Raw genomic sequence first — 56,314 nt, 5'->3', positions numbered from 1 at the left:
ACGGCCCGGCAGATCGCCGCGCTGGCCGGCCTCGCCCCGTTCGTGCGCGAGTCCGGCAAGTGGAAGGGCCGCGCCATGGTGGCCGGCGGGCGCAAGAGCGTGCGCACGGCGCTGTTCCTGGCGGCACTGACTGCCTGCCGGCACAACCCGGTGCTCAAGCTGTTCCGCGACCGGCTGGTCGCTGCCGGCAAGCCCAAGATCGTCGCCGTCGTCGCCGTCGCCCGAAAGCTCCTCACCATCCTCAACGCCATGATCCGGGATCAGAAACCATGGCAAACCGCTTGACGCCCAACACAGTCGCTGAGGTGCTTGCGCGCAGCGCAAGCCTCGAAGGAGCCCCCCAGCCGGTCGCGCGATCCCTGGAGGGCTCCTTCGAGGCTCGCTGCGCTCGCGCCTCAGGATGAGGGAGTTGGGTTGGAGAGAGGTGCGATCGGGCCAGTCGCCGTCCTGAGCCGCATCGCAAAATCCGAACGACCGCGCCATCACCGCCCCCCCCGCCTCGAACCGATCCCCAAAATCGACCGACGACCGGACCCGTTCCGAGCGCCCGCGACGCCCCCGCGCGCACTGACGCAGCCCCCTCCAATCGATGCGGGCAGCCCGCCCCGACCCTTGCGCATGCCCCTGCGATCCCGCATATACGGAGAAACAAAACAGGAACAAAGAGAGTCGCCGTAGAAAGCTGTGGATGACGCAGCTGCCTCTCACCGGAACGAGCCCCGCATGCGAACCGCCGACAAGCAGATCGCCGACATCCTGGTGCGCTACGGGGAGCCCTTCGGGGGCAACGTCTGGCGCGTGCAGGGCACGGCCGTGATCTACCACAAGACCCTGGAGCGCATCGCCGCGCAGGCCGGGATCGTGTTCGACCCGCCGGCCATCATCCGGGCCGAGCGCGACGAGGCCGTGCTGCTGGTCACCGGGCGCCTGCCCGGGGCGAAGGCGGGCGCCAAGCCGGCCGCCGACCGGATCGAGTGGTCGATGGGCGAGGCTTTGGTCAACGTGAACTATCGCGTCTCGGGGAAGCAGGCGGCCTACGTTTACGCCATGGCCGAGAAGCGCGGGAAGGACCGCGTCATCCTCAAGCTGATCGAGCTGCACGGCCTGGTCTATTCCGAGGAGGAGGCCGACGAGTTCCGCGCGCATCTGCCCACCGTCCGGGCGGTGGACGAGGATTTCGAGGAGGCCCAGCCCTTCGACGAGGTCACCGAGGCCGAGGGCGACCTCAAGCGCCGGATCGACGAGGCCGAGACCATCAATGCGGTCACCGACCTGATGCTCGACGGCGCCACCCAGGCGATCCTGGCGGCGATGCCGCCCGGCACCCGGGACGAGGTCCGCGACTACGCCAAGGCGCGCCTCGTGGCGCTCGGCTGGCCGAAGCGCACCGGCCGACGCAGCGCCGCCTGAACCCCCACACCATCCCCCAACCGCAGGAGACCGCCATGCATCGCGCGACGAGCCGCCGTACCCTGAAGGCCCGCCGGGACCAGCACCGGAACTGGAGCATCGAGACCCTGTCGTACAGCCCGACCCGGATCGTGCGGCTGGGCGACGAGAAGGTCGCGATCCTGTTCCCGCCCGTGGAGCCGGGGGCCGAGTGGCAGCTCTACCCGCATCCCGACACCTTCCCGGGGCTCAATTTCGACGGGCTGCCCGAGCCCCTGCGTCCGGAATTTCTGGGGTTTTCGGACCTGCCCGCGGTCGAGCGGTTCTTGGGGATTCACGACGTGGCGCCGACCGCACTCGCAGCCTGATCAGGCTGACGGCCAGGGGGCGCCCCGGTGGAGCGCCTCCGCCTCCGGGGTGAAGATTTTCGGGTCTGGGCCGTGCAACACCAGGGGGGGCAATAGGCTCAGTGCCGCTCGGCTGCCCCTTGTCGCGGCGATCAGCACCCGGATCGCCGGAGCCTCGGCCCTGGCCTGGACCGGACGGACCGCGATCCCGCCGTAGCGGCCCTTGAGGGCGTCGAGGCAGGCCGGCAGGGCGTCGGCCCGGTGGATCAGCCCGAGCCGGCCTCCCGGCCGCAGGATCGCCGTGCAGGCGCGGATCCAGAGATCCAGTCCATCCTCGGGAAACGTGTGCGCCGTCGCCTTGCCGGCATGCGGCGAGGGGCGGTGGCGGCCCGCGGTGAAGAACGGCGGATTGGTCAGGACGAGGTCGAAGCTGTCGGGCTCCAGCCCGGCGGCGCGGCGCTCGGCCCCAGAGGCCAGCACGTCGGCCTCGATCACCGAAGCGTCGATGCCGTTCAGCGCGGCGTTGGCGCGGGCCAGCGCCGCCAGTTCCGGATCGCGCTCCACCAGGGTCGGGCGGGTGCCGGGGTGGAGCGCTGCACAAGCGAGGCCCACTGCGCCGGTGCCGGCGCCGACATCGCAGAGCCGATCCCCCGGCGCCGGCGCCAACAGCCGGGCGAGCAGCACGGCGTCAGTGCCGGCCCGGTGCGCCCCCCGGGGCGGCTGGTGCAGGCGCAGGATCCCGCCCAGAAACGCGTCCGGTTCCGGGCTCACGGGTCGCGCAACTCGTGGGCGAGCCCGGCATCCTTCAGCAACCGGCGGGCCTGGGGCGCCCAATCCCCCGGCACCATCAGGCGCTGACCGAACGCCCCGATCGAGCCCTCCATCACGCTCATATGGGTGTCAGCCACCAGGACCGGGATCTCGGCCGCCTCGAGCACCGAGCGGGCGAAGCCGATCAGCACCGGATCATTCGCAGAAATCAGGACGATCATCGGGTTTCTTCGAAGAGTTCACGGGTCACCGGCGCATTCGTCGCGTGCTCTGCGCGTTCTGTTCGCACCATATCTCACCCGCGCCGATGTTGCGGCGCCGCGAGGCGCGTGCGAAGGGATCGCCGCCCCGAGCGGGGGAACCGGACTGGAGGTCGCGGATCTTGGGTATGGCCCTCTCCATCGAGAATCCGAAGCCCGAGGCCGAGGCGGGGCTCAACGACCTCGTCGCGCTGGTGGCGGACGGCATGGCGCGGGTCAACACCACGATCCTGTCGCGCACCGGCTCCGACGTGGCGATGATCCCGGAGGTGGCCAACCACCTGATCGCGTCCGGCGGCAAGCGCCTGCGCCCGATCCTGACCCTCGCCTGCGCCAAGCTCTGCGGCTACGCCGGTGAGGGCGACGTGAAGCTCGCCGCCAGCGTCGAGTTCATGCACACCGCGACCCTGCTGCACGACGATGTGGTCGACGAGAGCGACATGCGCCGCGGCCGCGTCGCCGCCCGGATCAAGTGGGGCAACGAGGCCTCGGTGCTGGTGGGCGACTTTTTGCTCGGCCAAGCCTTCCGGATGATGGTCGAGGTCGGCTCCCTGCGGGCGCTCGACATCCTGTCCGCCGCCGCCACGGTGATCGCCGAGGGCGAGGTGATGCAGCTCACCAACGCCAAGAACCTGGAGACCGACGAGGCCGCCTATCTCGCGGTGATCCGCGGCAAGACCGCCGAGCTGTTCGCCGCCGCCTGCGAGGTCGGCCCGGTGCTGGCCGGCCGGCCCGAGGCCGAGCACGCAGCCGCCCGCGCCTACGGAATGAATCTCGGCATCGCCTTCCAGCTGATCGACGACGTGCTCGATTACGGCGGCACCTCGGCCGAGCTCGGCAAGAATGTCGGCGACGATTTCCGTGAGGGCAAGATCACCCTGCCGATCGTCCTGGCGTACCGGCGGGCGAGCGAGGGCGAGCGCGGCTTCTGGCGGCGGACCCTGCAGCAGGGCGAGATCGGCGAGGACGATCTCGGCACCGCCCTCGACCTGCTCCAGCGCCACGGCGCCCTGGAGGAGACGGTGGCCCGCGCCCACCATTACGGCGCCCAAGCCCGCGCCGCCCTCGACATCTTCCCGGATGGCCCGGTGAAGACCGCGCTCAACGGCGCCGTGGACTTCTGCGTCGCCCGGGCGCGCTGAACCGGTCCGTCAGGCGGCCGCCCGCAGAGGCCCGGCGGCCCGCGTCGTGAAGCTGCGCCGGTAGGCCGTGGGCGTCACGCCGACGAGGCTGCGGAAATGGCTCCGCAGGGTCGGCGCCGCGCCGAATCCCACCAGCCGGGCGATCTCGTCCACCGGGCGGGTGGTCTCTTCGAGCATCGCCCGCGCCTCCGTTACCCGCTCGGCGATGAGCCACGTTCCGGGGGCCAGGCCGGTGGCGGCCCGGACATGCCGGTGCAGGCTCCGCAGGCTGAGCCCGGCCTCACTCGCCATGCGCTCCACCGTCCAGGCCGCGCCGAGGTTTTCGCGCACGCGATCGAACAGGAGCCCGAGCTTGGCGCCGGCCCGCTTCGGCACCGGCCGCTGCACGAACTGCGCCTGGCCGCCGTCCCGGTGGGCGTGGACCACCATGCGCCGGGCCACCCGGTTGGCGACCCGCGCGCCGAAATCCGTCCGCACCACGTGGAGGCACAGGTCGAGCCCGGCCGCGCTCCCGGCCGATGTCAGGATCGAGCCTTCGTCGACATACAGCACGTCGGCCGCGACCCGCACACCCGGGTAGGCCGCGAGCCGGTCGGTGAAATGCCAATGGGTCGTCGCCCTGCGGCCCGCCAGAAGCCCGGCCTCGGCCAGCACGAAGGCGCCGGCGCAGATCGAGACGAGGCGGGTGCCCCGGAGATGCGCCCGTCTCAGCGCGTCGAGCAAGGCGGGCGGGATCGCGCCCGTAGGGCCGCGCCAGCCCGGGATGACGATCGTCCCCGCCGTGTCGAGCAATTCGAGGCCGCCATCGGCCCGCACCACCACCCCGCCGGTGCCGCGCAACGGTCCCGGTTCAGCCGCAGCGATGGCGCAGCGGTACCAGCGTGCCCCGAATTCCGGCCGGGGCAGGGCAAAGATCTCGACCGCGCAGCCGTACTCGAAGGTGCAGAGGCCGTCATAGGCCAGGATGACGACGGTGGGCTGGGGCGATTTTGGCATGATCGCGTCGGTAATGGCCGATCGTGCCACTGGCAACGGCCACGCTTGCGGGAGACATTCCGCCAGCCCGCACAGAGGGATGCGGCCCACGCAAGGATGCGCCATGCGCCTGATCGGTATGCTCGATTCGCCCTATGTCCGCCGCGTCGCGATCACCATGCGGATGGCCGGCATCCCGTTCACGCACGAGCCCCTGTCGATCCTGCGCGACATCGAGGCGTTCCGCGCCACCAACCCGGTGATCAAGGCGCCGACCCTGATCACCGAGGCCGGGATCGTGCTGATGGATTCGACGCTGATCCTGGCGCATCTGGCCGAGCTGCATCCCGAGCGCGCGCGACTGATGCCCACGGCGCCCGACGCGCATGCCCGGGCCTGCCGCATCCTTGGCCTCGCCCTGGCGGCCGCGGACAAGACCGTGCAGCTCGCCTATGAGCGCAACTTGCGGCCCGAGGAGAAGCAGTACGCGCCCTGGCTCGATCGGATCCACGGCCAGCTGTCGACCGCCTATGCGGAGCTGGAACGGGAGGTCGGGGGGCAGGAGCCGTGGCTGTTCGGGCCGGCGCCGCTCCAGCCGGACATCACCGCCGCCGTGGTCTGCCGGTTCACGCGGAGTATCCAGGGTGATGCGGTCTCGGAGGCCGAGCATCCGAACCTCGCCGCCCTCTGCGCCCGAGCCGAAGCGCTGCCGGCCTTCCAGGCCTGTCCGTTCCGGTAGCTGCGGGCGGCCTCAGGGCTCCTTCGTGGAGAGCCACCAATCGCCGCCATCGTACCAGCAGCTCGCATCGGGCGGTCCGTCGAAGCGGATCGCGCGCACCGCTGCGAGCTGCCCCTGCGCGAAGGCCTTGGCCAAGCCGCCGCTTCCGTCCTCGGCCAGGCCCTGGAGGGGGATGAAGATCGACGGTGAGACGAACCGGGCCGGCCATGCGCTGGCACCCGCGCCCCGGCGGATCAGCAGCATGCCGCCCCGGCCCTTCTCCGGCTGGAGCGGGAACAGCAGCCGTCCCTCCGGCCGCAGGGCGTCGAGCCAGGCCCGGGCCGGGCGCGGCGCGCCGGCATTGACGTAGATCGCGTCTGCCGTCGGCAGCCCCTCCGCCGCGCCGGAGCGCGCCTCGACGCGCGCCCAGGGCCAGGGCACGAGGTTGTGTGCCGTCCGCTCGGCGAGGCCGGGATCGATCTCGCGGCCGTGAACCTGGCCGTCCGGCCCAACCAGGTGGGCGAGCAGCGCCGTATAGTACCCGCTGCCGGTGCCGACCTGGATCACCGTCTCGCCGGGCTGCGGCGCCAGCGCGTCGAGGCAGAGGGCGTGCAGGCTCGGCTGGCCGATATTGATGCCGCGGGCGGCGTCGATGGCGATGAGCACATCCTGATAGAGGAAGGCCGTATCGTCGTCCGGGGTGGTCACGTAGAGAGGCCCGCGGTCCTGCGACCGCCAGACATGAGAGGCCAGGATCGACCAGGGACCGGGGCCGGCGAAGGGCTCCCGCGGCACCGCCACGAAGGCCGCCTCGATGCACGGGTCGGCCGCGTTGGGGGTCGCCACGAGGGATGCGTAGAAGCTCCTAAGCTTGGCGCTGCGCGCGTCCGAATCGTCTTGATCCGCCATACCGTGACCCCCGAGACAAACAAATCAGCAGTACCAATCCGCGTCAAGACGCCGCAGGCGTGAGGGCACCCGCCAGAGCCGGCGCGAGGCCGCGCAATTCTTCCAGATGGGCGGCGGTCAGGGTCCGCAGCAGCGCTTCGGCCCTGGGCGTGAGTGCGAGTTCGCTGCGCCGGCGATCCTCCGTGGACCGGACCTTGGTCAGCAGGCCGGCCTCCACCATCCGGGCGACCAGCTCGGCGGCGCTGTGCGGCGCGATCAGGAGTTGCTCAGCGAGCAGGCCCACCGTCGGCGGGGCGCGGCCGGCATGGCCAGCCAGGGCCAGGAGCGCCTGGTGCTGCTGCGGTGGGATACCCGCCCGGGCCGCGGCCACCTCGCTGAAAGCCAGGAAGCGCCGCAGCCGATACCGGAACTCGGCCAGCGCCGCGTATTGCTCCGGTGAGAGCGGTTCGGCCTCAGGCTCGTCGGCACTCATGCTGGCCTCCCTGTTACGGATCCCGGGCTTCGTGACCGCCTCCCACGGTGATTCATAGGGTCGGGCCGACGCTGCCGCACCAGGCGCTCCTGTCGTTGCGTCGTTGAATATATCGTATCACGATATAAATGATATGGAGCGGAGGGCGGACTTCATGGACGGCGAACCAGAGATCGGGCGCGGCGGCGAGACGCCGTTGCGGCGGGCGCTCGGCGATTTCAGCGCGGACCGGCGGGTGCTGATGCTGGCCGGGCTGGCGGTGATCACCGGTACGGCCGCCTCCGGCACCGCCTGGATCCTGCTGGCGCTGATCGGCCTCGTCACCAACGCCGTCTGGTACGGCCGTTTCGATACCGCCCTGACCTCCCTGGCCGGCGCCGCGCCAGGACCCTGGATGATCGCGATCCCGGTGCTCGGCGCCCTGATCGTCGGCGCCATGGCCCGCTATGGGTCCGAGAAAATCCGCGGCCACGGCATTCCCGAGGCCATGGAGGCGATCTTGATCGGCGGCAGCCGGATGTCGCCGAAGGTGGCCGTGCTCAAGCCGCTCTCCTCGGCGGTGGCGATCGGCACCGGCGGACCGTTCGGCGCCGAGGGGCCGATCATCGTCACCGGCGGTGCGGTGGGTTCGCTGTTCGCGCAGTTCTTCCATCTGAGCGCGGCCGAGCGGAAGACGCTGCTGGTGGCGGGCGCCGCCGCCGGCATGACAGCGATCTTCGGGACGCCGGTGGCGGCCGTGCTACTCGCCGTCGAAGTGCTGCTGTTCGAGTGGCGGCCGCGCAGCCTCGTGCCGGTGGCGGTTGGGGCGGTGACGGCGGCGTGCTGGCGCCCGGCCCTGTTCGAAGCCGGACCGCTCTTTCCCTTCACCGACAACCCGGCTTTGCCGTGGTGGGGCCTACCCGCCTGCGCCTTGCTCGGCGTCACCTGTGGGCTGATCTCGGGCGTGCTCACCCGCGCCCTCTACGCGTTGGAAGACGGGTTCGGCCGGCTGCCGATCCACTGGATGTGGTGGCCGGCCCTGGGCGCCCTCGTGGTCGGCCTCGGTGGCCTCGTGGAACCCCGGGCGCTCGGCGTCGGCTACGACGTGATCCGCGATCTCCTCGGCGGGCATCTGCTGGCGGGGGCCGTGCTGACGATCCTCGTGGTCAAGGCGGTGATCTGGCTCGCGGCCCTGTCCTCGGGCACCTCCGGGGGCGTGCTGGCGCCTCTGCTGATCCTCGGTGGCGCGATCGGTTGGCTGATCGGCCTCGTTTTGCCGGGGGCTCACGGCTTCTGGGCGCTGCTCGGCATGGCGGCGATGCTCGGCGGGACCCTGCCGGCGCCGCTGACCGGGGTGGTGTTCGCCGTCGAGGTAACCGGCGACGTCGCCGCCCTGGCGCCGCTGCTCGCCGCCACCATGGCGGCCTACGCGGTGACCGTGTTGCTGCTCAAGCGCTCGATCCTGACGGAAAAGATCGCCCGTCGCGGCCAGCACGTGACCCGGGAATACGGCATCGACCCTTATGACCTCGCCCGGGTCGAGGCGGTGATGACCCGCGATGTCGCGACCCTCAGCGGAGACCTGCCGCTCGCCGAAGCCCTCGCCGCGATCACCTCGGGCGACCACCACGCCTATCCGGTGCTTGACGGCGCCCGCCGGCCGGTGGGGCTGGTCACGCGCAACGATGCGCTCCGCTGGACGGTGGAGATCGAGGAGGACGACAGGGCTGTCGGCATACTTGCCGAGCGCGTCTCGGATGCCGGCCTCGCAGTCGTGCATCCGGGCGATGTGGTCTCACACGCCCTCGACGTGATGCTCTCGGCCGGACAGGGGCGCCTGCCCGTCACCGATCCGGAGAGCGGCGTGCTGGTCGGGCTCCTCACCCGCAAGGATCTGCTGCAGGTGCGCGCCACGACGGTCCGCGCCGAGGCCGAGCGTCGGGCCTACTTCCGCCGGGGCCGGGCGCGGACGGGTGCGATCGGGGGCTGACGGGAGCTGTCCCTTAAGATCAGCGTAGGAAAGTCGGCGCCACCCACCAGCCCGGATGGGCGCCCCGCAGGGCCGCGGCGGCGCGCACCGCCGCGCGCCGATCGGTGAACAGGGCGAAGACCGTCGCCCCCGAGCCCGACATCCGCGCCAGGCGGCAACCGGCCTGCTTCCGCAGAGCCGCTAGGGCTTCGCCGATCACCGGCGCGACCGTGAGGGCCGGCGCCTCCAGGTCGTTCCGGGCCGGGCCGAGCGCCGCCACGAGGGCGTCGGCGCCAAGCCGCTCGGCGATGGTGGGGTGGGCCGCGCCGTCGAGCCGCTGTCCGACCGTCAGGCCCAACGCCTTGAACACCGGGGCGGTCGGCACCGGCACGCCGGGATTGATCAGTACCGCCGGCAGCGGCGCGAGGCCGAGCACCGGGCCGATCTCCTCACCGGCGCCGCGCATCATCCGCGCCCGCGGATCGAGGCAGACCGGCACGTCGGCCCCGGTCTCGCGGGCGGCGGCGATCAGGGCCGGGTGATCGAGGGGCAGGCCGTTGAGGCACGCGAGCAGCCGCAGGGCCGCGGCGGCGTCCGACGAGCCCCCGCCGATCCCGGCGGCGACCGGCAGGCGCTTGACCAGATGGAAGCCGCCCATCCGCAGGGACGGCACCCGCGCCGCCAGCCCGCGGGCCGCGCGCAGGACGAGGTTGTCCTGCGTCGGGCCGGCCGGACCGGCGGTCGGGCCGCTGACGGTGAGGCCGAGCGGTGCGTCGGGGTCCAGGGTCAGCCGGTCGGCCGTGCCCGCGAAGGCGACCAAGCTCTCCAGCTCATGGTAGCCGTCACCGGCGCGCCGCCCGAGGACGTGGAGCGTCAGATTGACTTTGGCGGGGGCGCGGTCGGCGAGCAGGGGCACGGTGTCTCGAACGGGTCGGCGTGATCGGGCCTGACGCTCTACAGATTCACGGGCGCGGTGTCCTGCCAGATATCTGGTGACGGCCGCCTCTGAGGCGGTCGTTAAGGCATGGTCATCGGAGCGCCATTACGTGGCGGATCGGGTCGCATCGTCCACCCAGTTCTCGATCGCGAGCGCAGGCTTGAGCCGATCGAACTCCCGCGTGTTGTTGGTGACAAGAGTGACAGCGAGCGCTTTTGCATGCGCAGCGATCCAAAGATCGTTGTTGCCGATGATCGAGCCGGCCTTCTGCAGCTTGGCGCGAAACGCTGCATAATGCGCCGTGGCAGCCTCGTCCAAGGCGATCACCGGGATCATCTCCACCAGCCTGGCAAAGGCTTGTAACGCAGCATCGAAGCCGGACGTACCGCGGATTTTTTCCAGTCCGAACAGCAGTTCGCCATGGGTGATGGGGGACATGACCACGTCTCCCGGCAGAAGACCGCGGAACCGTTCGAGCACCTGTGGTGGCCGCGCGCGGCGAATGTAGATGCAGATGTTGGTATCGAGCATGTAGCGCGGCTTCATAGGCCTTCGCGATCCTGCGGCGGTCCGTCCTCACGCACGAGCTCATCGATCGGAAGCTCCGTGAGAAGCGCGAAGGCGGCAGACAGATCGTGCTGCTGAATCTCGCGCAGCACGATTTCATCGCCTCTTCGAAGGATCTCGATCTCTGGTCCCCGAAGACGAAAGCCCGCCGGCAATCGCACCGCTTGGCTGTTGCCGGACTGAAAGACCCGCGTCCTCGTCATCTGAGCCCCCATGTATATACGCGAGAGTATATACAAAATCGGCAAGCTGTCGATGGCGTTCCTGCCTCCTCCGCCGTCGAGATCACCCCAGATCCCCATGCGACTGGTAGGGCAGAGCATCGCCTACCCGAACCGCGCGCAGATCCTCGGCCAGTTCCGCCAACCCGTCGCTGGCCGACAGGCCCGACAGGGCACCCCCGGGGGCCGGCACCGCCTCGGGCAGGCCGTCGGCGCCGATGCGCAGGCAGACACGCAGGTATTCCCGGCGGCCGGGACGCTTCTCCCGGGCGAAGCCGCTGCGCACCGTCAGCGTCGGCGTGTCGTCACGCGCGCCCGAGAGGTGCAGGACGAGGGGGCGGAGCACCGCCAGGGCGGTCACGTAGGCGGCGGCCGGGTTGCCCGGCAGGCCGGCGAAGGGGGTTCCCGCCACCTGGCCCAGGGCCACCGGCCGGCCGGGCTTGATCGCCAAGCGCCAGAAGGTCAGCGCGCCTGAGGCCTCTACGGCGTTGCGGACGTGATCCTCCTCGCCCACCGAGACCCCTCCGGAGGTCAGGATCAGGTCGTGCGCGGCGGCGGCGGCCTCAAGGCGTTCCTTCAGCGGGCCGGGCGCGTCCCGCAGGATGCCGAGATCGACGGGTTCGGCCCCGAGGCGCCGCAGCAGGGCGGCCAGCATCGGCCGGTTGGCGTCGTGGATGCCGGCGGGCGGCAGGGGCTGGCCGGGCGGGGTCAGCTCGTCGCCGGTGGAAAACAAGGCCACCCTGAGGGGCACGCGCAGGCGCAATGCGGGCAGGCCGAGCGCAGCGGCGAGCGCAAGGTGGCGCGGTCCCAGGGGGGTGCCAGCCGGGATCGCGCGGCTGCCGCGCGCCACGTCCTCCCCGGCCCGGCGGCGATTGGAGCCCAGGGCGAGGCCGGCCGGCAGGATGACGGTCTCGCCATCGATCCGGACATCCTCCTGCATCGCCACCGTGTCGGTCCCCGGCGACATCGGCGCGCCGGTGAAGATCCGCACCGCGAAGCCCGGCCCGGGATCGGCGGCCGCGTGACCGGCCGGGACGCGACCGCCGAGCGGCAGGCAGGTCTCACCCGTGGGTGCGAGATCGCCGGCCCGCACGGCGTAGCCGTCGACCGCCGCGTTATCAAAGGGCGGCAGGTCGATCGGGGCGATCAGGTCCTCCGCCAGGACGCGGCCGTCGGCGCGCTCGATCGGGACCGATTCGATCCCGGACAGGACCGGCAGCCGCGCACGCAGCAGCGCCACCGCGTCGGCGACCCGCATCGGCGCGGGCGCCACGTCGAAGCAGTCGCGGCTCAGGCGTCCCATCGTGACGCGATGGCAGTCTTGGACAGGACGGTCTTGGACATGGAGCGGGTCGGCACGGGTGCCTCGCGGGGCTGTGGCCTGCCGGCTTGCGGCATCGCGGCTGAGCGATCAAGCCCGGACCGTGGCGGCGATGCGGGTGATCCTCTACGCTCGCCCCATCATGCCGCATGTCGAAGCGATTCCCTGTCAACGCCACCTGTTCGAGGTGCCGGCGGATGTCAGCTACCTGGACGCCGCCGCCTGGTCGCCGCTGCCCCGTGCGGTCCGGGCGGCCGGCGAGGTCGGCATCCTGATGAAGAGCCAGCCCTGGATCTATCCCCGAACAGCGATCCCGGCGCTCGCCGAGCGCACCCGCGCGGCCGCGGCCGGGCTAATCGGGGCCGGCGCCGACGACGTCGCGATCGTGGGCTCCGTCAGCCAAGCCATGGCGATCGCGGCGCGCAACCTCGCCCCCGCGCCGGGCGGGCGCCTGCTGCGAGTGGAGGACGAGTTCCCGTCCCTGCGTTACGCCTTCGACCGGTTGGCGACCGCCCACGATCTCGCCGTCGAGGAGGTCGCCCGGCCGGCGGACGGCGACTGGACCACCGCCCTGCTGGAGGCGATCCGGCGCCCCGGCGCGCCGCCCCTCGCCATCGCGACTCTGACGCCCCTGCACTGGACCGATGGCGGCCTGATCGATCTCGACCGGCTCGCCCCGGCGGTACACGAAGCCGGCGCCGCTCTGGTGATCGACGCGACGCAGGCCGTCGGCGCGATGCCGGTGGACGTGGCCTGCTGGCGGCCCGATTTCCTCGCCTTCCCGACTTACAAATGGGCGCTCGGCCCCTACGGCGTCGCGTTCCTGTACGCCGCGCCCCAGCGGCAGGTGGGAATACCGCTCGAGGTGCATACCGGGAACCGCGAACCGGTGATCGGGGCCCGGCGCTACGATCGGGGCGAGCTGAACGATCCCGTGTCTTTGTCGATGGCCGCGACCGGCCTGGAGCTGATCGCCGAACTGGGCGTCTCGTCCATCGCGGCGCGGCTGCGCGGGCTCACCGACCGGCTGGCCGAGGGCGTCGCGGCGCTGGGCCTTGCGGTGACGCCGCGCCATCTGTGCGCCGGCCACATCTTCGGGGCGCGCGCGCCCGGTGGTCTGCCCAAGCGCCTAGTGGATCGCTTGCAGGCGGCAAACGTATTCGCGAGCGAACGGTCGGGCGCACTGCGCCTGAGCCCCCATGTCTGGGCCGACGAGGACGATATCGCGCGCTGTCTCGCCGCACTCGAACGCGTGCTCAGTGACGCGGGCGGATATCGAACGGAAGCACACGATCGATAGTTTCCGTCTGTCCGCCGGGCGAATGCGGATGGCGCGGCGCGCACCGCTCCTAGATCACCGATCCGAAGCGCGGCCGTCGTCCCGGGGACGCGGCCACCCACATCATGTTGCCGAGATTCATGCCGCGTTCCGGTGAGACCCTTCCCATGCCGGCCCGCGGCTCGCGTTTGGCCGCAACGGTTCGCGCCGGTCTGTCCGGACGCTTCGCGGTGATCCTGTCCGGCGAGCTGATCCAGAGCCTGTTCCACTTCGCGCTGAATATCCTGCTGGTGCGTGAGCTCGGGGCGCACGATTATGGTCTGTTCGCGATCGTGTTCACGGTCGGCGCGGTCGGCATCACCTATATCCGCGCTCTGGTGGCGGTGCCGGCGACGCTCCACCTCGCTCGGAGCCTCGGCCGACCGGCGGCTCTCGGCTACGATGTGATGTTCGGCTCGGGCGCGGCCCTGGTCTCCGTGCTGATGGCGCTCGTCACCAGCGTGGCGCTCGTGCCGGTGATCGGCCTCGGCGCCCTGGCCGCCGGGGCCTTCGTGGGCCTCTACGGCTTTCGCAGCTACCTGCGGATCGTGCTGCTCGCCCGCGGACGGCCGCGGATCGCGGGCCTGAGCGACCTCGTCTACGCGCTCTGCGGTGGCATGTTCGTCTGGCGCGGGCTGAGCGGCGAGGGCACGGCTCTGCTCGACCGGGCGTTCCTGGCCATCGCCCTGGCGCATGCGATCGCCATCGCGGTGGCCTACGGGGCGCTGCGCCAGCGCCTGCGGATCGCGCTCCATCCCCGGGCGCGGGCGCGCTATCGGGCGATCTGGCGGACCCTGGCCTGGTCGCTCGCGGGCGTCACCAGCCTGACCGTACAGGGCCAGGGCCTGACGCTCCTGTTCGCCCTCCTGGCCGGGCCGGCCGCCTACGCGCCGATCGCCGCGACGTTGGTGCTCTATGCGCCGCTGCGCATCCCCACGAGCGCGCTGATGAACATGGTCCTGCCGGAGATCAGCGGCCTGCTCGCCGCTGGGCAGGTCCAGGCGGCCCGGAAACTCGTGGTGCGCCACGTCCTGCTGATCGGCTGCGCCTGCGTCGTCTACGGCCTGGTGATGGCCGCGACCCTGCCGCTGATCGAGCAGGTGCTGTTCAAGGGGCGCTTCGCCGGCGAGGCCATGGGCTGGATCGGGCTGGGCGTCTGGGCCGTCGTGACGACCTCGCTGCTCTATGCGATCCCGCGCGCCTATCTCGAAGCCTCCGCGGCCTTCCGGACGATCACCGCCGGGGCGGTGGCGAGCGCCGCCCTGGGCTTCGCCCTCATGGTGCCGCTCCTCCTTCTGCTGCCGCCGGCCAGTGCGCTGCTCGGGCTTCTGGCATCCGAGATCGCGACGCTCGTGTGGTCGGTGGCGGCGTTTCGGGTGTTATCGCGGGGCAGGCGGGTCGATGATGCTGACAGTTCAGCTTAATTGTTTCCGACGTGTTTCTGAAAGCCGAACCACTGATCTTGCAAGCCAAAAATCTTGAGAAATGCAAGATCTTTATGTGAGCAGCTCATTTTTTCAAGATCAAATAGATGGTTTTTGCATAGGCTGTCGAGGTTTTCGAGAAATATTCCCAACGCACCCCTGCCGCAGGCGTTTGATTGCCGCAATTGTATTATCTCGATTTGTCTCGATCTCCATAATCATCGCTGCAATAGAGTTCTAATTGCGTTTCGCGATATTGATCTTGCAATAATCGCATGTGAAAACAAGTACGCATCGGAGGAGACTTGGGCTGCTTTTTTGGTTGATTGACGCCGTTTTATATGTATGTAGCTTTCTACTAATCGACTTGTAAATTTCGGCACCCGTATGTGTCGGGTGTCGAGGGACCATAGTCGAAGATATCAGCTAAGGCTTCTGCTTTGTTGATAGGGGAATTTTTAGGACTATGATTTATATTAATAAAGTTGAAACCGAAATGATTATGAGTCTGATGAGGCGTTTGGGACGGCGGCCATCAGGGCAGGAAATTTACGCGCATGCGGGAGAACTTTTTCAGAAGCATGGCACGAATGGTTATTCCGGCCAAATGTTGCAAGTCATTATGCGTATGAGCATTAAGTCAAATCCTTACTTGCCAAACATCTCTCACATGATCGGAAACTATGAGGATTTGACGCGACATCGAATTCGGTCAGAGATGCCGCGGCTGTTGGATTGCTTAGAGCGCTGCAATGTCAATGGGCTACCAATTCCAATAATTATATCTTGTAAAAAATATTTGCATAAAGCAAAAGATGTAGCTAAGTCGCTAAAACCTCATTATTTCGATATAGAGCCGATCATAATTATCGGCGGAAATGATTGTCGAACTGAAAATTTTCAAGATCAGATTTTGCAACTTCCTGTCAACGATGACTATGAGGGATTGCCTTATAAGATGTTTGAAGCCTATACGCTACTTAATGCCCTCGGCGCAAAGATCGGCGTTATAAAAATTGATGACGACATAAGCGTATGCAATGAAACGGCTCTTGATCTTGAGGAAGTACGAACCGCCTTCAAATTCGTAGATTATATGGGAAATATTATGGGTTACCCGCATTTCGATCGTGCCTGGCACTTTGGAAAATGCGCTTCGCCTATGCCCGCAATTTATGGCAAACCTTTTATTGCGCCATATGCCAATGGGCCATTGTATTTTCTCTCGAAAGCCGCTTTGTCAAAGCTAGCTACGCACTATTTAAAGTATCCTGGCTGTCTCGATGGCGAAATTTACGAAGATAAGATTGTAGGAGACGTACTGAACTTTTACGGTGTTCGTGCCGAGCATAATCCTCTACAGTATATTCTAAAAATCGATACAGATGCGCCAGACAGACTCGTGGGATAAATAGACTGGCCAGACAATAATAGACTATATTTGTGTTTTTAATATTTGCGGACAATAAATTTTTACTGCACGTCGGTAATTTTTTATAAAAATGTACAACATGAATCCTTGGTTGTTAGCCATGTGTTGAGTTGTTGCGCCGAAGGCTCCGGCGCCGATGTTCCTACGTTAGTTGGTTTCCTGATGTATTGCTGCAGTGCCTGTCGCGTCGAATCTACCAGATGCGCCGCCGAGCCCTGCGGAGTACGCCCCCCCATCATCGAAGCGAGTTTCAAGCTCTCGGTGCCGAAGCGGCCCTTGAAGCCCTCGTCGCCGCAGAGAAAATCGACCGTGTGCAACCCACGGTCGATCGACCACATGATGTAGTCCATCATCAGCACCATGCCGGGCGAGCCGCGCTCGAAGGCCGGATCGTAGGTGGTGACGAAGGCCATCATCGTGCCGGCCTGGACGAAGTTGATCGAGACTGCGACGAGGGCGCCGCCGCATTCGAGCACGAAGGCGTGCAGCAGCCCCGTCTCCTGCAGCACGCGGACCATCGCGGGCAGGGCCTGCGAGCCCTCGTCGTAGAAGGCCGTGGACGGCAGGTTGTGGGTCGCGAGCCAGGCCCGCTTGAACTGCGTGAGCTGATTCAGAATGGGCCCGAGCGGCTCCTCGGGGCCGAGCAGCCGGAAGGTCAGCGGGCCGTGCTCGCCCATGGATTTCTGGCCGCGCCGGTAGTTTTGGCGGGTCTTCTTCGATTGCGCGTCGAACCAGGCCTGCCCGGTCGGCCAGGGGCCGCGCACCCGCCAGTTCGCCTCGTCCCGGTGGTTGAGGCGCAGCCGGGTGCTGCCTGAGATGGGGGTGAGCAGCGCCCGCGCGGCAGCGTCGGGCAGCAGGCGGTTGAGATAGGCGAGGTCGAAGCCGCCGGCCCGGCTGGCGTGCTGCCACATCCGCCGGAGGAGGCCCGCATTGGCCCGGTCCGCCAGCAGGGCGTCGCCGAAATCGGAGCAGTCCTTCGCGGCCCATTCGAGCACGCGGAATCCTTTGCGGCGCACGGTGGCCAGCGGCAGCACGCCGACCAGCGTGTCGCCGCGCCAGGCGAGCACGACCGCCAGCGCCCGGCGCTCGCGGTCGGGGGCGCTGGCCCACCAAGCCGAGACCCAGGCATGGCTCTGGAACACCAGGGCACCGCTGCGGGCCCAAAGGGCGGTCCAGTCCGGTCCGATGGCGGCCAGCCGCTCGGCGGTGCGGACGATCTCGAAGCGTTCAGGGGACATGGTCAGGCGCCAGAGCGAGGCTGAGCCGGGATGCCGCGCAGGCGCCGAACCTGCCGGGCGATCCGCCGGCCCATCTTCTTGAGGGGCAGGATGTAGAGCCCCGAGAGGGATTGATAATCGGCCACATCCCGATCGACGAGGCCGAAGGTGAAGTCCTCGTTCGGATGCGGGACGTGCAGCGTCCCGAACAGGCGGTCCCAGAACGAGAACAGCAGCCCGAAATTCTTGTCGTAGTGCTGCGGCGCCGTCGAGTGGTGGAGCTGGTGCCAGTGCGGGCAGAGGATGATCGCGTTGAGCCGCCCGAACGAGATCTTGAAATGGGTGTGGCGCACGAAGTCCATCATCAGGATGTTGCGCATGATGTAGACGTTGATCCCGAACACCGTCAGCTCGACCGGGTTCAGGGCGACGAGGCTCCAGATTCCGAAACAGATACCCGGGATCACCCCGTCCCAGGCGCGGTTCATCAGCTCATCGAGGGGGTGGACCCGGTCCTTTGTGATGCCGACCATCACCTCGGCGGAATGATGGACCTTATGGAGTTCCCACAGGAACGGGTAGCGGTGCTGGGCCGTGTGGTAGAGGTAGTAGGACAGGTCGTAGGCCAGCAGCATGGTCAGGGTGAACAGCACCACGGTCACCGGACCGGGCTCGCCGAAGACCGGCTGGTCGATGCCGAAGATCGTGCCGAGCACCCGGTTGGTCGCGTAGCCCACCGCCACCACGAAGGTGACCCCGGCCGGGATCAGCAGGAACGGCATGATCGCCTTGCGGGTGATGTAGAAGAGCAGGTCGGCCCGGGCGGAGGGATGGGTCATCACCTCGTGCGGCAGCGCGAACTCGAAGAACTCGGCGAACGAGTAGCGCTCTGCGGTGCGCAGGTACGCGATCAGGGCGCAGCCGAACGCGGTCGCGAACAGGAGGCCGGCGGCCACGAGGTTCTCAGCCGAGACCTTGTCGATGATCCGCGTGATGAACTCGACGACATCCATGACGAGGCGTTCCCTCCGCCGGTCCGGCCCGCATGCCGGCGGATCACCGCCGGACTAACCCCTCAGACGCCCGACATGCGCGGCGAGCGGGACACGCCGCTGCGACAGAACCGCCGAACCGCACGCATCTGGCACGGCGAGCATTATCATCGATCGGTACTTACCGAATTCGACAGCACCGGCGATTGTCCACCAAAGATCGATGGCAGTCGAATTCCGGTCGCAACGCCGAGACAAGCGAAGACGCCGCGCTCAGGCCGTCGGGCGCGCGGTCCGCTCGGCCATCACCGCCGTATCGGTGGTGCGGGGCCGCCGCAGGGTCGCCCGCACCATGGCGTCGATCCCCTCGGCCGCCGAGGCTTCCGAGAACAGCGCCTCGTAGCGCGCCCGGGCGGCCGCGCCGAAGCCGCGCCAGCTGGCCGGATCGGTGGCGATGCGGGCGAGCACCTTGGCGATCGGCTCAGGGCCGCCGGGAGGCACGATCCAGCCAGTCTCGCCGTCGGCCACCACCTCGGGAAGACCGCCGATATCGGTGACCAGCGGCGGCACGCCGTAGGACATCGCCTCGATCGCCACCCGGCCGAGCGATTCCGGACGCTGCGACGGCATCGTCACCACGTCGGCCCAGCGATAGAGCTCGGACGGATCGTCCACGAAGGGCTGAAGTGTGACCTGCCTCGACAGGCCGGTCTCCACGATCCGCGCGGCCAGCGCCTCCTCCCGGGCGGCGTCCTCGAAGGCGCTGCCGACGATCTTCAGCTCGATCCGGCTGCGGATCGCCTCGGGCAGAGAGGCAAGCGCCTCGACCAGCACGTCTTGGCCCTTGATCCGGCTGATTCGGCCGAGCATCAGCACCCGCAGAGGGCGCGTGCCGTCGTAAGCCCGACCGTTCGGCTCGGCCGGGCCGGCGATGCCGTTATAGACGACGCGGGCCGTGGCCTCCGCGGGCAACGCGTAGGCGCACTCGGTGGCGCGGGAATTGAACACCACGTTGGCGCCGCTCCAGCGGATCAGCCCGCGCAGGACCTTCAGCACGGCGCCTTCCGGGATCTCGTGCACGTGCACGATGCTCCGCCCCGGCAACAGCCGCGCGGCCAGCAGGTAATCGGCCACCACGGTGGTGTTGATGTAGACAAGGTCGCTGTCGCGGAGGCGCCGCAGCGCCCGGGCCACCGCGAAGGGCAGCGCCATCATCCCGAGGGTGGCGAGGCGGGCGAGGTTCTTGCGCCGCAGGATCCAGAGGGGCTCGATCACGATCGCGCTAACATAGGGCTCGAGCGCCGCGACGATCGGGCCGCGCCGGGGCAGGACCACATCGATCCGCGCGCCCGGATGGGCGGCCCGGATGGTCCGCACCGTCTCGATGAAGCAGCGATCCGATCCGTAAAGCTCGAAGCCCTGGTGCACGCAGGTGATGCGCGTGACCGGGCCGCTCCCCTGGCTGCGCCCGAACGCGAATGTGCCCGTCGTTCCGGCAGCCCCCGCCTCGGCGGGGAACGCATCGCGGCGCAGGCCCTGGGCCGAATCCGGACGCAAGGCGAAGGGATGCGGTGCCGCACCGCCACCAACTGCGCTAGAAGATGTCGCGAGTATCGAACTATCTACCATAAGATGAATACTTATCAGGATATAACAACCAACGGTTGTATCGCCTATTTAGGCGACCGTTATTCCTGCCGCTGTACAATATGAGCCGCTAACAGAAAAGGAAGAGCCGTGCCCGCCGATGCGCCCACACTACTTATCCTTGGGACACGCGGGATTCCGGCCGCCCATGGCGGCTTCGAGACTTTCGCTGAACGGCTCGCGCTGTATCTCGCCGGCCGCGGCTGGCGCGTCGGCGTGTATTGTCAGCGGGAGGTCGAGCGGGTTCGGGACCGGGTCTCGACCCGGACCTGGAACGGCATCGAGCTGATCACCGTGGAGGTGGCGCTCCGCGGCCCGGCCGCGACCTTGGCGTTCGACGCGCTCTGCGCGCACAACGCGGCGGCGCGGGGCGGCGTCTGCCTCGTGCTCGGCTATAACGGCGCGGCGTTCCTGCCCTATCTGCGGGCGCGCGGCGCCAAGATCCTGACCAACATGGACGGGATCGAGTGGCGCCGGCCGAAATGGCCGCTGCCGGTGCGGGCGTTCTTCTACCTGAGCGAGTGGATCGCGGCCTGGTCGTCCCAGCGGCTGGTCGCCGACCACCCGGCCATCGCCGACCATCTCGCCCGCCGCCGCCCGCGGAGTGCCATCGCGACGATTCCCTACGGCGGCGATCCGCCGGCGGCGGATCTCGGGCCGCCGCCCCTCGGGCTCGAACCCGGCCGCTATCTGGTCTCGATCGCCCGCATCGAGCCCGACAACAACATCCTGACCCTCGTTGAGGCGTTCTCACGCAAGCCGCGGGGCATGCGGCTCGTGGTGCTCGGAACGTTGAAGGTCGGCAACGCCTATCACCGCGCGGTCGAGGATGCGGCCGGGCTGGAGGTGCTGATGCCGGGGGCGATCTACGATCCCGAGATGGTCCAGAGCCTGCGCGTCCACGCGCGGGCCTATCTCCACGGCCACACGGTCGGCGGCACCAACCCGTCGCTGGTGGAAGCGCTCTGGGCCGGCAACGCCGTGATCGGCCACGACAACCCGTTCAACCGGGGCACGGCCGGGGACGGCCAGTTCTACTTCACCGACGGCGACAGCTGCGCCGCCGCGATCGAGCGGGTGCTCACCGACGACGACGCGGTCGCGGCCGCCTCCGCTGCCGCGCGCAAACAGGCCGAGCGGTTTCGCTGGGACGACATCTTGGCCGCCTACGAAGACGAGCTGCGCCGGGTCGGCGGCTACCCACGGCTCTCCCGGGTGCGGCCCGGCGCGGAGGCGAGCCAAGCCCGGGCGACGGCCGGGATCGAGGGGTGAGGGCGAGCCGGCGGCAGGTTCTGGCCGGCGGGCTCGCGGTGGCGGGTGCCGGCGCGCTGCCGGCCGTGGCCGCCCCCGAGCCGCTCGCGCTCCGCCGCGGCATCGCCCTGTGGCCATGGTTCTCGCTCACCACCGAGTTTCCGGCGCCGCGGACCGACTATGCCTGGCCGCCGTTCCAGGCCGATCGCCCCGTGCCGATCCGGGACGACCTGCGCCGCCTGGCCGGGCTGGGCTTCGACTTCGCGCGGCTTCCCCTGGATCCGGGCCCGTTCGTCGCCTTCACGGGCGCCCGCCGGGCCGAGCTTCTCGGCATGCTGTCCGATGCGATCGACGCCGTGCTGGCGACCGGAATGCGTGTCCTCCTCAACGTCCAGGCGAACGCCGCCACGCATCACTACACGCCCGATGCCTTCTACGGCTCAGATCGCGCGCCGCTCTACCCGGCCTATCGCGACTTGATCGCCGAGCTCGCCCGGCTCTCCGCCCGGAAGGGCACCGGCCGCGTGGCCCTGGAGCCGGTCAACGAGCCGCCGCAGGCCTGCGGGGCCGGCACCTGGAACCGGGTCCAGATCGGACTCCTCACCGCCGCCCGGGCGGCCGCGCCGGACCTGACCCTCACGGCGACCGGCGCCTGCGGCAGCCTCGTCTCCGGTCTGACGGCCCTCGACCCGGCGACCCTCGCCCGGTTCGCGCCGCTGCTCTACACCTTCCACTTCTACGAGCCGTACCTGTTCTCCCACCAAGGCGCGACCTGGCTCACCGAGGAGCCGTTCTATCGCTGGCTGAACGCCGTGCCCTGGCCGGGCCATCCGGCGCGCCTGCCCGAGACCCTGGCGGCGGTCCGGTCTCGCATGGCGGCGGACACCAAGGTCCCGCAGGCCGAGAAGGCCCGCGATCTCGCGGTGATCGAGGCGAAGCTGCGCGAATATAGCGAGGCCGCGCCGGGGCCGGCCTATCTGGCGAAGGAGATGGCCCCGGTCTCGGCCTGGGCCGATCTCTACGGGATCCCGGCCCGGCATGTGCTGATGGGGGAGTTCGGGGCGCTGCGCACCGATGCCCGCTACACCGCCTCCCGGCCCGCGGACCGGGCGGCCTATCTCGGCGACGTGCGGCGCGCCGCGGAGCAGGCGGGTTTCGCCTGGTCGTTCTGGAACTTGTTCGACGGACTGGGGCTGATGGACGACGCTCACACAGTGGATCCGGCGCTGGTTACGGCGCTCGGACTTGGAGCGCAGAGGTAGGCTGTTTTTCCAGGGCCTGCGCTATATCGGCGACCGGTATATGAGCTTCCGCTCGGCAGGCTTCTGACCGAATTGTATCTGTCGGCTATGTAAGCCGCCCTGTCATTCCGGGGCGCCGCAGGCGAGCCCGGAATCCAGAGCCGCCGACGGTGCAAGCTATTGATCACACAGTGGTTATGGATCCCGGGCTCCGCTGCGCGGCCCCGGGATGACAAGGTGGATGCTTAAGCGTTGAAGAAGCCGCGGAGGCGTCGCCATTCCTATTTCCCGCACCGCTTCTCGGCCGACCAGTTACCGATCGGCCTCAAGCGACGCGATTGCGATCTGAGTCGATTGGAAACAGCACGATCAGCATCATCGCGAACTTCGCGAGCATCGTGGTCTTCCCGGCCAGCCCCTCGAAGGTGTTGACCAGGATGACGAAGGTCAGGATCGGCAGCCAGACGCCGCGCCGGCAATGCCGGGCGATCTCGGTGAGGTAGAGCCCGACCGCGACGACCAGCAGCACCGTCACCAGGATGCCGTGATAGAGCACGTCGGAGACGATCGAGTTCTCGATGCCCCATTCCAGGCCGTAGATCCGCCGCAGGGTGCTCACCTGCAGAAGGTCCGGGGCGAGGAGCAATTGCCGGAACGGGATCGCGTCGAAGATCGCCAGCATGTCGACCCGGGCCTGGGCGCTGCCGCCGTCGGAGACGAACCGGCTGAGCAGCGTGTCGAAGAAGCCCAAAGCCGCCAGAATCGCGACCATCACGGGCAGCGCCGTCAGCACGAAGCAGGCGCAGGCCGCCCCGATCAGGGGGATCCGGTTGCTCCGCAGGGTCCGGTTGAGGGCGAACAGCCCGACCATCCCGCCGAGCGCCAGGGTCGTCACCGTGGCCGACCGGCCGCCGAAGGTGACGAGCGCCACGAGCTGCACGGCGATCACCCCGGCCCGGACCGGCGGCGACAGCCGGCCGCCCCCCGTGGCGAGCGCCAGGACGTAGCAGGCCGTGAGTGTCGCGTTGACCAGCGGGTGGCCCTGGAGCGCGGCCGAGCGCGTGTCGGTCTCGAACGCCATGCCGTCGAACCGGAACGGGAAGAAGCGCTGGCCGCTGGCGAACTCGAACAGGCCGAGCAAAGCGTTGGTGAGCATCATCAGGTGGAAGACGGTCTCGATCCGCCGCAGGGTGGCCGCGTCGCGGTCCATGAGCAGGATCGGGATCAGCCCGGCCAGCACGAAGGTGTCGATCGAGCCGGCGAGCCCCGTGCCGCCGCGGGCCGCGATCAGCACGAGGAGCAGCACGCCACAGGTGGCGAGCAGCACGCAGGCCGGCCGGCGGTTGAGGGCCTGCGCCACCGGGATCACCGGGTTGCCGGCGCGCAGCATCGTCCAGCCGACGAGCGCGACCGCCATGTAGGTCGCCGGATGGATCTTTGACGGCGCCGAGCCGCTGATCCCGTCGTAGTTGAGCCCAAGCGCCCAGAGCAGGCCGCCCGACACGCCGACCAGCACCAGGGTCAGCAGCACGAAGGCCAGCGACTCCATCCGCGCCAGAGCGGCGCCGGGCCGGGCCTGCGCCGCCCGCCGAAACGCGAAGCTCGCCGGCCGCGCCGTGCTCACGCGCTGCGCCGGTCGAGGAGCAGGGAGCCCGAGACCGGCCGGCCCAGGGCTTCGGAGGTGTCGACCAGCTCAATCAGGTCGCGCTGGCGGGTGGCGCCGTTGCAGACCACCAGCAGCAGCCGGTCCGCCGCCGCGGCGATCGGGCCGAGCCGCAGGTTCTCGGAAAGCACGCCGCCATCGACGATGACCAGCTCGAACCGGCCTTTCACGCCGGCCAGGAAGCGCTCGATATTGGCCGGCACCAGCGCGTCACGGATCGGCTTCTGGGTGTCACCGAGGCCGATCCGGCGGGCACCGGTCTTCGGATCGACCTGCGTCACCGCGTTGAGGCTCTGCTCACCGCGCAGCACGTCGAGCAAGCCGCCCGTGCCGGCGCCGTCGGCGCGCAGATCGGCATCGATCAGCAGCACCCGGTCGCCGCGCGCCACCGCCACGGAGGCGAGGAGCCCGATCACGGCCCGGCGCTCGGCCTCCTCGGCCTCGCCCGAAGTGACGAGCAGCGCCAGCGACCGGCCGCGCGTCCCCGCCGCACTGGCGAGATGGTCCAGGGTGAAGCTCGCCGCCGCCGTGCTGGCGCCCCCCGGCCGTACGCCCGGGATCACCGCCACCACAGGGGCGTTCGACAGCCGCTCCAGCTGGCGCGACGACAGCACCGTCGGCTCCAGATATTCCCGCGTCAGCGCCAGGCCGGCGCCGAGGCCGAGGCCGCCTGCAAGCGCCGCGGCGACCAAGATCAGCCGCGGCGGCCAGCTCGCATCCTGCGGCGGCCGGGCGGAGGTGATGATCCGGGCATTCGAGCTGTCGATGCCCGACTGCTCCTTGATCTCGCGGGTGCGGACCAGGAACGTGTTGTAGACGGTGCGGGCGGCCTCGACCTCCCGCTCCAGCTCGCGCAGCTGCACCGAGGATTGTGCCGTCGCCACCGATTGCCGCTGGAGCTTCTCCAGATCGGCGGCGATCGACTTCTCGTTGGCCAGCGCGCGCTGGTACTCGGTCTCGGCCGCGCCGGCGATGCGGTTCAACTCGGCGTCGATCAGCCGGCGGACATCCTGCATCTGCGTGCGCACGGCGGCGATGTAGGGGTGGCGCTCGCCGAGATTGGTGCGCAGGTCCGCTTCCTTCGCGGCGAGCTCGGCATATTGCCCGCGCAGCCGATCGACCGCCGAGGACTGGACCGCCTCCGGCATCGCCCCGGAGCCGACCGCCTGGCCGCGCGCATCCTTGATGCCCTGCAGGCGCGCCTTGGCCTCGGCGGTCCGGCCGCGGGCGGCCACCAGCCTGGCATTCGAATCCGTCAGCTGCTGCTCGTTCACCAGCCGGCCGCTGGAGGCGATCAGGCCGTTGCGCGCCTTGTAATCCTCGAGCTTCTTGTCAGCGGCATTCACAGCGTTGCGCAGCTCGTCGAGGCGCCCGCGCAGGTCGCCCGAGGCGCGCTTGGCGGCGTCGGAGCGGGCCTCGGTCTGGTCGGCCAGATAGGCGGCGGCGATGGCGTTGACGATCCGGGCGGACAGGTCCGGATCCACTGTGGTGACGACCACGTCGATCACGAACACCTTGTCGGCGCGCTTGACCGCGAGCTTGCGGCGCAACTGGTCGAGGGCCCGGCCGCGGGGATCCACCGGCCGCTCCGCTTTCGGCCCGAGCACCATTTCGCGCAGCGATGCGACGGTGCGGGAGACCAAGCCCTGCTGGGTGACTCCGAAGCCCGGCTCGCTCTCCAGCCCCACCTGCGTCACCGCCCGGCCCAGCACCGCGTCGGACTCGATCACCTTCACCTGGCTCTCGACCTGGGCGATGCCGCCATCCGGTGAGAGGGCGCCGGGATTGACGTCGTTCAGCACCACCTGCCGGTCGCGCGGGTCGATCAGGATCTGCGCGGTGGCGGTGTAGAGGGACGGGGTGATCATGGCATAGGCCAGGACCAGCAGCCCGAGCACCAAAGCGGTACCGAGCACGGTGCGCTTGCGCCGCCAGAGGATGCGCCACAGGTCGCCGAACTCGGCGGTGGTCTCGGGCCGGGTCGGGCCCGGCCGGTCGTGTTGTGCCGTATGGACCGGCGCGAGCCAGGTCGCGACGGCAATGTTACGGTCGATCTGTGCCACGATCGGTCACCATCGTCTCGATCTCGGTCGGTCCCTCGCGGGCTCCATCCTCATCTGCAAGTGTCGCGCAGATCGCTGACAATCCCTCAAGACTGCCGAGGGTCGTAAAGGCAAGCACCGATTACTCAGCGTCTGGTAAACGCCCCCAACCAAACGCGGCAGCCTGTAGAGTTATCGTTCCCGTTACCGTTTGGGAATTAGATCGGATCTGCGGCCGTTATCCGGCGGATCGTCGCGCTGGGTTTGGGGGCGCTCATCATGCATGTCCGCGTTCGTCTGGACGGCGCCGAACCGCGCCGTTGGCAGATCGCCCTGTTGCAGCGGATCGCCGACATCCCCGGCATCCAGGCCGTGAGCGTCGACGCCATCCCGGTCCCGGACGGATGGCCCGACACGATCGAGTTGCTGTTCCGCCTGGAGGCACTGATTCAAGGCCTGCCGCGACTCGGCTCGGAACGCCTGCCGCCGACCGCCCTCAATCCCTGGCGGCGCCCCGACGCGAAGCCCGATCTGGTGCTCGACCTGTGCGGCGATCTCCCGGCCGGCCCAGCCATCTGGCAGCTCGCCTACGACGATCGGCTCGGCGACGGCGCCCTGCTGGCGAGCCTGCTCGCCGGGGCGGTGCCGCGGCTGACGCTGATCGAGGCGGGGAACGTCGTCGCCGAGGGACGGCTCGGCACCGACCGACCGGGCATCCTGCTCGCCGGCGTCGACGATGCGCTCGCCCGGACGGTGACCCTGGTCGCCGCCGCCCTGCGCCACCGCCTCATGGGAACCGGCACATCACTCTCGGCCGCGCCCGCAGGGCCCTCCGGCCCCGCGCGGACCCTGGCGGGGGCGGAACTCGGCCGCCGCGCCGCCCGGATGCTGGCCGGCGCCGTGGTCCACCGCCTCTACCATCTCTGCTACCGCGCCCCGCACTGGCGCTGCGGCTGGCGGCGCCTCGACGGGCCGGACCTGATCGATCTCGGGCGCCATCCCGAGAGTGGCTGGAACACTCTGCCGGATGACGGCCACCGCTTCTACGCCGACCCGTTCCCCCTGGCCTTCGCCGGGAGCACGCATGTCTTCGTCGAGGAATTCCCGCACGCGACCGGCAAGGCGATCATCTCCGCCGTGCGCTTCGGCCCGGACGGCCCCGAGGGCACGCCCGTCCCGGTGCTGGAAGAGCCCCATCACCTGTCCTACCCGTTCGTGTTCGAGCGGGACGGCGCGGCCTGGATGGTGCCGGAAAGCTCCGCCTCCGGCACGGTCGATCTCTACCGCGCGACCCGTTACCCCGGCGGCTGGGTGAAGGAGGCGACGCTGCTCTCGGGGGTGGTCGCCAGCGACGCGACCCTGATCGAGCACGGAGGCCGCTGGTGGATCTTCGCCACCGTGCGCGACGCAATCCCCGACGCACCCGCGGGATCGGGCTCCTACCACGACGCGCTGTGCCTCTGGTCCGCCCCGGATTTCCGCGGCCCCTACACGGCACATCCAGCCAACCCAGTGCTGATCGACCCCGCCACCGCCCGGCCGGCCGGCCGGATCGTCGCGCGCGGCGGTCGCCTGATCCGGCCAGTCCAGGATTGTGCGGAGGGCTACGGCCGCGCCCTGGGTCTGGCCCGGATCGACCGCCTCGACCCGGAGGGCTTCGGCCAGACCCTGATCGGCCGCATCGCGCCCGGCCCCGCCTGGTCCGGCAGCCGCCTCCACACCCTGAATGCGGGCGGCGGCCTCGAATGCATCGACGGCTCGGCCCGGGCCCCGCGGATCCGGATGCCCGGCCGCTCCTGATTGCGCGCGCAGGGCTGCATCCGCGACACAAGCCTCGCGGTTTCAGCCTCGGGCGGAAACGCCTTGAGCAGCCAAGACGGTATCCGGCCCACGGGGCGCTACCTCATTTGGTGGATAACGCAACTTATACGTGCTTTAATTCGCACGAACTAATTGCATAGATTGTATTTTGGTTTGATCATGTCTGAATATTAAGGCTCTCGATCAATCGGAGTAGCTGTTTCATGACCGTGACTGCGACCGCGACGATCCGGCCCGAAACGCCTGCGCGGCGTGCCGTGAACGCCAAGCTCTCGCGGATCGCCGCCGTCGTCGGCGTCCCGATCGACGCGTTCTTCACCGAACCGACCTCCGTGCCACAGGCCGGGCTGATCGAGCTGATCCGGCTCTGGGATGCGGCCCCGACCGAAACCGTCCGGGCCGAGATCCTGGCCGGCACCCGCGCCCTGGTCGCCGAGGCGGCCGACCGGTCGCGCTGAAGACTCTTTGCGCACGAAGGCTGTTGGGCCGATCGCGGCCCGCCGATATTTCGCTTCCCCCGGCCCTGGCGGGAGCCCCCCGAGATCGCTACATTGCGGAGGCGGGGCTGCAGAGTTCGTCAGGAGCACTTTCCCCGGGGCCTTATCGACTCCCTCGGGAGCTGTCCCTGGCCTCGTCCCTGGACTTGGCCAACACGGCGCCCACCTACTCTGTAGGTTTCCCGGGATCGATCCTCCAACGGCTCACGTGGCTCCGCACTCTTCCTCTCCTGAAGCCGGCCCCTCCAAGACCGATGCGGCCCTCAAGGCCGATCTGCGCGGGGCGGCCCTCGCCGCCCGCGACGCGCTGGAGCCAGCTGCCAGGCACGAGGCCTCCGCCCGGATCGTCGAGGCGCTGCTCGCCCTCCCGGAACTCGCCGAGGCCCGGCTGGTCGGCGCCTTCTGGCCGATCCGCAGCGAGGTCGATCCGCGTCCCGCGGCCGAAGGCCTCCTCGCTCGTGGCCAAAGGGTCGCGCTGCCGCACGTGACCCCCGAGGGACTGATCTTCCGGGAATGGCGGGCCGGGGATGCGCTGGTGGCCGGCCGCTTCGGCCTGAGCGAGCCTGACCCGTCCCTGCCGCCGGTGGAGCCCGACGCCCTGATCGTGCCGCTCGCCGCCTTCGACGGTTCCGGCCAGCGCATCGGCTATGGCCGCGGCTACTACGACGGCGCGATCAGCCGCCTGTCCCGCGCCCGGCCCGTCCTCACCGTCGGAGTCGGATTCGCCGTCCAACGGGTTGATCGCGTGCCGGCCGAGCCGCATGACCGGCCGCTCCAGTTCGTGATCACCGAATCGGGCGTGACCCGGTTCGACAGGAAGTCCTGATCCATGCGGCTGCTTTTCCTCGGCGACGTCATCGGTCGCCCAGGCCGTCACGTCGTCTGCGAGCGCCTGCCCAAGCTGCGCGAGCGCTGGCGGCTCGACTGCGTCGTGGTCAACGGCGAGAACGCGGCCGGCGGCTTCGGCATTTCCGAGACGATCTGCGACGAGCTGATCCAGGCCGGCGCCGACGCCGTGACGCTGGGCAACCACAGCTTCGACCAGCGCGAGGCGCTGGTGTTCATCGCCCGCCAGCCCCGCCTGGTGCGGCCGGCGAACTACCCGCCCGGCACACCCGGCCGCGGCGCCACCGTAGTGGAGACCCAGGGCGGCGCCCGGGTGCTGGTGGTCAACGTGATGGGCCGCGTCTTCCTCGACGCAATGGACGACCCGTTCACCGCAGTCGAGCGCGAGATCTCCGCCTGCCCCCTCGGGGCCGCCGCCGACGCCGTGGTGGTCGACGTGCACGCGGAGGCGACCAGCGAGAAGCAGGCCTTCGGCCATTACCTCGACGGCCGCGCCAGCCTCGTGGTCGGCACCCACACCCACACGCCGACGGCCGATCACCGGATCCTGCCCGGCGGCACCGCCTACATGTCGGATGCCGGCATGTGCGGCGATTACGACTCGGTCATCGGCATGCAGAAGGACGAGCCGATCCGCCGGATGATCCAGAAGACGCCGGGCTCCCGCTGGGAAGTGGCCGGCGGCGAGGCGACGCTCTGCGGCGTCGCAGTGGAGATCCAGGCGGACGGCCTTGCGACAAAAGTCGCGGCGGTTCGCCTCGGGCCGAACCTCGAAGAGAGCCGGCCCCACTTCTGGGATTAGCGCGGCGGGCGCCCGATCCAGGAACTTCGGCGGTTCGCATCGGTAGATTGCAGAGCCCCCCAAATGAATGGATCTCGCCATGCCTCAAATGTTCGACTGGATTTTCTTCGCCATCATGATCCCGTTCCCGGCCTACCTGGTCTGGGATTACTATCAGCACCGGTAGGTTTCGGACGTCCGGATGGCCGCGATCCTTTTTTCGTAGAGCCGGTTCGACGGGTCGTCCTAACCTCGATCTTATCTGAGTTGTGAACGAAGCGACGCTCGAAGGCGTCTTCGAGAAGCGGCGCTCCTCCTTCGAGGCATTTGCTTCGCTCCGTCGCATCGGGATGGGGATGCAGGCAGGAATATCGATGCTGAAGGGCTTCACGCAGCGATCAGCCGCGCCCCATCATGCCCCGCGATCGAAACGGCGTGAAACGTCCCCGCCTCGACCTCCCCTGCCAGCCGCACGGGTGTGAAATCCGCGCTTCGGCCGGTGCCGCCGCGCTCGGCCAGGACCGTCAGTGTGCGTCCCACCTGCCCATCGAGATGTTGGCGCAGAGCGTCGGCGCCGGCCGCGCGCAGGCTGGCGGCGCGGTCGCGGATCGCGTCCGGCGCTACCGGAGGCATGCGGGCGGCTGGCGTCCCGGGGCGGGGCGAGTACGGGAAAACGTGGAGATGCGTCAGCCCGCATTCGGCCACGAGATCGAGAGAGCGCATGAACTGCGCCTCGGTCTCGGTGGGGAAGCCTGCAATCAGGTCGGCGCCGAATACCACGTCGGGGCGCAACGCGCGGACCGTCTCGCAGAACCGGATCGCGTCGGCGCGGCTGTGCCGGCGCTTCATGCGCTTGAGGATCAGGTCGTCGCCGGCCTGGAGCGACAGGTGCAGGTGCGGCATCAGCCGCTCCTCCTCCGCGAGCGCCGCGAGCAGCGCGTCGTCGGCCTCCACGGAGTCGATCGAGGAGATGCGCAGGCGCGCGAGCTGCGGCACACCCTTCAGGATCGCCCGCACGAGGTGCCCGAGAGTCAGCGACGGTTCGGGAAGGTCGCGACCGTAGGCCGTGAGGTCGACGCCGGTGAGGACCACCTCGCGGCCGCCATGGGCCACGATGGTCTCGACTTGCGCGATGACGTCGGCCACCGCCACTGAGCGGGAGGTGCCGCGGCCGAACGGGATGATGCAGAAGGTGCAGCGGTGGTCGCAGCCGTTCTGCACCGGCACGAAGGCCCGCGTATGGCCGGCGATCGCGTCGATCCGGGTCGGCGCGACGGTGCGGGCCGCCATAACGGCGCCCGGGCCGGTGGCGGCGGGCGACCACCCGGCGGGGCTCAGCTTCTCGGCATTGCCGACGAGGCGCGTCACCTCCGGCATCCCCGCGTAGGCCTCGGTCTCGACCTCGGCGCCGCAGCCGGTGACGACGATCTCGGTGCCGGGCCGCTCCCGGGCGATCCGGCGGATCGCCTTGCGGGCCTGCCGGCCGGCTTCCTGAGTCACCGCGCAGGTGTTGATCACCACCCGGTCGCGCCCGTCGGCCGCCGCGTGGACGCGCAGGGCCTCCGACTCCACCGTGTTGAGCCGGCACCCGAAGGTAAGGGTTTCGACGCCCATCAGGCGGCGCCGGCGAACAGCTCCGGCGCCAGCGTGCCCTCGGCGACGAGCGCGACCGGGCCGGTCATCAGGACATGGTCGTCGGCGCGCCATTCCACGAACAGCTCGCCCCCCGGCAGCCGGACATGGGCCTGCCGGCCGATCATCCGCAGGCGCGAGGCGGCGACCACCGTGGCGCAGGCGGCCGTGCCGCAGGCGAGCGTCAGGCCGGCGCCCCGCTCCCAGACCCGCACCGTGATCGCCTCGCGGTCGGTCACCTGGGCGATGGAGATGTTGGCGCGTTCGGGGAAGAGTGGGTGGTTCTCCAGCATCGGCCCGATCCGGGCGAGATCGTAGGAGGCCGGATCCCGGTCCACGAAGAACACCGCGTGCGGGTTGCCCATGTTCACGGCGGCCGGGGAGTGCAGGATCGGATCGTCGATCGGGCCGATCTGCAATTCGATCCGCCGCGTATCGGGGAACGGCTCGGACAGGGGGATCTCGTCCCAGGCAAGCCGGGGGCGGCCCATATCCACCGTGAAGGCCCGCTCCGAGATCCGGCGCACGCCCACGCGGCCGGCAGCGGTCTCCAAGACCAGCCTTCCGCCCTCGGCGGGGCGGGCCATGGCCGGGTCGTCGAGCATCGCGTAGGCGACGCAGCGGGTGCCGTTGCCGCAGGCGCCGGATTCCGAGCCGTCGGTGTTGTAGATCCGCATGAACGCGTCGGTGCCGGGGCTCACGGGATCGTGCAGCACCATGAGCTGATCGAAACGCGAGCCGGGATCCTGCGCGATCGCCCGGGCCTCCTCGGGCCGGACCTTGGCCGCCGATCCGCGCAGGTCCAGCACCACGATCGCGTTGCCGGCGCCGTGCATCTTCAGGAAGCGTCTATGGGCGAGTGCGCTCATGCAGCCAGAGGGTTTGAGGGGATCGGCCAGCTATATGGCAAAACGCTCTGCCCGACGCGAGGGGGGCCGGCGGCGTGGCAGATGCGCCGCACCCGCGGCTCTCGTGGCGCGTGCCCTCGCGGCCCGGCCGGATCGCCACTAGGTTAGCCGGTGGGAGCCCACGCGACGATCCGCCGGGACCCGACCGGAGCGCCCCCCGTGATCCGCCTTCGTTCCCTCGTCGCCTTCTCGACCGCGCTGGCACTTGCCGGCGGTCCCCTCTCTGCGCAGCAGCAGCCCGCACCGCCACCTTCCACCGCGCCGGCGCCCGCACAGACCAGCCCGCTGCCGACCACCACGGCGCCCAACCCGGTTCCCGATCCGAACAAGAGCGCCGCCCCGGCGCCCCAGCAGGCGGTGACCCCGCCCCCCGCTGGCCAGGCCGCGGTTGGCACACCCGGGCGCCCGACCCTCATCGAGAAGCCCGGCGAGCCCGGCGATGTCGACGAGGTCATCCTGCCGGCCAAGCCGGCCGCCATCATCGCGGGCAAGACCAAGTGGGAGGAGGCCATCGTCAACCTGACGCAGGCCTTCACGCGGATCGAGGCGGATCTCGCCAAGCTCGGCGTCGCCCCCGCGGGCCGGCCGCTGGCGGTGTTCACCCGCACGGACGATGACGGCTTCGAGTTCGAGGCGATGATCCCGGTGGCGGCGCCCCCCTCCCCTGCACCCACAGAAGCGGACGGCCTGCGCTTCGGCACGACCCCGTCCGGCAAGGCCCTGCGGTTCGCCCACAAGGGCTCCTACGAGTCGATCGACAGCACCTACGAGACCCTGACGGCCTATCTCGACGCCAAGGACATCGTCGTGCAGGACCGGTTCGTCGAGGAATACGCCACCGACCTCAAGGACGGCACCGACGACAACCTCGACGTGAATATCTTCGCGCTGGTGAAGTAGGCCGCCGGCAAACGCTCGCAAAAAGAATTCTTGTTTTCTTCGGCGAACGAGAGTTCGCCGGGGGGATCATCATCCGTCCTGTCATCCCGGGGCCGCGAAGCGGAGCCCGGGAGCCATATCCTCTGACAGCTCAGGATCTTGCGCCGTCGGCGGCTCTGGATTCCAGGCTCGCCTGCGGCGCTCCGGTATGACAATGCGGTTCATCCGGTCAGCGAAAAATTGCCGATCGAAGAATAGAATTCGGTAACGCCGCGACCTGCCAGAAAACCCTTCCCTCGCGCGATGATCCAGTAACCACCTGCGAACGTCGCGCCGCCTTGACCGAAGGGACAGATCGCCGCTGTATTCGGAGAACCGGAACAGCGGCCGCGGCTCGCGGATTCGTGGTGCATGCCGACCTCCCTGTTCCCGACCACCTCCGCACCGCCGTCGCGCCGCAAGGCCGCACCATCTCCGTCCGACCCGGCTTTCGCCGACAAGGCGCTCGCGATCCATGCCCGGCTCTGCCCGGTCTATGGCTGCCCGATCCCGTATTTCCACAGCCTTGACCCGGTGAGCGAGCTGGTCTCGTCGCTGCTCTCGCACCGGACCCGCAACGCCGAATCCGGCCGGGCCTTCAAGACCTTGCGCGCCCGCTTCCCGGACTGGGAGTCGGTGATCGACGCGGAGGTGCCGGAGATCCAGGCGGAAATCGCCGGGGTGACTTGGCCGGAGCTGAAGGCGCCGCGCATCCGCGAGGTGCTCATCGCCGTGCGCGACCGGTGTGGCAGTCTCGACCTCGCCTTCCTGGGCGACATGGATGTCGCGGCGGCGCGTGCCTGGCTAGAGGCGATTCCGGGGATCGGTCCCAAGACCAGCGCGGCGGTGCTGTCGTTCTCAACCCTGCGGATGCCGGCCCTGCCGGTGGACAGCCACCACCACCGGGTTGCTCAGCGGCTCGGGCTGATCGGCCCCCGGATCGATGTCGGGCCCTCGCACGCGATCCTGCGGGCGCAGTTGCCGGCCGATTGGAGCGCGCAGGACCTCTATGACAATCACGAGATCCTGATGCTGCACGGCCAGCAGGTCTGCCATCATCGCCGCCCGGCCTGCGGGCGCTGCGTGCTGGTCGATCTCTGCCCGAGCGCGGCCGCGGGCGCGCGGGAGCCGTAAGGGCATCCTTGACCGGTCCGGGCCACGGGTGCGAGTAACCCCGCGCCCGGCAGGCACGGAGCCCCGGCTGGTTATTGCTCAGGATCGGCGCCGATGGCCGCGTTCACCGAATTGGTCTTCTCGGGCGTCCAGCCCACCGGCAACCTGCATCTCGGCAATTACCTCGGGGCGGTGAAGCGCTTCGTGGAGATGCAGGAACGCGACGCGCAGTGCCTGTACTGCGTGGTCGATATGCACGCGATCACCGTCTGGCAGGATCCGGAGGCCCTGCGCGGCCAGATCCGCGAGGTCACGGCCGCGTTCCTGGCCGCCGGCATCGATCCCAAGCGCGCGATCGTGTTCAACCAGAGCCAGGTGCCGCAGCACGCGGAGCTCGCCTGGGTGTTCAATTGCGTCGCTCGCCTCGGCTGGCTGAACCGCATGACCCAGTTCAAGGAGAAGGCCGGAAAGGACCGGGAGAACGCCTCGATCGGGCTCTACGATTACCCGGTGCTGATGGCAGCCGACATCCTGGCCTACCGTGCCACCCATGTCCCCGTGGGTGAGGACCAGAAGCAGCACCTGGAACTCACCCGGGACATCGCCCAGAAGTTCAACACCGATTTCTCGGGCTCGATCGCGGCGCACGGCCACGGCGAGGCGTTCTTCCCGATGACCGAACCGCTGATCGGCGGGCCAGCGGCGCGGGTCATGTCGCTTCGGGATGGGTCCAAAAAAATGTCGAAGTCGGATCCGTCCGACAATGCCCGCATCAACCTGACCGACGAGGCCGACACGATCGCCCAAAAAATCCGGCGGGCGAAGACCGACTCCGAGCCGCTGCCCTCCGAGATCGCGGGGCTCAAGGAGCGGCCGGAGGCGGACAACCTCGTCGGGATCTATGCGGCGCTCGCCGGGATCACCCGCGGGGAAGTGCTGCGCGATTTTGGCGGGGCGCAGTTCTCGACCTTCAAGCCGGCTTTGGCCGACCTCGCGGTGACGAACCTCGCGCCGATCGCCGGGGAGATGCGCCGGCTGACTGCCGATCCAGGCCATATCGATGCCGTGCTGGCCGACGGCGCCGGGCGGGCCGAGACGATCGCGGCCCAGACGCTGGACGCGGTCAAGGACATCGTCGGCTTCGTCCGGCGGAGCCCGAACCTCCAGGCGGTGCGGTGACAATCCGGGCGCTCGTCTTCGACGTCTTCGGGACGCTCGTCGACTGGCGCTCCGGAGTGGCCCGGGAGGCCGCACGCCTGCTCGGCGCCTACGCCCCCGCGCTCGATGCCGGCGCCTTCGCGGATGCTTGGCGGGACCGCTACAACCCCTCGATGGAGACCGTGCGTTCCGGCGCGCGGCCCTTCGTCGATCTCGACACCCTGCAGACGGAATCCCTGCCCGACGTGCTGGCGCAGTTCGGCATCGCAGGCGTGCCCGAGGACGTGCAGCGGGAACTGGTCCAGGCCTGGCACCGGCTCGACGCCTGGCCCGAGGTGCCGGATGCGATGGCCCGGCTGCGGGAACGCCACCTCCTGGCGCCCAATTCCAACGGCCATGTCCGGCTGATGGCCGACCTCGCCCGGCGCAACGGCTTCCTCTTCGACGCGATCCTGGGCGCCGGCTATTCCCGCGACTACAAGCCCAAGCCTGCGCTCTATCGCGACGCGGTGGCGGCCTTCGGCTTCGCCCCGGCGGAGACCCTGATGGTCGCCGCCCATTCGAACGATCTTGTGGCGGCGGCGAGTCACGGCTTGTCCACCGCCCACATCGCCCGGCCGCACGAGCACGGGCCGGCCGGCGGCGAAACTGCGCCCAGTGTCCCGGTCACCTACGCGGCCCGGGACCTAACGGATCTGGCCGACCAGCTCGGCTGCTGACGATGGAGCGAGGGGGGACACGATGGCCGATTGGAACCCCGCCCTCTACACCCGCTTCGAGGACGAGCGCACCCGCCCGGCGGCCGAGCTCCTGGCCCGAGTGCCGCTTGCAGAGCCACGCCTCGCCTACGATCTCGGCTGCGGTCCCGGCAATTCCACGGCGCTGATCGCGGCGCGCTTTCCGGGCGCGGAGGTGATCGGCCTCGACACCTCGCCCGCCATGCTGGAGAGCGCCCGGGCCCGGTTGCCCGACCTGACCTTCGCGCTGGCCGACGCCGCGACCTGGGTGCCCGATCGGGCGCCGGACATGATCTACGCCAACGCCGTGCTGCAATGGCTGTCCGACCATCCGGTGCTGCTGCCCCGGCTGTTCGGCCTGCTGGCGCCCGGCGGCGTGCTGGCGGTGCAGATGCCCGACAACCTCGCCGAGCCCTCGCACCGCCTGATGCGCGAGACTGCCGCTTCCGGCCCTTGGGCCAGGGCGATCGGCGATCCGGCTTTGGCCGGGCGCCTCGGCCGCATGCTGGAGCCGGCCGGCTATTACGACCTGCTGGCGCCGCTCGCCGCCGACGTCGATGTCTGGCGCACTGCCTATCACCACCCGATGGCGGATGCCGCCGCCATCGTCTCCTGGGTCAGCGCCACGGGGCTGCGCCCGTTCCTCGACCCGCTGGACCCGGACCAGACAGCCGGGTTCCTCGCCGCCTACGGGACCGCGATCGACGCCGGCTACCCACCGCGCAGCGATGGTCGGCGCTTGCTGGCCTTCCCGCGGGTGTTCATCGTCGCGCGCAAGGGCGAGTAGCGCTCGCGAGCGTCTCGGTACGATCGGGGCACCAGCCAGGGCTTGCGGATATCGGGGCAGGTCTCGGTTCCGACGCGGTTCGATAGGCCATCCGACTCAGGCATGATGCGCGCCCTCTCTGCCGATGAAAGCGACGGCGTTCGCATCTCGGTCGGTGGACCCGACTCACGCCTGAACGCACGTGGCGAGACGTGGCCCATATCCGCCAAGGGTTACGTCACGACTGCCCCTCAGGCCGCCCGGACCGTGCCGAGGAAGCGGTTTACTTCGGCGTTGAGCTGTTCGGATTGACGCGACAGCTCGGAGGCCGAGGTGAGCACCTGGCTCGCGGCCGCGCCGGTCATCTCGGCGGCATCGGCGACCCGGGTGATGTTGGTCGTTACCTCGCCCGTTCCCGAGGCAGCCTGTGTGACGTTGCGGACGATCTCCTGGGTCGCGGCGCCCTGCTGTTCCACCGCGGCCGCGATTGTCGCGGCAACGCCGTTGATCTCGTCGATGCGCGCCGAGATCGTGCCGATCGCCGTCACCGCCTCGCCGGTCGAGCCCTGGATGCGGGCGATCTGGCCGGCGATCTCTTCCGTCGCCTTGGCGGTCTGGTTGGCCAGTTCCTTTACCTCGGACGCCACCACCGCGAAGCCGCGGCCGGCCTCGCCAGCACGCGCCGCCTCGATGGTTGCATTGAGGGCCAGCAGGTTGGTCTGGGCCGCGATATCGGTGATCAGCGTCACCACGTCCCCGATCTTCGTCACCGCCGTGCTCAGCGCCTGCACCAACTCGACCGTGTGTGAGGCCTCCGCGGCCGCGGCCTGGGCGAGCTGGGCGGATCCGTGGACCTGCCGGCCGATTTCCTGGACCGACGTGCTCAGCTCCTCGGCCGCGGAGGCCGCAGCGCCGACATTCGAGGCCGCCTCCTCGGCCGCGGCCGCGGCCGTGGTCGATTGCACGGCGGTGTCGGTGGCCGTGCCGGATAGGCTCTGGGCCGTGGCCTGAAGCTCGTTTGCGGCGGCCGTGACCGTCTCCACGATACCGCCCACCGCCCGCTCGAAATCGCCCGCCAGCGTCGCCATCGCCTGCTGGCGCTCGGCCTCGGCCGCGGCCTGGGCGGCGGCCTTGTCGAGGGCGTCGGTCTCAGCCTGTCGGCGCAGCCCGTCCCGCAGCTTCAGGACCGCCTGCCCCACGATACCGACCTCATCCGAGCGCCGAGCCTCGGGCACGCTTGCCTCGTAATTGCCTGCGGCCATGTCGCCGACGGCTACCCCCAGGGCGCGGATCGGTGTCCCGACCATCCGGTGCAGCACGCCGACCAAGACGCCGCAGACGATCAGCACGCATAGAACCGAAATCCCGATCAGCACGGCCCGCACCTGATCGGCGGCGGCATTCAGCGTCCGAACCGGCACGGCGCCCACCACGGCCCAGCGATCCTGGGTATCGCCGGCCTGGATGTGCTGCGCCATGTAGCGCCACGGCGCGCCGTCCGGGCCGGGCGCGTCGACCACGACATGCGAGCCTCGGGCGATCGCCGCCTTCGCGGCATCGGCCGCGGAGGCATCGAAGGTCTGCAGCGGCTTTCCGGCGGCCTCGCCGGTGGGATGCGCGACGCTGATCCCGCTGGCCGAGACAACGGCCAGATAGCCGGTGCCGAACGGCTTCACCGCGTTCAGGGCGGCGTTGAGGGAGCCGAGGTCTAAATCGATGCCGGCCGTGCCGCGATACGTCCCGTCCACCGTGATCGGTGCGCCGAAGGACATGATCGTCAGCTTCTTGCCGGCCACCGGGTAGATGTAGGGCTCGATGGCGACCGGGCGGTTGAGCCGCTTCGGCTGCAGGTAATAGGCGCCGTCCGCCTCAGTGTCGTACCCGGTCAACACCTCACGCTTGATCTCGCCCGTGCCGCGGTTCCAGTAGGGCAGGAAGCGACCGGTCGCGTCCGACGAATCCGTGCCGGCAAACGCCTTGTCCCGGCCATCGAGCGCGTCCGGCTCCCACCCGGTCCAAGTGGCGAGCAGATGGGGATTGGAGCGCAGCAGATCCCGTACCACGGCGTCGTAGACCGCGCGGTCCTGGATGCCGCTTGCGCGCAGGGCCGCGGCGGTGACCGCAAGGCTTTCGGCCGTCTCGGCTGCCGCTGCGAGCTGGGCGCGGACCTCGCGCGCCTCGTTCGACAGCGTCTCGGATTGGATCTTGGCCGTCTGTTCTTCGAACGCTGCATCGATGCGCTGGGTCAGGAAGGCCGTTCCGCCAGCGAAGACCGCGGCAAGCGAAAGGCTGCCGGCAAGCGCGGCTTTAAGTGGAAGCGAGGCCATCGAGCAACATTTTCTCAGCGGGAACACGAATCGTTCTAACGCAAGATCATAACCCGCCAGTTAATCATCATTCGAGTCTTTAATCTGCTTCCGGCGCTGAAGTTATGCTGCCGCGAGTTTTCAATTTTATTCGCGCGCGATCGAAATCTGAGGCTCAAAGCATATTTTAGGGATCGAAATACATCGAACAAGTGTTCTCAGTTCGTCTTCATCGGCCCTCATGCGGGTGCATGAGGGCCGGTTCGCGCGTTAAGCCTCGCCGCGGGCGACCAAAGCCTCGTACTCGGCCACCTCCAGCTTGCCCTCGCGGGCGACCCGGGCCTTGTCCTCGTCGCTGATCACGTCGCCGGCGAGGTCGAGGCGCTTCCAGGAGGCGAGCGGGGTCTCGCGCCCGGGGGTGGGGACGTACTTGTTCTGCTCGAGCTTCTGGTACTTGTGGATGTAGCGCGGGCAGTTGACCCAGATCTTCTTTACCGCAACCTTCACCAGGTACTTGGCCTCGGTATACTCGGCCATCAGGGCATCGTCGCGCAGCAGCGTCGCGTGGCCCTGCACGCGGATCCGGTGCGGCGTCTCGAAATCGATGAACAACAGACCGACCTTGGCCTGACCCTCGATGTTGCCCATCGAGTAGAACATGCCGTTGCCGTCAAAGCCCGGGAAGGCGAGGGTGTTCTCGTCGAGCACCTTCACGAGGCCCGGGGGACCGCCCTTGTAGGAGACGGTGGGCATCCCGTCCGGATCGACGGTGGACAGGAAGAACATGTCCCGGGAGCCGATGAAGGCGCCCTCGTCCGGGCGGATGCTGTCGTGGACCCAATCCTCGTCCAGGCGCACGGCGAGCTTCGTGGTGCCGAACTCGGTCTGCAACGCCCGGTGGGCGTCCGAATAGAGCGATGCCATGGCGTGTCCTCTCCAACCCTCACCGGTCCTCATGCAGGCGGGACCGCTGAAGCGATTATCGCCGGGAATGTTTGCGCTCGGCAACCGGGAATAGAAAAAGCCGGCCTCGCTTTCGCGTGACCGGCCCCTTCCCCACCACGCGGCCGAGCAAAGCCCGGCCGCCAAATTCCAAAACTCAATTGCGGGTCTTGTCGACCAGCGCCTTTTCGGAGATCCACGGCATCATGGCGCGGAGCTTGGTGCCGACCTCCTCGATCGGGTGGGTGGCGAGCTTGGCGCGGGTCGCCTTGAACGAGGTCTGGTTGACCTTGTTCTCCAGCATCCAGTTGCGGGTGAAGGTGCCCGACTGGATGTCGTTGAGCACGCGCTTCATCTCGGCCTTGGTCTCGGGCGTGACGATGCGCGGGCCGGTGACGTACTCGCCGTACTCGGCCGTGTTGGAGATCGAGTAGTTCATGTTGGCGATGCCGCCCTCGTAGATGAGGTCGACGATCAGCTTCACCTCGTGCAGGCACTCGAAATAGGCCATCTCGGGGGCGTAGCCCGCCTCGACTAGGGTCTCGAAGCCGGCCTTGATCAGCTCGACCAAGCCGCCGCAGAGCACGGCCTGCTCACCGAACAGGTCGGTCTCGCACTCCTCCTTGAAGGTGGTCTCGATGATGCCGGCGCGGCCGCCGCCATTGGCCGAGGCGTAGGACAGGCCGAGATCGTGGGCGTTGCCGGAGGCGTCCTGGGCGATGGCGATCAGGGTCGGCACACCGCCGCCGCGCAGGTACTCGGAGCGCACGGTGTGGCCGGGGCCCTTCGGGGCGACCATCAGGACGTCGAGGTCCTTGCGCGGCTCAATCAGGTTGAAGTGGACGTTGAGGCCGTGGGCGAACAGGAGGGCGGCGCCCTCCTTCATGTTCGTCTCCAGCGACTCGCGGTAGATGTCGCCCTGCAGCTCGTCGGGGGTGAGCATCATCACAACGTCGGCCCACTTGGCGGCCTCGGCAACCGACAGGACCTTGAAGCCCTCGTGCTCGGCCTTCTTGGCCGTGGCGGAGCCCTCGCGCAGGGCGATGACGATGTCCTTCACGCCGGAATCGCGCAGGTTGAGCGCGTGGGCATGGCCCTGGCTGCCGTAGCCGACGATGGCGACCTTCTTGCCCTTGATCAGGTTCAGGTCGGCGTCGCGATCGTAATAAACCCGCATGTCGGTTTCCTCTTCGGTGTTGGTTTCGGGTTGGGTTAGGTGTTCGCCTGGCCGTACAGGGCCAGGAACTGGTCCACGGCGCGGTCCGCGTCGCGTCGGATCTCATCCGCATCGAGGTCAAGCGCCTCGCCGAGCAGCAATCGGATCTGGATATCCCGGCCGACGAGGCCGAAGAAGGTCCGGAACGCTGACTCGCTGTCGGCGAAGGCGAGCAGCCCCGCTGCACGCCCGGCCTCCAGAACCGGCTTGACCCGCTCGCCGATGGCGAAGCGGCCATTCGCCAGCACGATGCCGCCGAGATTGCTCTTGCGCGAGCCCGCGTGGGCCACGGCGATCCGGTTCAGCGCCACCGAGGTGCGGCTGGTGATCACCGTGAGCCACGAGACCGCGAAGTCCTGAAGATGCTCCCGCAGGGTGGTCCCGTCCAGCGTCTGCACGGCCTCGCGGCCGGCATGGACCCGGGACGCCTGCCACCGCACCGTCGCGGTCAGCAGGCCGTCGCGGTCGCCGTACCACTTGTACAGGGTCTCCTTGGAGCAGCTCGCCCGGCGGGCCACCGCGTCCATGGTGAGCTGGTCACCGCCCTCGACCATGAGGGCGAGGACGGCGTCGAGCACCGCCTGCTGGCGCACGGACGGGGGCTCCGGCGCCGCGGCGCCCGCCTCCATCGTCTCCTGCCGCTCTGCGAGACTCGACCGCATCGTCCCCAGTACCGTACCGTACGGTACGCTCGATAGTGCGATTCGTCGGACGCCGCAAGGGGCCCGGCGAATCGCGGTTCAGGCCGGAAGCGACAACCCTTCGCGGGCGAACACGGCCTGCACCGCCGGCCGCTCGGCCACCCGGCGGGCATGGGCGTGCCAGGCCGGGAAACGCTCGGCCATATCGAAGCGCAGCGATGAACCGGAAGCCCAGACCCAGAAGACCATCAGGTAGGCGTCGACCACGCCGTACCGATCCCCCACGGCCCAGCCGCCATTCGAGAGATGGACCTCGGTCATGGTGCAGAGATCGCCGTAGGTATCGGCGGCCTTGTCGCGGATGCCGGGGAAGGCATCCTCGTCCGCGGTGTAGCGCTCCGGCCGGCGCACATGCGCGTAGGTGACGTGGTGGTTGGCGGCGAGCCAGCCGAGCCACTCGTCGGCCCGGGCCTGCTCGCGCAGGTCGGTCGGCCAGAAGTCCTTCTCGGGCACGGAGCGGGCGACGTGGCGCAGAATCGCCGCGCATTCGGTCAGCACCCAGCCGTCCTCGACCAGGGCCGGCACCCGGCCGCGCTCGTTGATCGCGAGATATTCCGGCGCGCGCTGGTCCCCCGCCGCCAAGTTGAGCTTGACGCCCTCGAACGGCAGCCCGGATTCCTCAAGGATGATGTGGGCGGCGAGCGAGCAGGCGCCGGGGGCGTAGTAGAGGGTGCGTGCCAAAGGATCGGTATCCTTGTCAGGGAGGCGAGTTGAAGCCGAGGAGATTCGCGAGCTTCTGTCGAGCGGCATCAAGCGTTTCGATGGGAACACCGTCGATGCGGCGAAAGCCACGTAACGCGCGATCGACGTTCCGGATCTGATCAGTCAGGATCGCACCGGAGATCGCGAGCCCCTGCGGGAGCATCACTTTCGTCGGCCAGGGGTCGATGGTGCGCGTTACGGGGCAGACGATGGCGGTCGCGTTCCGCAGATGAAAATCGCGGCTGGTCAGAACGAGCGCGGGTCGAACGCCGGATTGTTCACGGCCCAGGGTCGGCCGGAGATCGACCCAGACGAGATCCCCGGCCTCCGGGAGGTCGCGAATGTCACGTCCAGTCGTCATGGATGATCTCGGCGCCGACATCCGGCCCCCAATCCACGACGGGGGGACGGTAGGCCGGCCCGAGCCGATCCATCTCGGCGAGCATGTCCTGCAGCGTCTCTTTTCGCCGCCGCGGCAGGATCTCGACGGTCTGGCCATCCGCCAGACCGTGCCGGTCGCCTTCACGTGCAGGGATCCGGATCACGAATTCGTCGCCGGCGCGCGTGAGCTTGGCTGCCATGAGAGCTTCTCCCACTCTCCGGCCATCATAGCTCAATCGGCCGCTTCCTACAGCGGCTCCGAGCCCCGCCCCATGGCGCTGATGCCGGTGCGGCAGATCTCCACCAGACCGATCACGCTCATCAGCCGCACGAACCGGTCGATCTCTTCGGTGGCGCCCGTGAGCTCGAACACGAAGGAGTTGAGGGTGGCGTCCAGCGTCTTGGCGCCGAAGGCGGCGGCCAGGCGCAGGGCCTCGCTGCGGTGCTCGCCCTCGCCCTTGACCTTCACCAGGCAGATCTCGCGCTCGATGGCGTTGCCCTGGAGCGTCAGGTCCACGACCCGGTGGACCGGCACGAGCCGGTCGAGCTGCGCCTTGATCTGCTCGATCACGGCGTTGGTGCCGGCGGTCACGATGGTGATGCGCGAGATGTGACGCGCCTCCTCGGTCTCGGAGACGGTCAGGCTCTCGATGTTGTAGCCCCGGCCGGAGAACATCCCGGAGATGCGGGCGAGCACGCCGGGCTCGTTGTCCACGATCACGGCGAGCGTGTGCCGGTTCACCGGCTCGACGCGGACGGCATCGGGATAGTGGGTGTTCATCGCGTTCATCGCCGGCTTCGTCCTCGTCCAATCCTGCTCATGGCGGCGATCCGAGCGCGTCCTGCCCGAGGCAAGCGCAACCGCGCGCCGCCGCCCAAACGGCCGGCGGCGACCCCGAGAGGGCCGCCGCCAAATCCATCACACCAGCATCTTGCCTTCCTCGGAGATGACGTCGCCGAGTTCGACGCCGGTCTCGCCGAGGTAGTCGGACAGGAGCATCTCGTTATGCGCCTTGCCCGAGGGGATCATCGGGAAGCAGTTCTCGGTCTTGTCGACGATGCAGTCGAACAGAACCGGCCCGTCATAGGCCAGCATCTCCGCGATGGCGCCGTCGAGGTCGCCCGGCTTCTCGCAGCGCATGCCCTTGGCGCCGTAGGCCTCCGCCAGCTTGACGAAGTCCGGCAGGCTCTCGGAATAGCTCTGCGAGTAGCGCGAGCCGTGCAGCAGCTCCTGCCACTGCCGGACCATGCCCATGTACTCGTTGTTCAGGATGAACACCTTGACCGGCAGCCGGTACTGCACCGCCGTCGAGAGCTCCTGCATGTTCATCAGGATCGAGGCCTCGCCGGCGATGTCGATCACCAGCCCCTTCGGGTGGGCGAGCTGCGTGCCGATGGCCGCCGGCAAGCCGTAGCCCATCGTGCCGAGGCCACCCGACGTCATCCAGCGGTTCGGCTCGTCGTACTTGAAGTACTGGGCCGCCCACATCTGATGCTGGCCGACCTCCGTGGTGATGTAGGTCTCGCGGTCCTTGCAGGCCTCGTAGAGGCGCTGCACGGCGTATTGCGGCTTGATGATCGTCCCCGACGGCCAGTAGGCGAGGCAGTCGCGGGCCTTCCAGGCGCCGATCTTCTGGAACCACGGGTCGAGGTTGGATTTCTCCGGCCGCGACGGCAGGGCGCGCCAAGCCTCCAGCATGTCGGCGAGCACCGAACCGCAATCCCCGACGATCCCGACATCGACCTTGACCACCTTGTTGATCGAGGAGGCATCGACGTCGATGTGGATCTTCTTGGAGAACGGCGAGAACGCGTCGAGCCGGCCGGTGATCCGGTCGTCGAACCGGGCGCCGACGCAGATCATCACGTCGCACTCGTGCATCGCCAGGTTGGCCTCGTAAGTCCCGTGCATGCCGAGCATGCCCAGGAACTTCGGGTCGGTGCCCGGATAGGCGCCAAGACCCATCAGGGTCGAGGTGACGGGGAAGCCGGTCTCGGCGACCAGCTCGCGCAGGAGACGCGAGGCCTCCGGGCCGGAATTGATCACGCCGCCGCCGGTGTAGAAGACCGGACGACGCGCGGTCGCCATCAGCTCCACCGCCGCGCGGATCCGGTCGGCATCACCCTTGACCGCCGGACGGTAGGTCTTGTGGCTCGAGATCTCCGGGCGCTCGTAGAGGCCGGAGGCGAACTGGATATCCTTGGGCAGGTCGATGACGACCGGGCCGGGCCGGCCGTTTGCCGCGACGTAGAAGGCCTCATGCAGGATGCGCGGCAGGTCCTCGATCGATTTGACCAGGTAATTGTGCTTCGTGCAGTGGCGCGTGATGCCGACCGTGTCGCATTCCTGGAAGGCGTCGGTGCCGATCAGATGGGTCGGAACCTGGCCCGTGATGCAGACGAGCGGGATCGAATCGAGCAGCGCGTCGGTGAGGCCGGTGACAATGTTGGTGGCGCCGGGCCCCGACGTGACCAGCACGCAGCCGACCTTGCCGGACGAGCGCGCATAGCCCTCGGCCGCGTGGACCGCGCCCTGCTCGTGGCGGACGAGCACGTGCTTCACCGCGTTCTGGTGGAACAGGGCGTCGTAGATCGGAAGTACGGCACCGCCCGGATAGCCGAACAGCGTGTCCACGCCCTGATCCCGGAATGCCCGGATGACCATCTCGGCCCCGGTCATGACCTCGCCGCCCATGCTCTCCTCCTCCGCTCCCCGGATTGTCCGCGGCGATCACGCCCGCCGGACCGACCGGTTCCGTCGTCCTGCACCTTCGTCACGCGAGGCGGCCTCCGCCTCGCCCGAAAATGCTGTGCTCGTCGATATCGCGATGCCGTGGATCTCGTTGGCCGTGATGCGTCACCGGGCAGCGGGCAATAAAAAAGGGCCCCGAGGGACCCTGCATGCGCCACCGCTCGGATTGCAGCCCTGATTTAGGGCCGCCCCGTCGGTGACGCTTCCGCTACAATAAGAACCGCGTTCATCGGATATCCGAACCTGCTTCGCGGCGATCGCCAAATCCGGGGTCGGATTCATGCGACTCACGCGTGAAGTGTCGAGCCTCATACCGGAGCCCCGGGAACCGGTCAACGCATTTGCCGAGGGTCGGACGCGCGATCAGTGCAGGGGCGGCGGCCGGCGCCGGACCCAGTTGCTCGCGGCGTCGTAGGCCGCGCCGAGCTGGAGGCAGGCGAGCTCGCCGTGGTTGCGGGCGACGATCTGGATGCCGGTCGGCAGCCCGGCCTCCCCGAAGCCCGCCGGGACATCGAGAGCCGGCAGGCCGGACATCGTCACCGGGATCACGGTCTGCATCCACTGATGGTAGGTCTCCATCGCGCGGCCGCCGACCTCATTGGGCCAGCGCAGGCCCTTGTCGAACGGAAAGACCTGCGCGCTCGGCATCACCAGGTAATCGTAGCGCTCCATGAAGCGGCGCAGGGTCTCGTACCAGCGGGTGCGGTTCTCCAGGGCGGCGGTGAGCCGGTCGACGGTGAGTTCCAGCCCGCGCTCGGCCTCCCAGATCGCCTCGGGCTTCATCTGCACCCGGTGGGCCGGCTCGTCATAGAGCGGCCGGAGCACCGGGGCGACCATCAGCGCCCGCAGGGTCAGGAAGTCGCGCCAGAGTTGCTCCATGTCGAACCGGGGCGCAGCCTCCTCGACCACGCAGCCGATCTCCGCGAAGGTGGCAAGCGCCGCGCGGCCGAGTTCGAGCACACCGGGATCGAACGGGATCTGACCGTCGCAATCGCCCAGCCAGGCGATCCGGGTGCCGCGAAAATCCCGGGCGAGCGGGCTCGCGAAGGCCGAGGGATCCTGGCGGATCGTGTTCGGGCAGCGCGGATCGTAGCCTGCCTGGACCGACAGCATCAGGCCGATATCGGTCGGGCTGCGCCCGACGGCACCGAGCACCGACAGGCCGGGGCTGAACACGTCCTTGGTCTCGACCGGAATCCGGCCCCAGCTCGGGCGCAGGCCGTAGCAATTGTTGAAGGCGGGCGGGTTGCGCAGGGAGCCGCCGAAATCGCTGCCATCGGCCACCGGCTGAAGCTTCAGGGCCACCGCCACCGCCGCGCCGCCGCTCGATCCGCCGGCGGTCTTCTCCGGATCGTAGGCGTTGCCAGTGGCGCCGTAGACCGGGTTGAAGCTGTTCGAGCCGAGCCCGAATTCGGGGATGTTGGTCTTGCCGATGAAGATCGCCCCGGCGGCGCGCAGCCGGGCGACCATGATCGTGTCGACTTGTGCGATCCGGTCCGCGAAGATCGGCGAGCCTTGCGTGAACGGCAGCCCGCGCACCGCATCAAGGTCCTTCACCGCGAGCGGAAACCCGTGGAGCGGCCCCACGGCCTCGCCGCGGGCGAGCGCGGCATCCCGCGCCTCCGCCTCCTGGAGGAGCACCGTATCGTCCTGAAGCCCGACGATGGCGTTGACCTGCGGATTGAGCCGGTGAATCCGCTCCAGATAGGCGCGCATTACCTCGACACAGGAAACGATCCGGCCGCGAATGGCGGCCGAGAGATCGACGGCGCCGAGCGCCGTGATGCCGTCCTGTCGCTCATCCTGCATGGTCCGTCGTCTCCCTATCGCGGTCCGCGCCAGCATGGCCAAGCCTCGGCAAGGCCGATCACACGTTTGGTCGCGTGCGGCGGTCTACTACTAGCGATTGCTTGAGAGGCAAGAGATGTGCAGGGCTTCGGCTGACGTCTCCGCCGCCTGATCAGCAGTCCGCGTCGCGCTCGATGGCGCGGTGATCCCTGATCCCACCCCCAAGCCCAGCGACGTCATTGCGAGCGTAGCGAAGCAATCCAGGACAGCGCGCGCTCGCCGAATATGGCGTTTCCCTAGGTTGCTTCGCTCCGCTCGCAATGACGGTGGGGCCGGTGCGAGGCCTTACCTGAGCCGTATCAGACCACAGCCCAAGGCAGCGTCTCATCCCCGCGGAACACCACCACGGCGGTGTCCTCCACGGCCACCGCCTCGATCACGCGGCTCCCCCGCCGCTCGAGGGTGACCGTAGCGGCGTTGGGCGCGATCCCGTGGAAGCGCGCGCCGTTGAGCGACGCGAAGGCTTCGAACCTGTCGAGCGCGCCCTCCTCGTCGAACACCTGGACGTAGGTCTGCAGGGCGCTCGGGCCGCAGAAGACGCCGGCGCAGCCGCAGGACGCCTCCTTGGCGCCGCGGACATGCGGGGCGGTGTCGGTGCCGAGGAAGAAGCACGCCTCGCCGGAGGTCGCGGCCGCGCGCAGGGCAAGACGGTGCCGCTCGCGCTTGGCCACCGGCAGGCAGTAGAGATGCGGGCGCAAGCCGCCCTGGAAGATGTGGGTGCGGTTGATGACAAGGTGGTGGGGCGTAATCGTCGCCGCCACGCGGGTCCGGTTGGCACGCACCACGTCGAGGATCTCGGCCGTGGTGGCGTGCTCAACGGTGACCTTCAGGCCCTGGTGCCGGGCGAGCAGCGGGATCAGGCTACCCTCCATGAAGGCGGCCTCGCGGTCGAAGATGTCGATCTCCGGGTCGGTGGCCTCGCCGTGGATCAGCAGCGGCATGCCGATCCGCTCCATCCGCTCCAGCACGGGCGCGAGCCCGATCAGGTCGGTGACGCCGGCATGCGAGTTCGTCGTCGCGCCAGCCGGGTAGAGCTTGGCGGCGATCCAAACCTTCTCGGCGAAGCCACGCTCGATCTCGTCCGGGTCGGTGTCGTCCCGCAGGTAGCAGGTCATCAGCGGGGTGAAATCCATCCCGTCCGGCAGTGCGGCCAGGATTCGCTCGCGATAGGCGCGCGCCGCCGCCACGGTCGTCACCGGCGGGACCAGGTTCGGCATGATGATGCCCCGGGCGAACTGGGCCGCCGTGTAGGGCAGCACCGCCTTCAGCATCGCGCCGTCGCGCAGATGGATGTGCCAGTCGTCCGGCCGGCGGATGGTGATCCGGTCGGCGGACGTCGTGGCGGAGGGCTGTGCGGCGGGGAACAGGTCGGCGACGCTCATCGCGATCAGTTCCTCAGCCCTGTCCGAAGGAGGAGATGCCGCCATGGGCCGCCGACCATTCCGCCGGCGCGTTGAGGAAGCTCTCGACCTCGGCCAGCGTCTTCGGATCGAAGGTGCCCATCTCCTTTGCGACCGCCAGCACGTCCCACCACGTGGTGAGGTAGTGCAGCTTGATCCCGGTCTCCTGCATCAGCGCGGCGCTGCCGGGGAAGATGTCGTAGTAGAACAGCACGAAGCAGTGATCGACCTGGGCGCCGGCATCGCGCAGGGCCTGGCAGAAATTGACCTTGCTGCGCCCGTCGGTGGCGAGATCCTCGACCAGCAGAGTCTTGGCGCCTTCCACCACCTCGCCCTCGATCTGGGCGTTGCGGCCAAAACCCTTCGGCTTCTTGCGCACATACTGCATCGGCAGCATCAGCCGGTCGGCGATCCAGGCGGCGAACGGGATGCCGGCGGTCTCGCCGCCCGCGATATGGGTCAGCGACTCGTAGCCGATCTCGCGCACGATCGTGGCGGTCGCGAAGTCCATCAGCGTCGAGCGCAGGCGCGGGAACGAGATGATCTTGCGGCTGTCGGTGTAGACCGGGCTGGCCCAGCCGGAGGTGAACTTGAACGGCTCGTCCTCGTAGAAAAGGACGGCCCCGATCTCCAGGAACATCTTGGCCGCTTCGCGGGCGATGATCGTCCGGTCGATGGGCAGGAACGACGTGGTCATGCGGCGTGCGCGCTCCGCTGGATGCGCTCTCCGGCGGGGACCGGTCTCGAAGAGCGCGAGGATGGGAAGGCCTGACGGGTCTCCTCCGCCCTGTCTCCGCCAGCGTCAACCCTGAACCGACCTCTGTCCGCCGCTCAGGCCGTGCCGGCCCTCTCTCGGAGCTGCGCCAGGTGCCGAATCGCCAGGGCGTAGCCGTGGGTGCCGAAGCCCGCCAGCACCGCGGTCGCGGCGAGGGAGATGTAGGAGTGATGGCGAAACGCCTCACGCCGGTGGACATTCGAGATGTGGCACTCGATCACCGGCACCTCACAGGTGTTGAGCGCGTCGAGGATCGCCACGGAGGTGTGGGTGTAGGCGCCGGCATTGATCACAATGCCGGCGGACCCGACCCGGAAGGCATGGATCGCGTCGATCAGCACGTGCTCGGCGTTGCTCTGGCGGAAATCCACCGTCAGCCCGAAGCCGGTGGCGGTCTCGCGGCACAGGGCCTCGACATCGGCGAGGGTCTCGCGCCCGTAGATCTCCGGCTGCCGCTTGCCGAGCAGGTTCAGGTTCGGCCCGTTCAGGACCAGGATCGTGTCGTTCATCGCGTTCCTCGCGGCCCGAGAGGTGCGGCAAGCGGCCGTCCGACACAAGCCCGGCCTGTCACCGGCCCCGAGATGTCCCGCTTCAGACGCTCCCCACCCCGCCCGAGCAGTTCAGTTTCCCCGCGCGCGGCGCTATCCCGGGCCCGAACCAGACGAACGATCAGGGAGAAGATGCGATGGCAGGATCCCGGAGCGACGCGCCCGTGGTGATCGCGGTGGCGATCACCGGCTCGGTGCCGCGCAAAAAGGATAATCCGGCCGTGCCGATCACCGTGGCCGAGCAGATCGAGTCGACGCAGCAAGCCTTCGAGGCGGGCGCGACGCTGGCCCATATCCACGTGCGCAACGACGACGAATCCCCCTCCTCGGACCCCGACAAATTCGCGGCCGTGCAGGAGGGGCTGCGCAAGCACTGCCCGGGGATGATCGTGCAGTTCTCCACCGGCGGGCGCGGGCGCGATCCCGCGGCACGGGGGCTCTCGCTCAAGCACCGGCCCGACATGGCCTCGCTCTCCACCGGCTCGGTGAATTTTCCGACCATCGTGTACGAGAACAGCGCCGGCCTCGTGACCGACCTCGCCGGCCAGATGAAGCAGTTCGGCGTCCGGCCCGAGATCGAGATCTTCGACCTGTCGCACCTGCACGGCGCCAAGCGGCTCATCGAGGCGGGCCTGATCGACGCGCGCCCGCACGTGCAGTTCGTGATGGGCGTCCAGAACGCCATGCCGGCCGAGGAGCACCTGCTCGACATCCTGCTCGCCGAGGCACGGCGGATCCTGCCCGAGGCGACCTGGACCGCCGCTGGGATCGGCCGCAATCAGGCGGTGGTGATGGACTGGGCGCTCGCCCGCGGCGCCGACGCGGTCCGCACCGGCCTGGAGGACAACATCCGGGTCACGAAGGACAGGCTGGCGGCGAGCAACGCCGAGTTGGTCAGCCTGGCCGCCGCCGCGGTCCGCCGCCATGGCCGCCGGGTTGCCACGCCGGCCGAAGCGCGCGCTGCTTTGGGACTCGCCTGAGGACCGTCTTCTCAGGAGCCGGGCGGCGTGCTAACGCTCCGCTCGCGCGGGTGTAGCTCAATGGTAGAGCAGCAGCCTTCCAAGCTGAATACCCGGGTTCGATTCCCGGTACCCGCTCCACGCCTGCCTCGCATCAAGGCGGCGGAGCCCCGGCAGGCGCCCCCATCCCGTTCGTATCCGTCGCCCCGCCGAATCCGGCGTGCCCCGGCTCCCTGGGAAGCATCACCATGAAGGTATCCGCCGATCTGTGCATCGTGCCGATGGGCGTCGGCCCGTCGGTCTCGCCCTATGTGCGCGAGATCAAGGCGATCATCGAGGCGAGCGGCCTGACCGCCACGATGCATCCCAACGGCACCAACATCGAGGCCGAGTTGTCGGAGGTCTGCGCCCTGGCCGAGCGCTGCGAGGCGCGGCTCGCCGAGCTGGGCGTCGAGCGGACCTTCTTCACGTTGATCTTCTCGACCCGTCGGGACAAGGAGCAATCCATGGCCGACAAGCTCGCGGCCGTGTCCTGACAGGTCCTCTGTAAAGGCGCCGCACGGCGGTCGCACCGCCGCGCGGGACCGGTCTTTTCCGAGCCGCTTAGCCGTGGCAGGCGCAGCCGGCATGCTCGCAGCCGGCGTGATCCTTGTGGCCGTCGGCGCACTCATCACAGCAATAGGCCTTGCCGTCCCGAGACACCGCCTTGGACAATTGGACTACGCACACGCAGTCCTGACAGGCACATTTCACCATCTCGACGTCGACGCTGGACATGGATCTTCTCCTCGGACGATTTGCCCGCCCGCCGAGGCTAGATCCGTCCGGGCGCGAACGGAAGCGGATCGACACCGCGGCGACGCGCCCGTGATCCCCGCCGCCCCTCGTGCGTTCCCCTCATCCGGACACTGAGGGGCCGGGAGGAGGACGGCATGACCGAGCAGAACACCGGTGACGTGCGGATCGAACCCTATGACAGCCCGGCCGGCGGCTGGGGCTCCGCCCGCTCGTTGGTCGAGATCCTGACCCGCGAGGGCGTTCCGGTCACCGGCTCGGCAATGCTGATGAAGCAGAACAAGCCGGACGGGTTCATGTGCGTCTCCTGCGCGTGGGCGAAGCCGGCCAAGCCCCTGGCCTTCGAGTATTGCGAGAACGGCGCCAAGGCGACCGCCTGGGAGCAGACCCGCCGGCGGGCGACCCCGGACTTCTTCGCCGCCCACACGGTCACCGAGCTGCTCGGCTGGAGCGACTACGCGCTGGAGGAGCAGGGCCGCCTCACGCATCCGATGCGCTACGATCCCGAGACCGACCGGTACCGGCCGGTCTCCTGGGGCGAAGCCTTCGCCGAGATCGGGCAGGAGCTGAAGGCGCTGCGCGCCGAGGACCCGAAATCGGTGGTGTTCTACGCCTCCGGCCGGGCCTCGCTGGAGACCAGCTATATGTGGGCGCTGCTCGCGCGCCTCTACGGCAACAACAACCTGCCGGACTCCTCCAACATGTGCCACGAGCCGACCTCGGTGGCGCTGCCGCAATCGATCGGCGCTCCGGTCGGCACGGTGCTGCTTGAGGATTTCGAGACCACCGACCTGCTGTTCTTCTTCGGTCAGAATGTCGGCTCGAACGCGCCCCGGATGCTCCATCCGCTCCAGGAGGCGCGCCGCCGGGGGGCGCAGATCATCACCTTCAACCCCCTGCGCGAGCGCGGGCTCGAGCGCTTCACCAATCCGCAATCGCCGGTGGAGATGCTGACGCGCTCGGCCACCAAGATCTCGACGCAGTACCACCAGGTGAAGGCCGGCGGCGATCTCGCGGCGCTCACCGGCCTGTGCAAGATCCTCATCGCCCAGGATCGGGAAGCCGTAGCCGCGGGCAAGCCTGCGGTGCTCGACCACGCCTTCATCGCCGAGCATACAAACGGCTTCGAGGACTTCGTGGCGTTCTGCGATCGCGCGGATTGGCCCGGGATCGAGCGCCGTTCCGGCCTCACCCGCACCGCCCTTGAGGCCGCCGCTGCGGCCTATGCCCGGGCCAAGGCGGTCATCGGCATCTACGGGATGGGGCTGACCCAGCACCGCAAGGGCACCGAGACCGTGCGGATGCTGGTGAACCTGCTGCTGCTGCGGGGCAATATCGGCAAGCCCGGCGCCGGGATCTGCCCGGTGCGCGGCCATTCCAACGTGCAGGGCCAGCGCACGGTCGGCATCACCGAGAAGCCGGAGCTGGCGCCCCTCGACAGGCTGAAGGAACTCTACGATTTCGAGCCGCCACGGGAGAAGGGGCTCAACACCGTCGAGAGCTGTGAGGGCATCCTGGACGGCAGCGTCCGGGCCTTCGTCAGCCTCGGCGGCAATTTTCTGCGCGCCATCCCCGATACCGGCCGGATGGAGCCGGCCTGGCGCCGGCAGCGCCTGACCGTGCAGATCTCGACCAAGCTCAACCGCTCGCATCTGGTCAACGGCACCGTCGCCTACATCCTGCCCTGCCTCGGCCGGATCGAGATCGACCAGCAGGCGAGCGGGCCGCAGGCCGTGTCGATGGAGGATTCCACCGCACGCTTCCACGGCTCCCGGGGCGTGTCCGATCCGGTCGGTCCGGATGTGCGCTCCGAGCCCTGGATCGTGGCCGAGATCGCCAAGGCGGCGCTGCCGCATAACCCGCGGATCGACTGGGATGCCTGGGTCGCCGATTATGCCCGGGTGCGCGACGCCATCGAGGCGACCTACCCGAAGGTATTCCACGACCTGAACGGCCAGATGTTCCGGCCCGGCGGGATCACCAAGCCGCTCGGCGCCCGCGACCGGAAATGGGAGACCGAGACCGGCAAGGCCAATTTCGCCGTGCCCGAGGGTCTGGAGGCCGATCCCGACCTGCCGGAGCGCGGCCCGGACGTGCTCGACCTGATCACCCTCCGGTCGAACGACCAGTTCAACACCACGGTCTACGGCTACGACGACCGCTTCCGCGGGGTGAAGGGCACCCGCGACATCCTGTTCATGAACCGGGCCGACATCACCCGGCTCGGGCTCAAGGATGGCGGCTCCGTCGATGTGGAGGCGGTGGCGGGCGATCAGGTCGCGCGGCGCGTGGGCGGCTTGCGGGTGATCGCCTACGATATCCCCCCGGGGAATTGCGGCGGCTACTACCCGGAGCTGAACGTCCTGCTGCCGCTCTGGCATCACGACGAGCAGTCCAAGACCCCAGCCGCCAAGGCCATCACCGTGCGGGTGACGGCCGCGACCTGAGCCGGGGGATCTGGCGCGGCGCCGTTCTCTCCGGCAAAGAGCCTGGATGGATCAGGTCACGCCCCGAGACGTGGAGCCGCGCCTGCGCGGTCTCCTGGACCTGATCGCGGCGGGTACGCCCGTCCGCGAGCCGGGCCTCGACCTCGCGCATGTGGATGCCAGCAGCACGGCGCTGGCCACCGTGGCGCCGGCCGATGCCGAATCCGGTGGCCTTCCCCTGGCGGGTGCGGACCTGTCCCGCGCCCGCATGGAGGAGGCCGACCTGTCCGGCGCGAATCTGCGCCGGGCAAGCCTCACCGGGGCGGTCGGGCGCTCGACCCGGTTCATCGGGGCGATCCTGGAAGAGGCCGACCTGTCCGAGGCCGACCTGTCGGGGGCGGATTTCAGCGGCATCGTGGCGGGCCAGGTCAGGTTTGCCGAAGCGATGCTGGAGGATGCTCGCTTCGGGCAGGCCGCCATGCGCTTCGCCGATCTGTCGGGGGCGCTGCTCGACGGGGCGAATTTCGCCGAAGCGGATCTCTGGGGCGCGAATTTCTCCGGCGCGGACGCCGACGACACCGTGTTCCGGGACGCACGGCTCGACGAAGCCAAGCTCGCCGACGCCAACCTGACCCATGCCGATTTCGAGGGCGCGAGCCTGACTAAGGCGTCCCTGGCGGGCTCGCGCCTGCGCGGCGCCAAGTTCACCGGGGCGAAGCTCGACGGTGCCGACCTGTCCGGCGCCGACCTGTCGGATACCGACCTCGTCCGGCTCAACCTCGCCACCTGCCGGCTGCGGCACGCCCGCTTCGCCGGCGCCTGGCTCAACGGCACCCGGATGAGCGTCGAGCAGCTCGGCGGCGCCGTGGGCGAAGAGGTGGCGGGTGCTTACGAGCTGGCGCAGGCCAGCTACCTCGCCCTGGAGCAGAACTGGAAGAGCATCGGCAGCCACGATGCGGCGAGCTGGGCCTACAAGCGTGGCCGCCGGATGGGCCGCTTCCATGCCGGACAGCAGGCGCGCGCGGCCTGGGACCGGCGGGACTGGGCCGGGGTGCTGGGCTACGGCTATCGCTGGAGCGCCGACCGCTTCGTCGAGTGGCTGTGCGATTACGGCGAGAGCCTGTCGCGCATCGCCCGGGCCTTCGCGCTGCTGATCGTCGTGTTCGCTGGCCTCTACGGGCT

The 56,314-nt window shown here is 68.9% G+C and carries 55 protein-coding genes, 1 tRNA gene and 1 other RNA gene (1 of these 57 only partly in view); 26 read left to right on the top strand and 31 right to left on the bottom strand.

Annotated elements, in window-relative coordinates; genetic code table 11:
- The 3 genes from BM228_RS20425 to BM228_RS20415 form a co-directional block, all read left to right on the top strand.
- Positions 1-285 (top strand): transposase (locus BM228_RS20425; protein WP_139234137.1); only part of this gene is annotated, 285 nt, incomplete at its 5' end.
- 438 nt (positions 286-723) lie between these two features.
- The gene (locus BM228_RS20420; protein ID WP_092043489.1) at positions 724-1,410 is read left to right on the top strand and encodes a trna delta -isopentenylpyrophosphate transferase; all 687 of its coding nucleotides are present in this window, start codon (positions 724-726) and stop codon (positions 1,408-1,410) included.
- Positions 1,411-1,445: 35 nt separating this feature from the next.
- On the top strand, positions 1,446-1,757 hold the full coding sequence (locus BM228_RS20415) for a hypothetical protein (protein WP_092043488.1): 312 nt from the start codon (positions 1,446-1,448) through the stop codon (positions 1,755-1,757).
- On the opposite strand, the gene BM228_RS20410 is transcribed toward BM228_RS20415, so the two are convergent.
- Positions 1,758-2,507 (bottom strand): tRNA1(Val) (adenine(37)-N6)-methyltransferase, encoded by a 750-nt coding sequence (locus BM228_RS20410; RefSeq protein WP_092043486.1) that lies wholly within the window; start codon positions 2,505-2,507, stop codon positions 1,758-1,760.
- Positions 2,504-2,728, bottom strand: a complete 225-nt coding sequence (locus BM228_RS20405; RefSeq protein ID WP_091863063.1) for a putative signal transducing protein — start codon at positions 2,726-2,728, stop codon at positions 2,504-2,506. Before BM228_RS20405 ends, BM228_RS20410 begins: the two co-directional genes overlap by 4 nt.
- A 167-nt stretch (positions 2,729-2,895) precedes the next feature.
- Between BM228_RS20405 and BM228_RS20400 the strand changes: the two genes are divergently transcribed.
- On the top strand, positions 2,896-3,909 hold the full coding sequence (locus tag BM228_RS20400; protein ID WP_092043484.1) for a polyprenyl synthetase family protein: 1,014 nt from the start codon (positions 2,896-2,898) through the stop codon (positions 3,907-3,909).
- A gap of 9 nt (positions 3,910-3,918) precedes the next feature.
- Here the strand turns inward: BM228_RS20400 and ftrA are convergent, their stop codons facing one another.
- A complete protein-coding gene (gene ftrA, locus BM228_RS20395; protein ID WP_092043483.1) occupies positions 3,919-4,905 on the bottom strand; it encodes a transcriptional regulator FtrA in 987 nt (328 codons plus the stop codon).
- Positions 4,906-5,008: 103 nt separating this feature from the next.
- On the opposite strand from ftrA, the gene BM228_RS20390 reads away from it, so the two are divergent.
- Positions 5,009-5,623, top strand: a complete 615-nt coding sequence (locus BM228_RS20390) for a glutathione S-transferase family protein (RefSeq protein WP_092043481.1) — start codon at positions 5,009-5,011, stop codon at positions 5,621-5,623.
- A gap of 12 nt (positions 5,624-5,635) precedes the next feature.
- On the opposite strand, the gene BM228_RS20385 is transcribed toward BM228_RS20390, so the two are convergent.
- Complete coding sequence (locus BM228_RS20385) at positions 5,636-6,511, bottom strand: protein-L-isoaspartate O-methyltransferase family protein (protein WP_092043480.1); 876 nt, start codon at positions 6,509-6,511, stop codon at positions 5,636-5,638.
- A 43-nt stretch (positions 6,512-6,554) separates the two neighbouring features.
- Positions 6,555-6,983, bottom strand: coding sequence for a MarR family winged helix-turn-helix transcriptional regulator (locus BM228_RS20380; protein ID WP_092043478.1), 429 nt, complete (start codon positions 6,981-6,983; stop codon positions 6,555-6,557).
- 154 nt (positions 6,984-7,137) lie between these two features.
- Between BM228_RS20380 and BM228_RS20375 the strand changes: the two genes are divergently transcribed.
- Complete coding sequence (locus BM228_RS20375) at positions 7,138-8,952, top strand: chloride channel protein (RefSeq protein ID WP_092043500.1); 1,815 nt, start codon at positions 7,138-7,140, stop codon at positions 8,950-8,952.
- A 19-nt stretch (positions 8,953-8,971) separates the two neighbouring features.
- On the opposite strand, the gene BM228_RS20370 is transcribed toward BM228_RS20375, so the two are convergent.
- From BM228_RS20370 to BM228_RS20355, 4 genes are all read right to left on the bottom strand, one after another.
- Positions 8,972-9,847 (bottom strand): 4-(cytidine 5'-diphospho)-2-C-methyl-D-erythritol kinase, encoded by an 876-nt coding sequence (locus BM228_RS20370; RefSeq protein WP_092043476.1) that lies wholly within the window; start codon positions 9,845-9,847, stop codon positions 8,972-8,974.
- Positions 9,848-9,973: 126 nt separating this feature from the next.
- Entirely contained in the window at positions 9,974-10,414 is a 441-nt protein-coding gene (locus tag BM228_RS20365) for a type II toxin-antitoxin system VapC family toxin (protein WP_092043475.1), read from the bottom strand.
- The gene (locus BM228_RS20360; protein WP_092043498.1) at positions 10,411-10,638 is read right to left on the bottom strand and encodes an antitoxin; all 228 of its coding nucleotides are present in this window, start codon (positions 10,636-10,638) and stop codon (positions 10,411-10,413) included. Before BM228_RS20360 ends, BM228_RS20365 begins: the two co-directional genes overlap by 4 nt.
- Positions 10,639-10,720: 82 nt before the next feature.
- Positions 10,721-11,959, bottom strand: a complete 1,239-nt coding sequence (locus BM228_RS20355) for a molybdopterin molybdotransferase MoeA (protein WP_092043473.1) — start codon at positions 11,957-11,959, stop codon at positions 10,721-10,723.
- A gap of 130 nt (positions 11,960-12,089) precedes the next feature.
- Here BM228_RS20355 and BM228_RS20350 point away from each other — a divergent pair, with 130 nt between their 5' ends.
- From BM228_RS20350 to BM228_RS33935, 3 genes are all read left to right on the top strand, one after another.
- The gene (locus BM228_RS20350; protein ID WP_244537236.1) at positions 12,090-13,277 is read left to right on the top strand and encodes an aminotransferase class V-fold PLP-dependent enzyme; all 1,188 of its coding nucleotides are present in this window, start codon (positions 12,090-12,092) and stop codon (positions 13,275-13,277) included.
- A 119-nt stretch (positions 13,278-13,396) separates the two neighbouring features.
- Complete coding sequence (locus BM228_RS20345; RefSeq protein WP_244537235.1) at positions 13,397-14,719, top strand: MATE family efflux transporter; 1,323 nt, start codon at positions 13,397-13,399, stop codon at positions 14,717-14,719.
- 502 nt (positions 14,720-15,221) lie between these two features.
- Complete coding sequence (locus BM228_RS33935; protein WP_167367781.1) at positions 15,222-16,130, top strand: glycosyltransferase family protein; 909 nt, start codon at positions 15,222-15,224, stop codon at positions 16,128-16,130.
- Positions 16,131-16,213: 83 nt separating this feature from the next.
- Here the strand turns inward: BM228_RS33935 and BM228_RS20340 are convergent, their stop codons facing one another.
- From BM228_RS20340 to BM228_RS20330, 3 genes are all read right to left on the bottom strand, one after another.
- Positions 16,214-17,389, bottom strand: a complete 1,176-nt coding sequence (locus BM228_RS20340) for a GNAT family N-acetyltransferase (protein ID WP_244537234.1) — start codon at positions 17,387-17,389, stop codon at positions 16,214-16,216.
- 2 nt (positions 17,390-17,391) lie between these two features.
- A complete protein-coding gene (locus BM228_RS20335; protein ID WP_092043470.1) occupies positions 17,392-18,381 on the bottom strand; it encodes a sterol desaturase family protein in 990 nt (329 codons plus the stop codon).
- A 252-nt stretch (positions 18,382-18,633) separates the two neighbouring features.
- Positions 18,634-19,917 (bottom strand): glycosyltransferase family 4 protein, encoded by a 1,284-nt coding sequence (locus BM228_RS20330; protein ID WP_244537233.1) that lies wholly within the window; start codon positions 19,915-19,917, stop codon positions 18,634-18,636.
- 180 nt (positions 19,918-20,097) lie between these two features.
- On the opposite strand from BM228_RS20330, the gene BM228_RS20325 reads away from it, so the two are divergent.
- Positions 20,098-21,279, top strand: a complete 1,182-nt coding sequence (locus BM228_RS20325; protein ID WP_092043467.1) for a DUF1972 domain-containing protein — start codon at positions 20,098-20,100, stop codon at positions 21,277-21,279.
- On the top strand, positions 21,276-22,520 hold the full coding sequence (locus BM228_RS20320) for a glycoside hydrolase family 5 protein (protein ID WP_092043466.1): 1,245 nt from the start codon (positions 21,276-21,278) through the stop codon (positions 22,518-22,520). The genes BM228_RS20325 and BM228_RS20320 overlap by 4 nt, the downstream gene beginning before the upstream one ends.
- A gap of 304 nt (positions 22,521-22,824) precedes the next feature.
- Here the strand turns inward: BM228_RS20320 and BM228_RS20315 are convergent, their stop codons facing one another.
- Together BM228_RS20315 and BM228_RS20310 are read right to left on the bottom strand one after the other, a co-directional pair.
- Complete coding sequence (locus tag BM228_RS20315) at positions 22,825-24,123, bottom strand: VpsF family polysaccharide biosynthesis protein (RefSeq protein WP_092043464.1); 1,299 nt, start codon at positions 24,121-24,123, stop codon at positions 22,825-22,827.
- Complete coding sequence (locus BM228_RS20310; RefSeq protein ID WP_092043463.1) at positions 24,120-26,225, bottom strand: GumC family protein; 2,106 nt, start codon at positions 26,223-26,225, stop codon at positions 24,120-24,122. The genes BM228_RS20315 and BM228_RS20310 overlap by 4 nt, the downstream gene beginning before the upstream one ends.
- Before the next feature lie 258 nt (positions 26,226-26,483).
- Here BM228_RS20310 and BM228_RS20305 point away from each other — a divergent pair, with 258 nt between their 5' ends.
- The 5 genes from BM228_RS20305 (at position 26,484) to BM228_RS20285 (ending at position 30,170) form a co-directional block, all read left to right on the top strand.
- Positions 26,484-28,004: a glucosamine inositolphosphorylceramide transferase family protein gene (locus BM228_RS20305; RefSeq protein ID WP_092043461.1), complete on the top strand. Its 1,521-nt coding sequence runs from the start codon at positions 26,484-26,486 to the stop codon at positions 28,002-28,004.
- Between the two features lie 224 nt (positions 28,005-28,228).
- A complete protein-coding gene (locus BM228_RS20300; protein ID WP_092043460.1) occupies positions 28,229-28,483 on the top strand; it encodes a hypothetical protein in 255 nt (84 codons plus the stop codon).
- Positions 28,484-28,584: 101 nt separating this feature from the next.
- Positions 28,585-28,741: non-coding RNA, 6S RNA (gene ssrS, locus BM228_RS20295), on the top strand.
- Positions 28,731-29,348, top strand: a complete 618-nt coding sequence (locus BM228_RS20290) for a 5-formyltetrahydrofolate cyclo-ligase (protein ID WP_092043459.1) — start codon at positions 28,731-28,733, stop codon at positions 29,346-29,348. The genes ssrS and BM228_RS20290 overlap by 11 nt, the downstream gene beginning before the upstream one ends.
- 3 nt (positions 29,349-29,351) lie before the next feature.
- Positions 29,352-30,170: a TIGR00282 family metallophosphoesterase gene (locus tag BM228_RS20285; RefSeq protein WP_092043458.1), complete on the top strand. Its 819-nt coding sequence runs from the start codon at positions 29,352-29,354 to the stop codon at positions 30,168-30,170.
- A 366-nt stretch (positions 30,171-30,536) separates the two neighbouring features.
- Here the strand turns inward: BM228_RS20285 and mtaB are convergent, their stop codons facing one another.
- Both mtaB and dapF read right to left on the bottom strand, forming a co-directional pair.
- Positions 30,537-31,763, bottom strand: a complete 1,227-nt coding sequence (gene mtaB / locus BM228_RS20280; RefSeq protein WP_092043457.1) for a tRNA (N(6)-L-threonylcarbamoyladenosine(37)-C(2))-methylthiotransferase MtaB — start codon at positions 31,761-31,763, stop codon at positions 30,537-30,539.
- Positions 31,763-32,650 carry a diaminopimelate epimerase gene (dapF, locus tag BM228_RS20275; protein ID WP_092043455.1) on the bottom strand — a complete coding sequence of 296 codons (888 nt, stop codon included), beginning with the start codon at positions 32,648-32,650 and terminating at the stop codon, positions 31,763-31,765. The genes mtaB and dapF overlap by 1 nt, the downstream gene beginning before the upstream one ends.
- A gap of 198 nt (positions 32,651-32,848) precedes the next feature.
- Here dapF and BM228_RS20270 point away from each other — a divergent pair, with 198 nt between their 5' ends.
- Complete coding sequence (locus tag BM228_RS20270; protein ID WP_092043454.1) at positions 32,849-33,589, top strand: GyrI-like domain-containing protein; 741 nt, start codon at positions 32,849-32,851, stop codon at positions 33,587-33,589.
- 200 nt (positions 33,590-33,789) lie between these two features.
- On the opposite strand, the gene BM228_RS33930 is transcribed toward BM228_RS20270, so the two are convergent.
- Positions 33,790-33,981 (bottom strand): hypothetical protein, encoded by a 192-nt coding sequence (locus tag BM228_RS33930; protein ID WP_139234135.1) that lies wholly within the window; start codon positions 33,979-33,981, stop codon positions 33,790-33,792.
- Here BM228_RS33930 and BM228_RS20265 point away from each other — a divergent pair.
- The 4 genes from BM228_RS20265 to tam all read left to right on the top strand — a co-directional run bounded on the left by BM228_RS20265 (position 33,980) and on the right by tam (position 37,402).
- On the top strand, positions 33,980-34,741 hold the full coding sequence (locus BM228_RS20265; protein WP_092043452.1) for an endonuclease III domain-containing protein: 762 nt from the start codon (positions 33,980-33,982) through the stop codon (positions 34,739-34,741). The two genes, BM228_RS33930 and BM228_RS20265, sit on opposite strands and share 2 nt — an antisense overlap.
- A gap of 93 nt (positions 34,742-34,834) precedes the next feature.
- Positions 34,835-35,899, top strand: a complete 1,065-nt coding sequence (gene trpS, locus BM228_RS20260; RefSeq protein ID WP_092043451.1) for a tryptophan--tRNA ligase — start codon at positions 34,835-34,837, stop codon at positions 35,897-35,899.
- Complete coding sequence (locus BM228_RS20255; RefSeq protein WP_092043449.1) at positions 35,896-36,597, top strand: haloacid dehalogenase type II; 702 nt, start codon at positions 35,896-35,898, stop codon at positions 36,595-36,597. Before trpS ends, BM228_RS20255 begins: the two co-directional genes overlap by 4 nt.
- A 22-nt stretch (positions 36,598-36,619) precedes the next feature.
- Positions 36,620-37,402, top strand: a complete 783-nt coding sequence (gene tam / locus BM228_RS20250) for a trans-aconitate 2-methyltransferase (protein WP_092043448.1) — start codon at positions 36,620-36,622, stop codon at positions 37,400-37,402.
- A gap of 230 nt (positions 37,403-37,632) precedes the next feature.
- On the opposite strand, the gene BM228_RS20245 is transcribed toward tam, so the two are convergent.
- From BM228_RS20245 to aroQ, 13 genes are all read right to left on the bottom strand, one after another.
- Positions 37,633-39,708, bottom strand: coding sequence for a methyl-accepting chemotaxis protein (locus tag BM228_RS20245; protein WP_092043446.1), 2,076 nt, complete (start codon positions 39,706-39,708; stop codon positions 37,633-37,635).
- Between the two features lie 249 nt (positions 39,709-39,957).
- Positions 39,958-40,611 carry a pyridoxamine 5'-phosphate oxidase family protein gene (locus BM228_RS20240; RefSeq protein WP_092043444.1) on the bottom strand — a complete coding sequence of 218 codons (654 nt, stop codon included), beginning with the start codon at positions 40,609-40,611 and terminating at the stop codon, positions 39,958-39,960.
- A gap of 175 nt (positions 40,612-40,786) precedes the next feature.
- A complete protein-coding gene (gene ilvC, locus BM228_RS20235; RefSeq protein WP_092043443.1) occupies positions 40,787-41,806 on the bottom strand; it encodes a ketol-acid reductoisomerase in 1,020 nt (339 codons plus the stop codon).
- Positions 41,807-41,841: 35 nt separating this feature from the next.
- On the bottom strand, positions 41,842-42,507 hold the full coding sequence (locus tag BM228_RS20230; RefSeq protein WP_425284972.1) for a TetR/AcrR family transcriptional regulator: 666 nt from the start codon (positions 42,505-42,507) through the stop codon (positions 41,842-41,844).
- Positions 42,508-42,585: 78 nt separating this feature from the next.
- On the bottom strand, positions 42,586-43,227 hold the full coding sequence (locus tag BM228_RS20225; RefSeq protein ID WP_092043440.1) for a glutathione S-transferase family protein: 642 nt from the start codon (positions 43,225-43,227) through the stop codon (positions 42,586-42,588).
- Between the two features lie 16 nt (positions 43,228-43,243).
- Positions 43,244-43,609, bottom strand: a complete 366-nt coding sequence (locus BM228_RS20220) for a type II toxin-antitoxin system PemK/MazF family toxin (RefSeq protein ID WP_092043438.1) — start codon at positions 43,607-43,609, stop codon at positions 43,244-43,246.
- On the bottom strand, positions 43,593-43,829 hold the full coding sequence (locus BM228_RS20215; protein ID WP_092043437.1) for a MazF family transcriptional regulator: 237 nt from the start codon (positions 43,827-43,829) through the stop codon (positions 43,593-43,595). Before BM228_RS20215 ends, BM228_RS20220 begins: the two co-directional genes overlap by 17 nt.
- 47 nt (positions 43,830-43,876) lie before the next feature.
- Complete coding sequence (gene ilvN / locus BM228_RS20210; protein WP_092043435.1) at positions 43,877-44,419, bottom strand: acetolactate synthase small subunit; 543 nt, start codon at positions 44,417-44,419, stop codon at positions 43,877-43,879.
- Between the two features lie 129 nt (positions 44,420-44,548).
- Positions 44,549-46,324, bottom strand: a complete 1,776-nt coding sequence (locus BM228_RS20205; protein ID WP_092043434.1) for an acetolactate synthase 3 large subunit — start codon at positions 46,322-46,324, stop codon at positions 44,549-44,551.
- 420 nt (positions 46,325-46,744) lie between these two features.
- Positions 46,745-48,190 carry an amidase gene (locus BM228_RS20200; protein WP_092043432.1) on the bottom strand — a complete coding sequence of 482 codons (1,446 nt, stop codon included), beginning with the start codon at positions 48,188-48,190 and terminating at the stop codon, positions 46,745-46,747.
- 338 nt (positions 48,191-48,528) lie between these two features.
- On the bottom strand, positions 48,529-49,611 hold the full coding sequence (gene pyrC / locus BM228_RS20195) for a dihydroorotase (protein WP_092043431.1): 1,083 nt from the start codon (positions 49,609-49,611) through the stop codon (positions 48,529-48,531).
- 13 nt (positions 49,612-49,624) lie between these two features.
- A complete protein-coding gene (locus BM228_RS20190) occupies positions 49,625-50,326 on the bottom strand; it encodes an orotate phosphoribosyltransferase (RefSeq protein WP_092043430.1) in 702 nt (233 codons plus the stop codon).
- A 134-nt stretch (positions 50,327-50,460) separates the two neighbouring features.
- Positions 50,461-50,913: a type II 3-dehydroquinate dehydratase gene (gene aroQ, locus BM228_RS20185; RefSeq protein ID WP_092043428.1), complete on the bottom strand. Its 453-nt coding sequence runs from the start codon at positions 50,911-50,913 to the stop codon at positions 50,461-50,463.
- A gap of 176 nt (positions 50,914-51,089) precedes the next feature.
- Between aroQ and BM228_RS20180 the strand changes: the two genes are divergently transcribed.
- From BM228_RS20180 to BM228_RS20170, 3 genes are all read left to right on the top strand, one after another.
- Positions 51,090-51,932 (top strand): 3-oxoadipate:acetyl-CoA acetyltransferase, encoded by an 843-nt coding sequence (locus BM228_RS20180; protein ID WP_092043427.1) that lies wholly within the window; start codon positions 51,090-51,092, stop codon positions 51,930-51,932.
- A gap of 46 nt (positions 51,933-51,978) precedes the next feature.
- Positions 51,979-52,052: transfer RNA gene (locus tag BM228_RS20175), tRNA-Gly, on the top strand.
- A 107-nt stretch (positions 52,053-52,159) separates the two neighbouring features.
- Positions 52,160-52,447, top strand: a complete 288-nt coding sequence (locus BM228_RS20170) for an MTH1187 family thiamine-binding protein (RefSeq protein WP_092043425.1) — start codon at positions 52,160-52,162, stop codon at positions 52,445-52,447.
- A 67-nt stretch (positions 52,448-52,514) separates the two neighbouring features.
- Here BM228_RS20170 and BM228_RS20165 read toward each other — a convergent pair whose 3' ends face one another.
- The gene (locus BM228_RS20165; RefSeq protein ID WP_092043424.1) at positions 52,515-52,688 is read right to left on the bottom strand and encodes a metallothionein; all 174 of its coding nucleotides are present in this window, start codon (positions 52,686-52,688) and stop codon (positions 52,515-52,517) included.
- A 155-nt stretch (positions 52,689-52,843) separates the two neighbouring features.
- Between BM228_RS20165 and BM228_RS20160 the strand changes: the two genes are divergently transcribed.
- Both BM228_RS20160 and BM228_RS20155 read left to right on the top strand, forming a co-directional pair.
- Positions 52,844-55,153 (top strand): FdhF/YdeP family oxidoreductase, encoded by a 2,310-nt coding sequence (locus BM228_RS20160; protein ID WP_092043422.1) that lies wholly within the window; start codon positions 52,844-52,846, stop codon positions 55,151-55,153.
- Between the two features lie 46 nt (positions 55,154-55,199).
- Positions 55,200-56,314, top strand: the 5' portion of a protein-coding gene (locus BM228_RS20155; RefSeq protein ID WP_092043421.1) for a pentapeptide repeat-containing protein. Its footprint extends 226 nt past the window's final position; only the first 1,115 of its 1,341 coding nucleotides appear in the window; the start codon lies at positions 55,200-55,202; the stop codon falls past the right edge of the window.

Source organism: Methylobacterium pseudosasicola, from assembly GCF_900114535.1.
Classification (GTDB): domain Bacteria; phylum Pseudomonadota; class Alphaproteobacteria; order Rhizobiales; family Beijerinckiaceae; genus Methylobacterium; species Methylobacterium pseudosasicola.
This window is presented reverse-complemented; position numbering and strand designations above follow the sequence as displayed.

Coding starts and splice junctions, on each gene's coding strand:
- trpS (WP_092043451.1), top strand. CDS start 34,835: ATGGCCGCGTTCACCGAATTGGTCTTCTCGGGCGTCCAGCCCACCGGC.
- ilvC (WP_092043443.1), bottom strand. CDS start 41,806: ATGCGGGTTTATTACGATCGCGACGCCGACCTGAACCTGATCAAGGGC.
- BM228_RS20345 (WP_244537235.1), top strand. CDS start 13,397: ATGCCGCGTTCCGGTGAGACCCTTCCCATGCCGGCCCGCGGCTCGCGT.
- BM228_RS20170 (WP_092043425.1), top strand. CDS start 52,160: ATGAAGGTATCCGCCGATCTGTGCATCGTGCCGATGGGCGTCGGCCCG.
- BM228_RS20180 (WP_092043427.1), top strand. CDS start 51,090: ATGGCAGGATCCCGGAGCGACGCGCCCGTGGTGATCGCGGTGGCGATC.
- BM228_RS20385 (WP_092043480.1), bottom strand. CDS start 6,511: ATGGCGGATCAAGACGATTCGGACGCGCGCAGCGCCAAGCTTAGGAGC.
- BM228_RS20300 (WP_092043460.1), top strand. CDS start 28,229: ATGACCGTGACTGCGACCGCGACGATCCGGCCCGAAACGCCTGCGCGG.
- BM228_RS20245 (WP_092043446.1), bottom strand. CDS start 39,708: ATGGCCTCGCTTCCACTTAAAGCCGCGCTTGCCGGCAGCCTTTCGCTT.
- BM228_RS20405 (WP_091863063.1), bottom strand. CDS start 2,728: ATGATCGTCCTGATTTCTGCGAATGATCCGGTGCTGATCGGCTTCGCC.
- BM228_RS20285 (WP_092043458.1), top strand. CDS start 29,352: ATGCGGCTGCTTTTCCTCGGCGACGTCATCGGTCGCCCAGGCCGTCAC.
- tam (WP_092043448.1), top strand. CDS start 36,620: ATGGCCGATTGGAACCCCGCCCTCTACACCCGCTTCGAGGACGAGCGC.
- dapF (WP_092043455.1), bottom strand. CDS start 32,650: ATGAGCGCACTCGCCCATAGACGCTTCCTGAAGATGCACGGCGCCGGC.
- BM228_RS20340 (WP_244537234.1), bottom strand. CDS start 17,389: ATGTCCCCTGAACGCTTCGAGATCGTCCGCACCGCCGAGCGGCTGGCC.
- ilvN (WP_092043435.1), bottom strand. CDS start 44,419: ATGAACGCGATGAACACCCACTATCCCGATGCCGTCCGCGTCGAGCCG.
- BM228_RS20390 (WP_092043481.1), top strand. CDS start 5,009: ATGCGCCTGATCGGTATGCTCGATTCGCCCTATGTCCGCCGCGTCGCG.
- BM228_RS20400 (WP_092043484.1), top strand. CDS start 2,896: ATGGCCCTCTCCATCGAGAATCCGAAGCCCGAGGCCGAGGCGGGGCTC.
- mtaB (WP_092043457.1), bottom strand. CDS start 31,763: ATGGGCGTCGAAACCCTTACCTTCGGGTGCCGGCTCAACACGGTGGAG.
- BM228_RS20365 (WP_092043475.1), bottom strand. CDS start 10,414: ATGAAGCCGCGCTACATGCTCGATACCAACATCTGCATCTACATTCGC.
- BM228_RS20335 (WP_092043470.1), bottom strand. CDS start 18,381: ATGGATGTCGTCGAGTTCATCACGCGGATCATCGACAAGGTCTCGGCT.
- BM228_RS20215 (WP_092043437.1), bottom strand. CDS start 43,829: ATGGCAGCCAAGCTCACGCGCGCCGGCGACGAATTCGTGATCCGGATC.
- BM228_RS20375 (WP_092043500.1), top strand. CDS start 7,138: ATGGACGGCGAACCAGAGATCGGGCGCGGCGGCGAGACGCCGTTGCGG.
- BM228_RS20200 (WP_092043432.1), bottom strand. CDS start 48,190: ATGCAGGATGAGCGACAGGACGGCATCACGGCGCTCGGCGCCGTCGAT.
- BM228_RS20240 (WP_092043444.1), bottom strand. CDS start 40,611: ATGGCATCGCTCTATTCGGACGCCCACCGGGCGTTGCAGACCGAGTTC.
- BM228_RS20360 (WP_092043498.1), bottom strand. CDS start 10,638: ATGACGAGGACGCGGGTCTTTCAGTCCGGCAACAGCCAAGCGGTGCGA.
- BM228_RS33935 (WP_167367781.1), top strand. CDS start 15,222: ATGAGTCTGATGAGGCGTTTGGGACGGCGGCCATCAGGGCAGGAAATT.
- pyrC (WP_092043431.1), bottom strand. CDS start 49,611: ATGAGCGTCGCCGACCTGTTCCCCGCCGCACAGCCCTCCGCCACGACG.
- BM228_RS20165 (WP_092043424.1), bottom strand. CDS start 52,688: ATGTCCAGCGTCGACGTCGAGATGGTGAAATGTGCCTGTCAGGACTGC.
- BM228_RS20190 (WP_092043430.1), bottom strand. CDS start 50,326: ATGACCACGTCGTTCCTGCCCATCGACCGGACGATCATCGCCCGCGAA.
- BM228_RS20160 (WP_092043422.1), top strand. CDS start 52,844: ATGACCGAGCAGAACACCGGTGACGTGCGGATCGAACCCTATGACAGC.
- BM228_RS20205 (WP_092043434.1), bottom strand. CDS start 46,324: ATGGGCGGCGAGGTCATGACCGGGGCCGAGATGGTCATCCGGGCATTC.
- BM228_RS20420 (WP_092043489.1), top strand. CDS start 724: ATGCGAACCGCCGACAAGCAGATCGCCGACATCCTGGTGCGCTACGGG.
- BM228_RS20220 (WP_092043438.1), bottom strand. CDS start 43,609: ATGACGACTGGACGTGACATTCGCGACCTCCCGGAGGCCGGGGATCTC.
- BM228_RS33930 (WP_139234135.1), bottom strand. CDS start 33,981: ATGCACCACGAATCCGCGAGCCGCGGCCGCTGTTCCGGTTCTCCGAAT.
- BM228_RS20350 (WP_244537236.1), top strand. CDS start 12,090: ATGCGGGTGATCCTCTACGCTCGCCCCATCATGCCGCATGTCGAAGCG.
- BM228_RS20355 (WP_092043473.1), bottom strand. CDS start 11,959: ATGGGACGCCTGAGCCGCGACTGCTTCGACGTGGCGCCCGCGCCGATG.
- aroQ (WP_092043428.1), bottom strand. CDS start 50,913: ATGAACGACACGATCCTGGTCCTGAACGGGCCGAACCTGAACCTGCTC.
- BM228_RS20305 (WP_092043461.1), top strand. CDS start 26,484: ATGCATGTCCGCGTTCGTCTGGACGGCGCCGAACCGCGCCGTTGGCAG.
- BM228_RS20415 (WP_092043488.1), top strand. CDS start 1,446: ATGCATCGCGCGACGAGCCGCCGTACCCTGAAGGCCCGCCGGGACCAG.
- BM228_RS20230 (WP_425284972.1), bottom strand. CDS start 42,507: ATGCGGTCGAGTCTCGCAGAGCGGCAGGAGACGATGGAGGCGGGCGCC.
- BM228_RS20380 (WP_092043478.1), bottom strand. CDS start 6,983: ATGAGTGCCGACGAGCCTGAGGCCGAACCGCTCTCACCGGAGCAATAC.
- BM228_RS20265 (WP_092043452.1), top strand. CDS start 33,980: ATGCCGACCTCCCTGTTCCCGACCACCTCCGCACCGCCGTCGCGCCGC.
- ftrA (WP_092043483.1), bottom strand. CDS start 4,905: ATGCCAAAATCGCCCCAGCCCACCGTCGTCATCCTGGCCTATGACGGC.